The 56,592-nt window shown below is 71.2% G+C and carries 55 protein-coding genes and 1 pseudogene (2 of these 56 only partly in view); 23 read left to right on the top strand and 33 right to left on the bottom strand.

Translation table 11 applies throughout. The features are described 5' to 3' along the window. The 8 genes in view from BLR04_RS02680 to aceB are tightly spaced (at most 58 nt apart) and all read right to left on the bottom strand, a layout consistent with a single transcriptional unit that may run on beyond the window. On the bottom strand, positions 1-1,775 hold the 5' portion of the coding sequence (locus BLR04_RS02680; protein ID WP_090759126.1) for a hypothetical protein. Its footprint begins 142 nt before the window's first position; the window shows 1,775 of its 1,917 coding nt (coding positions 1-1,775); its start codon is at positions 1,773-1,775; its stop codon lies beyond the left edge, outside the window. 58 nt (positions 1,776-1,833) lie between these two features. Beyond that, positions 1,834-2,046: a DUF2277 domain-containing protein gene (locus BLR04_RS02675; RefSeq protein ID WP_090759125.1), complete on the bottom strand. Its 213-nt coding sequence runs from the start codon at positions 2,044-2,046 to the stop codon at positions 1,834-1,836. Positions 2,047-2,049: 3 nt separating this feature from the next. Next, complete coding sequence (locus tag BLR04_RS02670) at positions 2,050-2,790, bottom strand: IclR family transcriptional regulator (protein WP_090759123.1); 741 nt, start codon at positions 2,788-2,790, stop codon at positions 2,050-2,052. 18 nt (positions 2,791-2,808) lie between these two features. Beyond that, complete coding sequence (locus BLR04_RS02665) at positions 2,809-3,555, bottom strand: IclR family transcriptional regulator (protein WP_218128707.1); 747 nt, start codon at positions 3,553-3,555, stop codon at positions 2,809-2,811. Positions 3,556-3,589: 34 nt separating this feature from the next. Further along, entirely contained in the window at positions 3,590-4,792 is a 1,203-nt protein-coding gene (locus tag BLR04_RS02660) for a (Fe-S)-binding protein (RefSeq protein WP_090759119.1), read from the bottom strand. Next, a complete protein-coding gene (locus BLR04_RS02655; RefSeq protein ID WP_090759117.1) occupies positions 4,792-5,949 on the bottom strand; it encodes an FAD-binding oxidoreductase in 1,158 nt (385 codons plus the stop codon). The genes BLR04_RS02660 and BLR04_RS02655 overlap by 1 nt, the downstream gene beginning before the upstream one ends. Continuing rightward, positions 5,949-7,385, bottom strand: a complete 1,437-nt coding sequence (locus BLR04_RS02650; protein WP_090759114.1) for an FAD-linked oxidase C-terminal domain-containing protein — start codon at positions 7,383-7,385, stop codon at positions 5,949-5,951. Before BLR04_RS02650 ends, BLR04_RS02655 begins: the two co-directional genes overlap by 1 nt. Positions 7,386-7,419: 34 nt before the next feature. Then, positions 7,420-8,997 carry a malate synthase A gene (gene aceB / locus BLR04_RS02645; protein ID WP_090759112.1) on the bottom strand — a complete coding sequence of 526 codons (1,578 nt, stop codon included), beginning with the start codon at positions 8,995-8,997 and terminating at the stop codon, positions 7,420-7,422. Between the two features lie 153 nt (positions 8,998-9,150). On the opposite strand from aceB, the gene BLR04_RS02640 reads away from it, so the two are divergent. From BLR04_RS02640 to BLR04_RS41195, 6 genes are all read left to right on the top strand, one after another. Continuing rightward, positions 9,151-9,843, top strand: a complete 693-nt coding sequence (locus tag BLR04_RS02640; protein WP_090759110.1) for a DUF4097 family beta strand repeat-containing protein — start codon at positions 9,151-9,153, stop codon at positions 9,841-9,843. A gap of 104 nt (positions 9,844-9,947) precedes the next feature. Next, on the top strand, positions 9,948-11,360 hold the full coding sequence (hflX, locus tag BLR04_RS02635) for a GTPase HflX (protein WP_090759108.1): 1,413 nt from the start codon (positions 9,948-9,950) through the stop codon (positions 11,358-11,360). Between the two features lie 466 nt (positions 11,361-11,826). Beyond that, positions 11,827-13,035: an imidazolonepropionase gene (gene hutI, locus BLR04_RS02630; protein ID WP_090759106.1), complete on the top strand. Its 1,209-nt coding sequence runs from the start codon at positions 11,827-11,829 to the stop codon at positions 13,033-13,035. A 282-nt stretch (positions 13,036-13,317) separates the two neighbouring features. Continuing rightward, on the top strand, positions 13,318-14,064 hold the full coding sequence (locus BLR04_RS02625) for a DegV family protein (protein ID WP_090759104.1): 747 nt from the start codon (positions 13,318-13,320) through the stop codon (positions 14,062-14,064). Positions 14,065-14,677: 613 nt separating this feature from the next. Continuing rightward, on the top strand, positions 14,678-15,628 hold the full coding sequence (locus BLR04_RS02615; protein WP_143021937.1) for a ComEA family DNA-binding protein: 951 nt from the start codon (positions 14,678-14,680) through the stop codon (positions 15,626-15,628). Between the two features lie 649 nt (positions 15,629-16,277). Beyond that, positions 16,278-19,238, top strand: a complete 2,961-nt coding sequence (locus BLR04_RS41195) for a ComEC/Rec2 family competence protein (RefSeq protein WP_218128695.1) — start codon at positions 16,278-16,280, stop codon at positions 19,236-19,238. Positions 19,239-19,820: 582 nt separating this feature from the next. On the opposite strand, the gene BLR04_RS02605 is transcribed toward BLR04_RS41195, so the two are convergent. Both BLR04_RS02605 and BLR04_RS02600 read right to left on the bottom strand, forming a co-directional pair. After that, positions 19,821-20,933 carry a N5-glutamine methyltransferase family protein gene (locus BLR04_RS02605; RefSeq protein WP_218128694.1) on the bottom strand — a complete coding sequence of 371 codons (1,113 nt, stop codon included), beginning with the start codon at positions 20,931-20,933 and terminating at the stop codon, positions 19,821-19,823. A gap of 240 nt (positions 20,934-21,173) precedes the next feature. Beyond that, a pseudogene (locus tag BLR04_RS02600) lies at positions 21,174-21,464 on the bottom strand (ATP-binding protein); the annotation flags it as partial. A 95-nt stretch (positions 21,465-21,559) separates the two neighbouring features. On the opposite strand from BLR04_RS02600, the gene holA reads away from it, so the two are divergent. Beyond that, positions 21,560-22,531: a DNA polymerase III subunit delta gene (gene holA / locus BLR04_RS02595; protein ID WP_090759536.1), complete on the top strand. Its 972-nt coding sequence runs from the start codon at positions 21,560-21,562 to the stop codon at positions 22,529-22,531. A 746-nt stretch (positions 22,532-23,277) separates the two neighbouring features. Here holA and rpsT read toward each other — a convergent pair. Continuing rightward, positions 23,278-23,547, bottom strand: coding sequence for a 30S ribosomal protein S20 (rpsT, locus tag BLR04_RS02590; RefSeq protein ID WP_090759099.1), 270 nt, complete (start codon positions 23,545-23,547; stop codon positions 23,278-23,280). A gap of 151 nt (positions 23,548-23,698) precedes the next feature. After that, entirely contained in the window at positions 23,699-24,697 is a 999-nt protein-coding gene (locus tag BLR04_RS02585; RefSeq protein WP_090759097.1) for a glycoside hydrolase family 18 protein, read from the bottom strand. 56 nt (positions 24,698-24,753) lie between these two features. On the opposite strand from BLR04_RS02585, the gene lepA reads away from it, so the two are divergent. Together lepA and BLR04_RS02575 are read left to right on the top strand one after the other, a co-directional pair. Next, positions 24,754-26,583, top strand: a complete 1,830-nt coding sequence (gene lepA, locus BLR04_RS02580; protein WP_143021936.1) for a translation elongation factor 4 — start codon at positions 24,754-24,756, stop codon at positions 26,581-26,583. Between the two features lie 89 nt (positions 26,584-26,672). Continuing rightward, on the top strand, positions 26,673-27,167 hold the full coding sequence (locus tag BLR04_RS02575; protein WP_342672252.1) for a GNAT family N-acetyltransferase: 495 nt from the start codon (positions 26,673-26,675) through the stop codon (positions 27,165-27,167). On the opposite strand, the gene BLR04_RS02570 is transcribed toward BLR04_RS02575, so the two are convergent. The 3 genes from BLR04_RS02570 to ccmA all read right to left on the bottom strand — a co-directional run bounded on the left by BLR04_RS02570 (position 27,164) and on the right by ccmA (position 30,092). Then, complete coding sequence (locus tag BLR04_RS02570) at positions 27,164-27,931, bottom strand: MerR family transcriptional regulator (protein ID WP_090759091.1); 768 nt, start codon at positions 27,929-27,931, stop codon at positions 27,164-27,166. The genes BLR04_RS02575 and BLR04_RS02570 overlap by 4 nt on opposite strands. A gap of 74 nt (positions 27,932-28,005) precedes the next feature. Then, positions 28,006-29,472, bottom strand: a complete 1,467-nt coding sequence (locus BLR04_RS02565; RefSeq protein ID WP_090759089.1) for a DUF6297 family protein — start codon at positions 29,470-29,472, stop codon at positions 28,006-28,008. After that, a complete protein-coding gene (ccmA, locus tag BLR04_RS02560; protein WP_090759087.1) occupies positions 29,469-30,092 on the bottom strand; it encodes a heme ABC exporter ATP-binding protein CcmA in 624 nt (207 codons plus the stop codon). Before ccmA ends, BLR04_RS02565 begins: the two co-directional genes overlap by 4 nt. A gap of 122 nt (positions 30,093-30,214) precedes the next feature. Here ccmA and BLR04_RS02555 point away from each other — a divergent pair, with 122 nt between their 5' ends. Then, complete coding sequence (locus tag BLR04_RS02555; RefSeq protein WP_143021935.1) at positions 30,215-30,532, top strand: hypothetical protein; 318 nt, start codon at positions 30,215-30,217, stop codon at positions 30,530-30,532. On the opposite strand, the gene BLR04_RS02550 is transcribed toward BLR04_RS02555, so the two are convergent. The 4 genes from BLR04_RS02550 to BLR04_RS02540 form a co-directional block, all read right to left on the bottom strand. Then, positions 30,492-31,154 carry a response regulator transcription factor gene (locus tag BLR04_RS02550; RefSeq protein ID WP_090759082.1) on the bottom strand — a complete coding sequence of 221 codons (663 nt, stop codon included), beginning with the start codon at positions 31,152-31,154 and terminating at the stop codon, positions 30,492-30,494. The two genes, BLR04_RS02555 and BLR04_RS02550, sit on opposite strands and share 41 nt — an antisense overlap. Before the next feature lie 73 nt (positions 31,155-31,227). Next, positions 31,228-32,511 carry a sensor histidine kinase gene (locus tag BLR04_RS02545; RefSeq protein ID WP_245740000.1) on the bottom strand — a complete coding sequence of 428 codons (1,284 nt, stop codon included), beginning with the start codon at positions 32,509-32,511 and terminating at the stop codon, positions 31,228-31,230. After that, positions 32,511-32,999 (bottom strand): hypothetical protein, encoded by a 489-nt coding sequence (locus tag BLR04_RS39505; RefSeq protein WP_143021933.1) that lies wholly within the window; start codon positions 32,997-32,999, stop codon positions 32,511-32,513. The genes BLR04_RS02545 and BLR04_RS39505 overlap by 1 nt, the downstream gene beginning before the upstream one ends. A gap of 460 nt (positions 33,000-33,459) precedes the next feature. Beyond that, positions 33,460-34,707, bottom strand: coding sequence for a glycoside hydrolase family 18 protein (locus BLR04_RS02540; protein ID WP_090759079.1), 1,248 nt, complete (start codon positions 34,705-34,707; stop codon positions 33,460-33,462). A gap of 131 nt (positions 34,708-34,838) precedes the next feature. Between BLR04_RS02540 and hemW the strand changes: the two genes are divergently transcribed. After that, positions 34,839-36,059, top strand: a complete 1,221-nt coding sequence (hemW, locus tag BLR04_RS02535; RefSeq protein WP_090759077.1) for a radical SAM family heme chaperone HemW — start codon at positions 34,839-34,841, stop codon at positions 36,057-36,059. Here the strand turns inward: hemW and BLR04_RS41580 are convergent. From BLR04_RS41580 to BLR04_RS02520, 3 genes are all read right to left on the bottom strand, one after another. Further along, positions 36,056-36,400, bottom strand: coding sequence for a DUF4870 domain-containing protein (locus tag BLR04_RS41580; RefSeq protein ID WP_245739972.1), 345 nt, complete (start codon positions 36,398-36,400; stop codon positions 36,056-36,058). The two genes, hemW and BLR04_RS41580, sit on opposite strands and share 4 nt — an antisense overlap. 380 nt (positions 36,401-36,780) lie before the next feature. Further along, complete coding sequence (locus BLR04_RS02525) at positions 36,781-37,587, bottom strand: DUF3097 domain-containing protein (RefSeq protein ID WP_090759073.1); 807 nt, start codon at positions 37,585-37,587, stop codon at positions 36,781-36,783. Between the two features lie 17 nt (positions 37,588-37,604). Then, positions 37,605-38,162 carry a hypothetical protein gene (locus BLR04_RS02520; protein ID WP_143021932.1) on the bottom strand — a complete coding sequence of 186 codons (558 nt, stop codon included), beginning with the start codon at positions 38,160-38,162 and terminating at the stop codon, positions 37,605-37,607. A 327-nt stretch (positions 38,163-38,489) separates the two neighbouring features. On the opposite strand from BLR04_RS02520, the gene hrcA reads away from it, so the two are divergent. From hrcA to BLR04_RS02505, 3 genes are read left to right on the top strand one after another with little or no spacing between them, the layout of a single operon-like run. After that, positions 38,490-39,497 (top strand): heat-inducible transcriptional repressor HrcA, encoded by a 1,008-nt coding sequence (gene hrcA, locus BLR04_RS02515; protein ID WP_090759069.1) that lies wholly within the window; start codon positions 38,490-38,492, stop codon positions 39,495-39,497. Positions 39,498-39,508: 11 nt separating this feature from the next. Then, complete coding sequence (gene dnaJ / locus BLR04_RS02510; protein WP_090759067.1) at positions 39,509-40,648, top strand: molecular chaperone DnaJ; 1,140 nt, start codon at positions 39,509-39,511, stop codon at positions 40,646-40,648. A 1-nt stretch (position 40,649) separates the two neighbouring features. Beyond that, positions 40,650-41,375 (top strand): 16S rRNA (uracil(1498)-N(3))-methyltransferase, encoded by a 726-nt coding sequence (locus BLR04_RS02505; RefSeq protein WP_090759065.1) that lies wholly within the window; start codon positions 40,650-40,652, stop codon positions 41,373-41,375. Positions 41,376-41,379: 4 nt separating this feature from the next. Here the strand turns inward: BLR04_RS02505 and BLR04_RS02500 are convergent, their stop codons facing one another. Next, on the bottom strand, positions 41,380-42,045 hold the full coding sequence (locus BLR04_RS02500) for a hypothetical protein (RefSeq protein ID WP_090759063.1): 666 nt from the start codon (positions 42,043-42,045) through the stop codon (positions 41,380-41,382). Beyond that, on the bottom strand, positions 42,042-42,554 hold the full coding sequence (locus tag BLR04_RS02495; protein ID WP_080047132.1) for a SigE family RNA polymerase sigma factor: 513 nt from the start codon (positions 42,552-42,554) through the stop codon (positions 42,042-42,044). The genes BLR04_RS02500 and BLR04_RS02495 overlap by 4 nt, the downstream gene beginning before the upstream one ends. A 279-nt stretch (positions 42,555-42,833) precedes the next feature. On the opposite strand from BLR04_RS02495, the gene BLR04_RS02490 reads away from it, so the two are divergent. The 8 genes from BLR04_RS02490 to era all read left to right on the top strand — a co-directional run bounded on the left by BLR04_RS02490 (position 42,834) and on the right by era (position 49,151). After that, entirely contained in the window at positions 42,834-43,178 is a 345-nt protein-coding gene (locus tag BLR04_RS02490; RefSeq protein ID WP_090759061.1) for a histidine triad nucleotide-binding protein, read from the top strand. 169 nt (positions 43,179-43,347) lie between these two features. Beyond that, a complete protein-coding gene (locus BLR04_RS02485) occupies positions 43,348-44,397 on the top strand; it encodes a PhoH family protein (RefSeq protein ID WP_090759059.1) in 1,050 nt (349 codons plus the stop codon). Continuing rightward, positions 44,387-44,863 (top strand): rRNA maturation RNase YbeY, encoded by a 477-nt coding sequence (gene ybeY, locus BLR04_RS02480; protein ID WP_090759057.1) that lies wholly within the window; start codon positions 44,387-44,389, stop codon positions 44,861-44,863. The genes BLR04_RS02485 and ybeY overlap by 11 nt, the downstream gene beginning before the upstream one ends. Next, positions 44,860-46,155 carry a hemolysin family protein gene (locus tag BLR04_RS02475; protein ID WP_090759054.1) on the top strand — a complete coding sequence of 432 codons (1,296 nt, stop codon included), beginning with the start codon at positions 44,860-44,862 and terminating at the stop codon, positions 46,153-46,155. The genes ybeY and BLR04_RS02475 overlap by 4 nt, the downstream gene beginning before the upstream one ends. A gap of 628 nt (positions 46,156-46,783) precedes the next feature. Then, positions 46,784-47,419 carry a hypothetical protein gene (locus BLR04_RS02470; RefSeq protein WP_090759052.1) on the top strand — a complete coding sequence of 212 codons (636 nt, stop codon included), beginning with the start codon at positions 46,784-46,786 and terminating at the stop codon, positions 47,417-47,419. A 10-nt stretch (positions 47,420-47,429) separates the two neighbouring features. Continuing rightward, positions 47,430-47,747: a cytidine/deoxycytidylate deaminase family protein gene (locus tag BLR04_RS02465; RefSeq protein WP_176902899.1), complete on the top strand. Its 318-nt coding sequence runs from the start codon at positions 47,430-47,432 to the stop codon at positions 47,745-47,747. Positions 47,748-47,754: 7 nt separating this feature from the next. Further along, positions 47,755-48,225, top strand: a complete 471-nt coding sequence (locus BLR04_RS02460; protein WP_090759047.1) for an NUDIX domain-containing protein — start codon at positions 47,755-47,757, stop codon at positions 48,223-48,225. Continuing rightward, on the top strand, positions 48,225-49,151 hold the full coding sequence (gene era / locus BLR04_RS02455) for a GTPase Era (RefSeq protein WP_090759045.1): 927 nt from the start codon (positions 48,225-48,227) through the stop codon (positions 49,149-49,151). Before BLR04_RS02460 ends, era begins: the two co-directional genes overlap by 1 nt. Positions 49,152-49,157: 6 nt before the next feature. Here era and BLR04_RS02450 read toward each other — a convergent pair whose 3' ends face one another. The 8 genes from BLR04_RS02450 to BLR04_RS02415 form a co-directional block, all read right to left on the bottom strand. After that, a complete protein-coding gene (locus BLR04_RS02450; protein WP_090759043.1) occupies positions 49,158-49,640 on the bottom strand; it encodes a hypothetical protein in 483 nt (160 codons plus the stop codon). A 53-nt stretch (positions 49,641-49,693) separates the two neighbouring features. Then, a complete protein-coding gene (locus BLR04_RS02445) occupies positions 49,694-50,437 on the bottom strand; it encodes an urease accessory protein UreD (RefSeq protein WP_245739971.1) in 744 nt (247 codons plus the stop codon). Beyond that, the gene (ureG, locus tag BLR04_RS02440) at positions 50,434-51,093 is read right to left on the bottom strand and encodes an urease accessory protein UreG (protein ID WP_090759041.1); all 660 of its coding nucleotides are present in this window, start codon (positions 51,091-51,093) and stop codon (positions 50,434-50,436) included. Before ureG ends, BLR04_RS02445 begins: the two co-directional genes overlap by 4 nt. 15 nt (positions 51,094-51,108) lie before the next feature. Next, the gene (locus BLR04_RS02435; RefSeq protein ID WP_245739970.1) at positions 51,109-51,675 is read right to left on the bottom strand and encodes an urease accessory UreF family protein; all 567 of its coding nucleotides are present in this window, start codon (positions 51,673-51,675) and stop codon (positions 51,109-51,111) included. 109 nt (positions 51,676-51,784) lie between these two features. Beyond that, the gene (locus BLR04_RS02430) at positions 51,785-53,500 is read right to left on the bottom strand and encodes an urease subunit alpha (protein ID WP_090759038.1); all 1,716 of its coding nucleotides are present in this window, start codon (positions 53,498-53,500) and stop codon (positions 51,785-51,787) included. Next, positions 53,493-53,804, bottom strand: a complete 312-nt coding sequence (locus tag BLR04_RS02425) for an urease subunit beta (RefSeq protein WP_090759036.1) — start codon at positions 53,802-53,804, stop codon at positions 53,493-53,495. Before BLR04_RS02425 ends, BLR04_RS02430 begins: the two co-directional genes overlap by 8 nt. Beyond that, positions 53,801-54,103, bottom strand: coding sequence for an urease subunit gamma (locus tag BLR04_RS02420; protein ID WP_090759034.1), 303 nt, complete (start codon positions 54,101-54,103; stop codon positions 53,801-53,803). Before BLR04_RS02420 ends, BLR04_RS02425 begins: the two co-directional genes overlap by 4 nt. Positions 54,104-54,175: 72 nt before the next feature. Next, positions 54,176-54,937 (bottom strand): Mut7-C RNAse domain-containing protein, encoded by a 762-nt coding sequence (locus BLR04_RS02415; RefSeq protein WP_090759033.1) that lies wholly within the window; start codon positions 54,935-54,937, stop codon positions 54,176-54,178. On the opposite strand from BLR04_RS02415, the gene BLR04_RS02410 reads away from it, so the two are divergent. After that, complete coding sequence (locus tag BLR04_RS02410; RefSeq protein ID WP_176902898.1) at positions 54,936-55,832, top strand: TAXI family TRAP transporter solute-binding subunit; 897 nt, start codon at positions 54,936-54,938, stop codon at positions 55,830-55,832. The genes BLR04_RS02415 and BLR04_RS02410 overlap by 2 nt on opposite strands. On the opposite strand, the gene BLR04_RS02405 is transcribed toward BLR04_RS02410, so the two are convergent. Next, positions 55,811-56,592, bottom strand: partial view of a sensor histidine kinase gene (locus BLR04_RS02405; RefSeq protein ID WP_090759032.1) — the 3' portion only. It continues 562 nt past the right edge of the window; only the last 782 of its 1,344 coding nucleotides appear in the window; the start codon falls outside the window, past its right edge; the stop codon is at positions 55,811-55,813. The two genes, BLR04_RS02410 and BLR04_RS02405, sit on opposite strands and share 22 nt — an antisense overlap.

Raw genomic sequence — 56,592 nt, 5'->3', positions numbered from 1 at the left:
TGCCGCGCCTCGGCCCTGGCCAGGCGGCGCATCACCAGGTTGAGGGTGATGTTGTCGACGCCGGCCTCGCGGACGACGCGGCTCAGGTGCCGGATGCCCTGCTTCGGGTCGGGCGGGCGGACCCGCAGCCCTTCACCGGGCACCAGCTCCTTGAACTCGCGCTCGGCGTTGAGCCCCTTCACCAGGCGGGCGTAGCCGGCGAGTGGGTGGGCGCCGTAGCGGTCGATCACCTCGTCGAGGGCCTCGTTGCCCGAGCGCAGCGCCGGGGAGTCGGAGCCGAGCAGCGAGAACAGCTGCCCCTGCTCGTCGCCGAGCATCAGCTCCGCCACCCGGTGGTCGTCGGGCGTGGCGGGGCGGCGGACCCGTACGAGCAGCGCGGGGGAGACGACGTGGGAGCCGTCGGCGGCGACGTACCGGGCGCGCACGTGGTACTCGCCGGGCTGCTGGAAGAGGTGGCCGTCGCGCCCGTGGCCGAGGTAGGCGCTGCGGTACAGCGCCGGGTTGCCGTCGTCCAGCGTGATCTGCGGCGCGTCGTCCACGCACTGGCGCAGCATCGGCCGGTACAGCACGGTGGCGCCGTCCGGACGGGTGATCGACACCTGCGTGAAGCCGCTGTCGGGGTGCAGGTGGCCGTGCGTGGTGCGCGGCCCCCCGGTGCGCGACAGCTTGAGCTCCACCACCACCGGCTCGCCCAGCTCGTACGCCTCCTTGCCGCGCAGCTCAAGCCGCAGCCCCGAGTGGTCCTCGACCGGCTGCTCGAACGGCTCGATCTCCGCCGCGCCGATCCCGAACCCGTGCGCGCCCATGACGACGTCGCGGTAGAAGCCGTGCCGCAGGTGCGCCAGCTCGGAGTCGGTGAAGTGGAAGGGGAAGGCCGACCAGTAGGCGGGCTCGCCCTCTGGCCGGTAGGAGTAGGCGTAGTTCATCCAGGACAGGTCGCCGAAGCCGGCCTCAGGGCCGAGCGGCAGGGGCGGCGTCGCGAGGTGCTTCTCCCAGGAGTGCAGGAGGTTGAAGGCGTGCCCCAGCTCGTGCACGTACGTACGTAACTGGGCCCGCCGGTCCTCCGGACGGGTGCCGCGGACGGCGTCGTGGAAGACGGCGGCGCCCTGCCGCTGGTGGTCGTCCTGGTAGTCGAACATGATGCCGCGCAGGCCGCGTACGTGCCTGCTCGCCACCAGCAACCACACCCGCCACGCCGCGGCGTCGCCGTACGAGCCGAAGTGGCGCGTCATGGCGTGGTGCAGCTCGGCGTCGTCCCACACCAGGTCGGCGCCGGACCCGTCGACCGGGATCACCTCCGGCTCGGCCACGCGCAGCTCGATGCCCGCCTCCGCGTACGCCGCCGCCACCGTCAGCTCCCTGGGCGGCGAGCCGGCGGGCCCCGGCAGCGAACCGGTGTGGTACGACACGAACGGCACGGCCCCCACCACGGAGTCCTGCTCCAGCAGCACGCTGCGGAAGTAGGGGGAGATGAAGGCCACGTCGTAGCGGCGCCCGGCCACCGTCGCCGTCGCGCCCGCGCCGGAGATCACCACGAGCACGTCGGTCGCCGTCGTGTCGAAGGTGAACCTGCCGCGCCCCTCGACGCGCGTCTCGCCGCCCTCGGACCGTACGGCGGGGGAGTCGGCCACGAACGAACCGGCGTAGGACGTGGTCGCGCCGGACACCGTGAACAGGTCGCCGCTCACCCGCCCCGTCGGCCTGGCCCCGTCGACGTCGACGCGGAGCTCCAGCCGTGAGTCGCCGTCCTGACCGTGGTACAAGCCGCTGATCATGAGGGCCCCCTGGGAGATCGGGTGGAGGTTCCACGCTTCCCGCACGGACGGGGAGCTGTCAACGGCTCCCGCGGACCTCCAGCGCCCCCAGGAGTTCCTCCGACGCCCGGGTGATCGCCTCGACGGCCCGCTCGAACGCCTCGGCGTTGTGCGCCGCCGGGGCGCGGAAACCCGAGATCTTCCGTACGTACTGCAGCGCCGCCGCGCGCACGTCGTCCTCGGTCACGCTCTCCGTGTACGGCGGGCGGAGGGTCTTGATGCTTCTACACATGCCTCAACCGTAATAGCCGATGCGCCGGCTGATCTCGTTCGCGCCCTCGACCAGCAGCTCGCCCACCTGAGGCAGCCGCTCGGGCGTCAGCCGGTACGACGGCCCCGAGGCGCTGACCGCCGCCACGACGGAGCCGTCGGAGCCCCGGATCGGCGCGGCCACCGCGTTCAGCCCCACCTCCAGCTCCTCCACGGCGAAGGCCCAGCCGCGTTCCCTGATCTGGTCGAGGCCCAGGTCGGAGGGTGAGGCGGCGGTCCGGGGCGTGTACCGCTCCAGATCAGCGGGGGGCCGCAGCGCGCCGAAGGCCAGCAGCACCTTGCCGCTGGAGGTGGCGTGGGAGGGCGGGCGGTGCCCGACCCAGTTGTGGCCGCTGATCGCCGAAGGGCCGCGTACCTGGGTGATGTTGACCGTCTCGCCGTTGCGTGGCACCGCGACGTTGACGGTCTCGCCGATCTCCTCGGCGAGACGCAGGCACACCGGCTTGCTCTCACGCGACAGATCGAGCTCACCGGTGACGGCGCCCGCGAGGCGGATGAGGCCGAACCCGAGCCGGTAGCGGCCGCGGTCGCCGCTCTGCTCCACCAGGCCGCCCTGTTCCAGCGACACGAGCAGCCGGAAAGCCGTGGACTTGTGCACGTCGAGCTCCGCCGCGACATCCGTGATCCGGGTGGCTCCGTCGCGGGCCAGGATCTCCAGTATCGCGATGGCACGATCGACCGATTGAACCGTCGTGCTGTTGCTCATACGGCAACAGAATACCGTTCAATGACCGGCGGGCACCGGTCCGAATTCGCCGCCGAACCCGAGAGCGATCTTCCGCATGCCCTCGGCCAGCTCGTCGCGGTCGAGCCCGTCGATCCGCTCGGCCGGTCCCGAGACCGACATCGCCGCCACCACCCGGTCGCCGTCGCGCACGGGCACGGCCAGGCAGTGCACGCCCAGCTCCTCCTCGCCGAGGTCGAGCGCGTAGCCGCGGGCCTGGACGGCGTCCAGCTCGGCCAGCATCGCCGACTGGTCGACGATCGTGTTCGGCGTGCGGCGCGGCATGCCGGTGCGTTCGAAGACCGCCTTCGCCTCCGCCGGTGGCCGCCCCGCCAGCAGCACCTTGCCGACCGCCGTGCTGTGCGGCAGCACCCGCCTGCCGACCTCCGCGAACATCCGCAGCCGCCGCGGCGAGAGCACCTGCGCCACGTACACGACGAAGTCGCCTTCGAGCACGGCCAGGTTCGCCGTCTCGCCCGACAGCTCGACCAGCTGGGCGAGGTACGGCCGCGCCCATGTCCCGACCATGCCCCCTGCGACGCCCCCCAGGCGGACGAGCCCACCGCCCAGGGCGTAGCGCCGGTCGCTCTCCTGGCGCACGTAGCCGCGCGCCAGCAGCGTCCGCAGCAGGCGGTGGATGGTGCCGTTCGGCAGACCGGTCCGCGCGGCGATCTCCGACAGCCCGGCCTCGCCGCCGTGTTCCGCCAGCGCCTCCAGCACGTCGAGGGCGCGCTCGACCGACTGCACGCTCACGGCCGCCCCCGAGGCGCGCCGGCGGCTCTCACAGCTCGGCCCCTCGCAGCGAGGCGTCCAGCACCTCGGCCGTGTGGGCCACCTTGATGTCCGCCCCGGCCCGCCGCATGGCCGCCGCGATCTGCATGGTGCACCCCGGGTTAGCGGACACCAGCAGCTCCGCCCCCGTCGAGCCGACCGCCTTCGCCTTGCGGTCGCCGAGGTCGCGCGCGGCCTCCGGGCGCAGCAGGTTGTACGTGCCGGCCGAGCCGCAGCAGATGGCCGAGTCGGGGATCTCGCGCAGCTCCAGCCCGGGGATGCCGTTCAGCAGCTCGCGCGGCTGCGCGCGCACGCCCTGGGCGTGGGCGAGGTGGCAGGCGTCGTGGTAGGCGACCGTGCGCCGCAGCGGATGCCGGACGGCCACCGGCCCCAGCTCGGCCAGGAACTCCGACAGGTCCATGACCCGGAACCCGGGGTCGTACCCGAGCAGGTCGGCGTACTCCTTCATGGAGGAGCCGCAGCCGGCGGCGTTGACCACCACGGTGTCGACCCCGGCCTTGCGGAACGTCCGCACCGTCCGGCTCGCCAGCCGCCTGGCCTGCTTGTCCAGGCCGGAGTGCACGCTGAGCGCCCCGCAGCAGCCCTGCCCAGGCGGGATGACCACGTCGCAGCCCTCCATCGACAGCACCCGTGCGGTGGCCGCGTTGACCTGCGGGAAGAACTCCCGCTGCACGCAGCCGAGAAGCATCCCGACCACGGCCCGGCGCTCGCCCCTCGCCTTGACGACGCGTGGCAGCCGCTCGCGGCGCTCCACGCGGGGAGCGAGCGCGGTCATCGCGCCGAGGCTCGGGTTCACCCGGGTGAGGAACGACGCCATCCGCCTGGCCAGCCCCATCGTCGGCCGCAGCATCCGCAGCCGGCGCGGGTAGGGGAACAGGCTGAACACGATCCCGCGCACGGCCCGCTCCTGCGGCGGACGTTCGTACTCCTGCTCGACCACCACGCGCGTCTGCTCGATCAGCCGGTCGTATTGCACCCCGGACGGGCACGCCGTGACGCACGCCATGCAGCCCAGGCAGGCGTCGAAGTGCCCGGCCATCTCGGGCGTCATGGGGGTGCCCTCGACGTGCTGGCTCATGAGGTGGATCCGTCCGCGCGGCGAGTCCATCTCCTCGCCCCAGAGCACGTACGTCGGGCACGTCGGCAGGCAGAACCCGCAGTGCACGCAGTCGTTGATCAGCTTCGGATCCATTACAGACCTCCGACGAACCGGCCGGGAGACATCCTGCGCCCGGGATCGAACCGTTCCTTGACCCGCCGCATCAGCCCGAGCGCGCTGACCTGCCCCCACCTGTCGACGTCGTCGTCCGGCGTCCTCAGCACGACCACCCGGCCGCCGTGCTCCTCCACCGCCTTGCGCAGCGTGGACACCCCGAGCCTCTCGTCCGTCGCCAGCAGCATCCGGCCCGACACGGGGGAGCCGCGCAGCGCCGTGCCGGCCGCCTCCAGCACCGCGCCGGTGGCAGCCGGGGGGAACCGCGCCTCGGCCAGCGTCTCACCGGGCGGGATGCGCCCCCACCACGCGGGCGGCTCGGCGGTCACCGTGCCGGAGCCGACGATCTCGCGCAGCGCCTCGGCCCTGGCCTCTGCCGCCGTGCCCTCCACCAGCGCGGCCAGCGCGACCGGGCCGTCCTGACGGGGCCGGTCCACCTCGACCGCGCTCGGCTCGGCCTGCGCCGTCGCCAGCGCCGCCGCCACGGCGGGCACCTCGGCGGCGTCCGGCTCCGCGACGACCCAGCGCCGCCCGGCCGGCAGCGGGTGCAGCCGGAACGTGGCCTCCGCGATGACCCCGAGGGTGCCGTACGAGCCGGTGAAGAGCTTGCCGAGGTCGTAGCCTGCGACGTTCTTCACCACCTTGCCGCCGGAGCGCGCGATCGTGCCGTCGGCGAGCACGACCGTGACGCCGATGAGCAGGTCGCGGGCGGTGCCGTAGCGGAACGCGCGCGGCCCGGCGAGCCCGGCGGCCAGGGTGCCGCCCACCGTCGCGCCCCAGCCGGGCGGCACGTCGAGCGCGAGTTCCTGCCCCTTGTCCGCCAGCGCGGCCGCCAGGGCGTCCATGGGCAGCCCGGCCTGCGCGCGGACCACCAGGTCGCCCGCGGCGTGCTCCAGCAGGGCGTCCATGCGGCTGAGGTCGAGCAGCACGTCGCAGCGCTCGGGGGACGCCGCCCAGCCGAGCTTCGTGCGCCCGCCAGCGGGCGTCACCGCGAGGTCCTGCTCGGCGCAGGCGCGCAGCACCGCCGCGATCTCCTCGACGGACGTGGGCAGCGCGACCCAGCGGGGGACGACCCCGCGCACCGCGTCGCCCTGGCCGGCCTGCCGGACGTCCACGCCGATCTGCGCCAGCGTCATCAGAACTGCTCCGCCTTCCCTGACTCGACCAGGGGGTGCACGCCCTTGCGCACGCCCGGCACCTCGCCGCACAGCCGCGGCGTGGGGAACACCTTGCCCGGGTTGGAGAGCCCCCGGGGGTCGAACGCGCACCGGACGAGCTGCATGGTGTCGAGGTCGTCCGCGCCGAACATCCTGGGCATGTAACGCGACTTGTCGACGCCGACGCCGTGCTCGCCGGTGATGGAGCCGCCGTGCTCGATGCACAGGTCGAGGATCGCGCCCGAGACGACCTCGGCGCGCTCGCCCTCGCCGGGCGTCCCGTCGTCGAACAGCACCAGCGGGTGCAGGTTGCCGTCGCCGGCGTGGAAGACGTTGGCCACCCTGATCCGGTGCTCCCGCGAGAGCCGGTCGATGGCCGCCAGCACCGCGGGCAGCGACGTACGCGGCACCACGCCGTCCTGCACGATGTAGGCGGGGCTGATCCGTCCCACGGCGGCGAACGCCGACTTGCGGCCCTTCCAGATCGCCGCCCGCTCGGCCGGGCCGGCGGCCACGCGCAGCTCGAACGCCGCCGAGCAGATCTCCCGCAGCCGGGCGAACTGCTGCTCGACCTCGGCGGCCGGGCCGTCCAGCTCGACGATCAGCACCGCCCCCGCGCCCGCGGGGTAGGCGCACGCGACCGCGGCCTCGGCGGCCTCGATGCTGAGCGCGTCCATCATCTCGATCGCGGCGGGGACGATGCCCGCGCCGATGATCGCCGAGACGGCCTGCCCGCCCTGCTCGATGCTCTCGAACGCGGCCAGCACCGTGGTCACGGCCTCAGGCGTACGGCTCAGCCGTACGGTGATCTTGGTGGCGATGCCCAGCGTGCCCTCCGAGCCGATGAACGCCCCCAGCAGGTCGTAGCCGGGGTCCATGCGGTCGAGGGTGACCAGGTCGCCTTCGGGGGTGACGATCTCGCAGGCCTCGACGTGGTTGACGGTGAAGCCGTACTTCAGGCAGTGGGCGCCGCCGGAGTTCTCGGCGACGTTGCCGCCGATCGAGCAGACCTGCTGGCTGGAGGGGTCGGGGGCGTAGTAGTAGCCCTGGTCGCGGACGGCCTCGGTGATCGCCAGGTTGGTCACCCCCGGCTCCACCACGGCCCGGCGGTTGGGGAGGTCGATCTCCAGGATCCGGCGCATCTTCGCGGTGACGACGAGCACGCCGTCCTCGCGCGGCAGCGCGCCTCCGGACAGGCCCGTGCCTGACCCGCGCGCCACGAACGGCACGCCGAAGTCGTTGCACAGGCGGACGACGCGGGCGATCTGCTCGGCGGTCTCGGGGAGCACGACCACGCCGGGGGTCGCCCGGTGGTAGGTGAGGCCGTCGCACTCGTACGTGCGCAGACGGACGGGATCGGTGATCACCGAGTCTGCAGGCAGCAACGAGTGCAGTGCCGCGATCAGTTCATCCATCACCGATCCCCCTTTTTCAGCTTATTCACCTTTGTTATGGCATTCGAGCATAGGCGGGGAGGGTCAGGAAATCGGTGAAGTCGTCGTCCAGCGCCACCTCCTTGAACAGCGCCGTCGCCTGCTCGAACAGCTGCTCGTCGTACCCCGGCTCCTCCGTGGCCCGCGACAGCTCCTCGGCGATGATCCGCTCGACGAGCTCCTTCGTCACCTGCTCGCCGGTGTCGGCCAGGGTGATGTCGTTGTGGATCCACTGCCAGACCTGCGAACGCGAGATCTCGGCCGTGGCGGCGTCCTCCATCAGGTTGTGGATCGCCGCGGCGCCCTGGCCGCCCATCCAGGAGGCGAGGTAGCGCAGCCCTACGTCGACGTTGCTGCGCAGGCCCGCCTCGGTGATGTCGCCCGGGGTGTCGGAGACGGCCAGCAGGTCGGCGGGGGTGACGTCGACGTCCTCGCGCAGCCGGTCGATCTGGTGCGGCCGGTCACCGAGCACGCCGTCGAACACCTCGCGGCAGATCGGCACGAGGTCGGGGTGGGCCACCCACGAGCCGTCGAACCCGTCGTTCGACTCGCGCGTCTTGTCGGCCCGCACCTTCTCCAGGGCGACCGCGTTCACCTCGGGGTTCCTGCGGGAGGGGATGAACGCGGCCATCCCGCCGATGGCGTGCGCGCCGCGCTTGTGACAGGTACGCACGAGCAGTTCGGTGTAGGCCCGCATGAACGGCGCCGTCATCGTCACCGCGTTCCGCTCGGGCAGCAGGAACTCGCGTCCCCGCGTGCGGAACTTCTTGATCACGCTGAACAGGTAGTCCCAGCGGCCCGCGTTGAGCCCCGCCGAGTGGTCACGCAGTTCGTAGAGGATCTCCTCCATCTCGAACGCGGCGGGATAGGTCTCGATGAGCACGGTCGCCCTGATGGTGCCGTACGGGATGCCGAGCAGCTCCTGCGCCCGGGTGAACACGTCGTTCCAGAGCCGCGCCTCCAGGTGCGACTCGAGCTTCGGCAGGTAGAAGTACGGGCCCTTGCCCTTGTCGAGCTGCCGCTTGGCGCAGTGGAAGAAGTAGAGCGCGAAGTCGAACAGCGACCCCGACACCGGCTGCCCGTCGACCAGCGTGTGCTTCTCGTCGAGGTGCCAGCCGCGCGGGCGCACCACGACGGTGGCCAGCTCGGCGTCGGGACGCAGCGCGTACGTCTTGCCCCCCGCCTCGAAGTCGATCGTGCGGTCGAGGGCGTCGCGCAGGTTGAGCTGGCCGGAGACGATGTTCTCCCACAGCGGGGACAGGGCGTCCTCGAAGTCGGCGAGCCACACCTTGGCGCCGGAGTTGAGTGCGTTGATGGTCATCTTCTTGTCGACCGGGCCGGTGATCTCGACGCGCCGGTCCTCCAGCCCGGGAGCCGGGGGCGCGACGCGCCAGTCGCCCTCCCTGACCGCCTTGGTCGCGGGCAGGAAGTCGAGCAGGGCGCCGGCCGACAGCTCCGCCTGTCGCGCCTCGCGGGCCTTCAGCAGCTCCAGCCGCCGCGGGCCGAACTCGCGCTGGAGAGTCGCCATGAAATCGAGCGCCTCCGGCGTGAGGATCTCGTCGAACCGATCGAGCATCGGGCCGGTGATCTCCATGAGCTCCTCTTTTCCACCTGATGGAAAATGAATTCTGGATTGTGGAAATGACGCTACTCCGCCGCCCATACCGGGTCAAAGGCGGGTTGCCTCGGGGAGTCGTCCGGGTCATCCCCGATGCGGGGCGGGTCATGCCGCGCGAGGATTTCCCGCATGAGAAAGAGCCTGATCGCGGCCGGTCTGCTGGCCTGCGCCGTTTCCCTGACGGCCTGCGGGTCATCCGGCATAGTCGCCCCGAGCCGGCAGGACACGGTGTCGTACGAGGTCAAGGAGCAGGTCGGCGTCCTGCGGCTGCGCAACGGCGCCGGCGACGCGAAGATCACCGAGACCGGGGACGGCGCCGTACACGTGATCGAACGCCTGCACTGGCGCGGCGATGCCAGGCCCGAGACGGAGCACAAGGTGGAGGGCGCCGCGCTCGTCATCGGCTACCGCTGCCCGCCCGCCTGGAGCTGCGGCGTCGACTACGAGATCCAGGTGCCCAAGGGCCTGGCGCTCGACCTGCAGAGTGGCGCGGGCGACCTCACGCTGCGCGGGCTGAGCGGCGACCTCGCCCTGTCCGTCGGCTCGGGCAACGTCGACGCCGCCGACCTCGCCGGGAGGAAGGTGACCGCCGAGACAGGGACGGGCGACATCGAGCTCAGGTACGTCTCCGCGCCCGACGCCGTCGAGCTGACCACCGGCGCCGGCGACGTCCAGCTCGCCGTTCCCGACGTCGGCCCGTACGCGGTCCGCACCGAGGCGGCCGTGGGCGACACGGCGGTCTCGGTGCGGAAGGACGACGCCTCCCCGCGCAAGATCTCGGTGTCGGCCGGAGCGGGCGACGTCACGGTGTCGCCCGCATGACATCGACCTCGCCAATAACGAGGTGATTGCGCCCGTGGCTGTCTGCCACCATCGTGGGGAAGACACTGAGGTGTCCAGACGTTCCCTACATAGAGATGACACGTATGCGCGATTACACCCCGCTCGACGAGTTCGAGACCGGCGACTTCGACCTTGAGGAACGCCAGGCGCTTCGGCGCGTGGCCGGCCTCTCCACCGAGCTTGAGGACATCACCGAGGTCGAGTACCGGAAGCTGCGGCTCGAGCGGGTCGTCCTCGTCGGCGTCTGGACCACAGGCACGGCCGAGGACGCCGACAACTCCCTGCTGGAGCTGAAGCTGCTGGCCGAGACGGCCGGATCCCAGGTGCTCGACGGGCTCGTCCAGCGCCGTCAGCGGCCCGACCCGGCCACCTACATCGGCTCGGGTAAGGCGCTCGAAGTGCGCGACATCGTCGAGGCCAGCGGCGCCGACACGGTGATCTGCGACGGCGAGCTGACCCCCGGCCAGCTCCGCCAGCTGGAAGAGATCGTCAAGGTCAAGGTCATCGACCGCACGGCACTGATCCTCGACATCTTCGCCCAGCACGCCAAGAGCCGCGAGGGCAAGGCCCAGGTCGAGCTGGCGCAGCTGCAGTACCTGCTGCCGCGCCTGCGCGGCTGGGGCGGCAACCTGTCCCGGCAGGTCGGCGGACGCGCCGCGGGCGGCGTCGGCATCGGCGGCCGCGGCCCCGGTGAGACGAAGATCGAGCTCGACCGCCGCCGCATCCGCGAGCGCATGGCCAAGCTGCGCCGCCAGATCGGCGGCATGTCCACGGCGCGTGACACCAAGCGCCACGCCCGCCAGTCGCGCGAGGTCCCGGCGGTCGCCATCGCGGGCTACACCAACGCCGGCAAGTCCTCGCTGCTCAACCGCGTCACGGGCGCGGGCGTGCTGGTGGAGGACGCGCTGTTCGCCACCCTCGACCCGACCGTGCGCAAGGCGCGCACGCCCGAGGGCAGGCTGTTCACGATCGCCGACACCGTCGGGTTCGTCCGTCACCTGCCCCACCAGCTCGTCGAGGCGTTCCGCTCGACGCTGGAGGAGGTCGCCGACGCCGACCTGATCCTGCACGTCGTCGACGGCTCCCACCCCGACCCCGAGGGACAGCTCGCGGCGGTCCGTGAGGTGTTCGCCGACATCGAGGGCGCGCTCAGCGTGCCCGAGATCGTGGTGGTCAACAAGGCCGACGCGGCCGACCCCGAGGTGATCGACCGCATCATCCGGCGCGAGCGCGACAGCGTGGTGGTGTCGGCGCGCACGGGCAAGGGCATCCCCGAGCTGATGCGGCTCATCGAGGAGCAGCTGCCGCGCCTCGACCACGAGGTCCATCTGCTGGTGCCGTACGAGCGGGGTGACCTGATCTCGCGGGCCCACGCCGAGGGCGAGGTGCTGTCGATCGACCACGTGGGTGAGGGCACCGTCCTGCACGCCCGCGTCCTGCCGAGCCTGTCGCAGGAGCTGCTGCGGGTCGGCAAGCCCGTGGAGCGCGTCTCCTGATCCCGAAGCTGTGAGTGCCGCCGGTCGCTTGCCGGCGGCACTTACCGGTATGGGGGGCAGCTCTCGCCGCAAAGCGCGCAGAATGCCGCAAAAGCGACAGTGGTTTCGACGGGCCTGGATTGCTAGGATTACCCAGACCTAACGTTGGTCTGGCTTTTGCATTCGGGTTCTGTAGGTCCAGAAGTCACCGGCGGAGGCCGTGGGGCAGGGCATAGCTGCGTGACAGCTGGGAACAATGGGCTTTCTTTCGAATAACCCTGTACAGCGGCCCAACATGTGAAATAACGTAACTGAACTGAAATCGCCGGATCATGGGTCCGGCGATACGGTCACCCGCACAACTCGATGCGGACAAGAGCAGGAGACCCCCCATGTCGTCCGGACCCGGAGCGGACTCAGTGGGCGCGGCACGGGCCGTGCACTGGGCTCGGTGCCCGTACGGGGGATCATTCTGGGTGGTGATGCGGTGACCGTCCGGCTCCTCACCAACATCGGCCGCCTCTGGACCGGCAACGAGGTCCTCAGCAACGCGGCGATCCTCGTGCACAACGACCGCATCGCCTGGGTCGGGCGCGCGCCCGACCTGCCGCAGAGCGTGCCCGGGGTCGTCGACGACATCGTCGACGTCGACCACGTCGAGAACCTCGGCGGCGCCCTCGTCACGCCCGGCCTCATCGACGCCCACACCCACCCTGTCTACGCCGGCAACCGCTGGGCCGAGCTCGCCATCCGCACGGGCGGCTCCACCTCCGCCTCGATCGCCGCCGCGGGCGGCGGCGTCAACTCCACCGTCACTGTGACCCGCGGCACCGACCCCTGGACGCTCTGCAACGGCGTGCGCGAGCGGCTGCGCGGCTGGCTCCTCAGCGGCACGACCACCGTCGAGGCCAAGACCGGCTACCACCTCACCCGCGACGGCGAGCTCGCCGACGTGCGGCTCCTGCGCGAGCTGGAGAAGGAGCCGATGATGCCGCGGGTGCACGTCACGTTCCTCGCCGCGCACGTGGTCCCGCCGGAATACTTCGGCCGGCAGCGCGAATACGTCGAGACCGTCGGGTCCTGGTGCGCCGACGCCGCCGCGGCGGGCGCCGACAGCGTCGACGTCTACTGCGACGACGGCCACTTCACCACCGAGGAATCCCGCTGGGTGCTCGCCTCGGGCCGCAACGTGGGCCTGCTGCCGCGCATCCACGCCGGCCAGTACAGCCGCCGCGGCGCCATCCAGCTCGCCGCCGAGCTCGGCTGCGCCTCCGCCGACGGCCTGCACCACATGTCCGACGAGGACATCGCCATCATGTCCCGCTACGGCGTGCCCGCCGTGGTCTGCCCCGCGACCGCCCTGCAGCGCGGCCACCTGCCGCCCGTCCGCCAGATGATCAAGCACGGCGTCCAGATCGCGCTCGGCAGCGACCACAACCCCGGCTTCTGCGGCATCACCTCGATGTCCCTGGTGATCGCGATGGCGGTGTCGGCGTTCGGGATGAGCGTCAACGACGCGCTGCGCGCGGCCACGCTCGGCGGCGCCACCGTCCTCGGAGCTCCCGACCGCGGCGTCCTCACGCCCGGGCGGCTCGCCGACATCGTGCAGTGGGACGCCGACCACGAGGGCGCCTTCGCCTGGTCCTTCGGCCTCAAGCCGCGGCGGGTGTGGCGTGGAGGAACCCCCGTCCAGTGACGGGCGGCGCCGCCCGTGATCGCCGTCGTGACCGACTCGACCGCCTACCTGGGCCCCATCCCGGGCGTAACAGTGGTCCCCATCCACATCCTGGCCCCGCTGAGCGCCAGAGGCCGCCCACACCTCCCCAGCCTTCCTGACAACACCCCTTCGCCCCGCCACCGACCCCACCCGTCCGCGCGGAACTCGACACCGAACCGCTCAGCCCGCCAGGACCCGAGGCCACAGACCCGCGCAACCGACCAGTCCCTCCCGTCCCGGTCCGCGACTTCCGGTGGGCCAATGCCGAGTGGTGAGACGTTCGACGTGGTGGGCCTGTCGTATGACGAGAACAGCTACACAGGCGACCTTTCCTCGGCCACCACCTCCCGCCCTCCGCCGTCCCGCTTCGCGACCTGTTACGCCGAGCTCGCCGCCTCCGGTGCCACGGGAATCGTCTCCGTCCACGTGTCCGGCGACCTGTCCGGCACGATCGACTCGGCGCGGGCCGCCGCCCGCGAGGCGACCGTCCCGGTGGAGGTGATCGACAGCCGCTCCATCGCGATGGGGCTGGGCTACCCGGTCCTGGCCGCCGCCGGCGCCGCCGCGAACGGATCCACCCTGGACGAGGTGGCCGCCGCCGCCCGCCGCTCCATCGCCACCACCATGACGTACTTCTACGTCGACACCCTGGACCGTCTCCGCCGCAGCGGCCGCATCGGCACGGCGGCCTCCCTGGTCGGCTCAGCCCTGATGATCAAGCCACTCCTCCACTTCACGGACGGCCGTATCACCCTCTTGGAGAAAGTACGCACGGCGTCCCGAGCCATCGCCCGCCTGGAAGAACTCGCGGTCGCCGCGGCGGGTGACGGCCCGGTGGAGGTAGCCGTCCAACACCTCGACGCCGGACAGCGAGCTGATTCCCTCGCGGAACGCCTGTCCCACCGCATCCCCACCCTGGTACGCCTCCGCGTGGTGCCCCTGGGTCCGGTGATCGGCATCCACGTGGGCCCCGGCACCTTGGGCCTGACCATCACCCCAGCCCCCTGACCAGCCCTCCAGCCTCGGCCAGCCCCAGCGGCCCCGCCCTGGCCGCTGCTCTGACGTCTGGCCCCCGTGACCGGCCCTCCAGCCTCGGCCAGCCCCAGCGGCCCTGCCCTGGCCGCTGCTCTGACGTCTTCACGGGGTCCGTCGACAGGCCCGGGCCCGTGGTGGCCATTTCGTCGTCCACAGGGACTCGTCCGGCCACTTTCCTTATCCACAGAATCCAGTTCGCCTGAGTTGCGGCGGAGGGCTGAGCCGTACGTTCGCCGACGTGCGTACTCCCGACCCAGCGGCAGAACGAGCGACAGCCGAGTCCCGGCTGCGCTCCATGATCGCCCGCGCCCGCGACCTGGGCGAAGGCCGACCTGCGTGGGCGACAGCCGAACAAACCGCCTCCCAGGAGGCGCACACAGCCAGCAGCAGCACTCACCCGGCCCGTGGAGCCCACACACCGGCTCTCACCGGGCACGAGGCCGAGAAGACCGGGCGCTACCCTGCCCGCCCGTTCCTGACTCCAGCAGGCGGGGCCTCATACCCCTCGACAAAGAGCCCCGAACACCAGAACGCCGCTCTACTGGCCCACACCCCACAGGGCTACGACGACCAGAACCGTCCTGTCATGCAGAACCCGCTGTACGCGGCAGCGAACCCCGACGACCGCCTGGCCTACTCACACACCCATCACGCAGGGCCCAGCACGGCGTCCGACGACGCCCTCAGCCCGTCCGAATCCCCGTACGTCGACCCGGACCACCATAACTTCCCGCGCCGGGATGCCCTCCATCAAGACATCCCGCACGCGGATGCGCTCCACCAAGGTGATCCGGACCCTTTCGGCCCGTCCGGCGACAGGGGCTGGTCACATGCACCGGCCACAGCCGTCGACCCTCAGGGCACCACGGTCATCCCCAGCTCAACACCGTCCGCGCGGTCACGGAAAACACCCGTCGCCTCGCCCCTCCAGAGATTCCGCGACGCCGTCGTCTCCCAGGGGCCCGCCCTGGACCCCGGCAAGCCGGGCCTGCGCGTCCTGCTGGCGGTGGGTGCTCTGGCGGCGGCGGTCGCCGCCTTCCTGGTCTGGCGTGCCCAGCCCAGACCTCAGCCGCTACCCGCACCCGCGCCTGTCACGCCGGCCTCCCCGTCCCCTACAGCCCAGGTGACCGTGCACGTGGCCGGCAAGATCCGCAAGCCGGGCGTCTACCTGCTCCCGTCAGGCGCCCGCGTCACGGACGCTGTGACAGCAGCGGGCGGGCTCACGCGCGGCGCCTCCATCGGCGCGCTCAACCTGGCGCGACGCCTGATCGACGGCGAACAGATCGTCGTCGGCGCCACAACCACACCAGGCGCCCAGGGTTCACCCGTCGTCGATCCGGCCGGCGCGCTGATCGACCTCAACACCGCCACACCCGAGCAACTGGAGCAGCTTCCCGGAGTGGGAGAGGTCCTGGCAGGACGGATCGTCGAATACCGCACCAGCCGCGGCGGCTTCACCAGCATCGACCAACTCCGCGACGTCAGTGGCATCGGCGCAAGCCGCTTCGAGGAAATCAAGCCAAAGGTCCGAATCTGAAATGCCCAGCACGCACCCCGAAAAGCACCCCAACCGCACAATCCGCTTCCTCGGTCCGGAGTCGTCCCCACTCGAAAACGGCCACACCAAGCAAAAGCCAACCCTTGGGGTACATGCAGCGCCGGTCGGCGATTTGCCCAATAGCGCACAAACAGAGCAAATCCACGACAAAACTGGCAGGACCCGTTCGGCGGTGCCCGCCCGAGCCAGCTCCGAGCGAGCCAGCTGCGAAAGCGGCGCAACTTACGCCGGCGGACACCCCGGATCAGTCGCCGCAGACCACCAACGGGCGCATCCAGACCACCCTCATGAGCCGACATGCCTCGGCGGCCACATAGGCAGCGCCCTCCCGAAACAGCATGGTTTCCCGCCACCACCCCCGACCGGCCTGACCACTCCAACTGCCAGAACCACTCCAACTGCCAGGACCACTCCGACTGTCAGGACCACTCCGACCGCTGTGACCACTCCGACCGCTGTGACCGCTCCGACCGCTGTGACCGCTGTGACCACGACTGCTAGGACCACTCCGACCGCCACGACTGGTCGGACTGCCATGTCCGGCCCGGTCACCGCGACTGGCCCGGCCTCGGTGGCCGGCTCGCCCACCCCAGCCTCCACCACCAGGGAACGCGTTTGGCCACTCGCCGTGCCGGCGTTGGCCGCCTGGGCCGCCGCCATGGTGCTGCTCGGGTGCCCCGCAGGCACAGGGGCGATCGCCGCCATCACCGCGGCCCTCGGGGCCGCCGCGACCGCCTGGCTCATACGCCCTCGCGTCACCCGCATCGGCTGGTACGACATCACGTCCCACTGGCGCAACATCGCCATAGCGACCCTGATCTGCACGGCAGCCGCTTCCGTGTCGGTTGCTCTTCGCGTCCACATGATCACGAGTGGCCCGGTGCCCGAGATGGCGGGTGAGAACGCCTATGTCACCGCACAGATCACCCTGACGGACGACCCCAAACGACGCCCGAACGGCGGCGGCCACTTCAACCAGGAAAGCTACGTCACCCCCGCCGCATTGAAGATCGTCCAAACTGCTACGAGCCGCCAGGCGGTCAATGTCCCCGTCACTGTCTTCGCCACCGGACGCGTCTGGGGCGGTTTCCTCCCCAGCCAGCACCTGGAAGTCACCGGCCGCCTCGCCCGTCCGACCACCGGCGGTACGGTAGCGGCGATTCTCCTGGTCCGAGGGCCGCCGAAGGTCCTGACGCCTCCCTCCGTTCTGCAGACGGCAGCCGGCACCGTAAGGGCGGGGCTGAGGTCGGCTGCCGATGTCCTGCCACCCGAACAGCGTGGGCTGCTCCCCGGCCTGGTCGTGGGAGACGTCTCACGCATGGACCAGCAGGTCACGTCCGACATGCGCGAAGCCGGCCTGAGCCATCTGAACGCCGTCAGCGGCGCGAACCTGGCAATAGTCGCGGGCGCGACCCTGGCCCTCTCCCGCGTGATCGGCCTGCCCCTACCTGTGCGAGCCGGCTTCGCGGCGGTGGCGATGGTCTTGTTCGCCGTTGTGGCCCGCCCCTCGCCAAGCGTCCTCCGCGCCCTCCTCATGGGCCTGGTCGCCGCCCTCGCGATGGGCACGGGCCGCACCAAGGACGGCGTAGCAGCCCTCTCCGCAACCGTCCTGCTCCTCATCTTGTTCGTCCCGGAACTCGCTCGCTCGTACGGCTTCGCCCTCTCGGTGACGGCAACCGCCGGCATCCTGCTCCTCGCCCCTCGCTGGCGCGACAAGATGTCCCGCGCAGAAGACCCGACCCCTGACGAGCGCACGCCCGTTCCAGGAGGGGCGCCAATCACGTCCGGCGAAAGGGGACCGGCCCCAGTGGAAGCGCCGATCACCGGTTCGTGGACGCCCGCGCCGGGGGGAGCGCCGACCACCTCTGGCATATGGACGCCGGTTCCCGCGGGAGCACCGATCGACTCTGGCGCGCGAACGCCCGTTCCAGCGCGAGGGCCGACCACCTTTGGTGTGCGGACACCGGTCCCTCAGTGGTCATCCACCACACGTGATCGGCGCACCGAAGCCATCCAGCCAGCGCCGTTCGGCAACCCTGGACACCGCGATCAGCAAGCACTCAATGCCGACTGCCCAGCCGTCAGTGGCAGCTACGAGCGCACGAATCCGTTTCCGCATGCTGATCACCACCTTCCTCGCGGCGGTATCGAGCGTCACGATCGTCCGTCCGCCGGCCATGACGGACTGACCGGTGGCAAGGAGCGCGACGCCAGGTTGCTCGGCGACCGTGACGATCACCCAGCGCCCGAGCATGACGGTCAGGCTCCTGACGGAAGGGGCGACCAGCCCGCCGTGGGCGGTCGGCAGGAACGGCAGACGTCGCAGGCATGTTCACGAAGCTCGGTCCTTGGCAGGCTTCCCCCGTTGCCGCGTTGGGCCGCGGAGGCGGTCGCCGTTCCTGCGGCCGCCCAGGTGGCCGTGACGCCCGTCCTGGTGCTGATGGCGGGCGAGTTGACCCCCGTCGCCGTGATCGCCAACCTGCTCGTGGCCCCGGCGGTCGCTCCAGCCACCTTGCTCGGCTTCGCCGCCGCCCTCATATCCCCTCTGTGGGTGGACGGCGCCAGGCTGCTGGTCATCCCCGCCGGTTACGCGGTCGGCTGGATCATCACGGTCGCACGATGGGCCGCGAACCTTCCCTTCGCCACCGTGCCATGGCCGGCCGGATTGCCGGGCCTCGCTCTACTGCTGCTCGCCGCAGTCGTCGCCATTCCGATCCTGCGCCGCCGCGCCTGGCGCGCGGTCGTGGCGACCCTGGTCGTGGCAGCGCTGGTGGTGGTTCTGGTGATCCGGCCCATCGTCGTTCCGTGGCCGCCCAAGGGCTGGTTGATGGTGATGTGCGACGTGGGGCAGGGCGACGGACTGATCGTCGCGGCAGGTCCTGGCCGGGCCGTTGTCGTCGACACAGGGCCTGATCCGGCGGTCATGGACAAGTGCCTGCGCCGGGTCGGGATAGTGGAGGTCCCGCTGGTCATCCTCACGCATCCTCACGCCGATCATGTGGACGGCCTGCCGGGTGTCCTCAGGGGCCGGCGCGTCGGGGCGGTGGTCGTCAGCCCGCACCGGCCCGAGGAGGGAAGCGGGATACGTACGTCCGCCCTGCTGGCGCAGCACCGGATACCGGAATGGACGGTCACCCCGGGGGCGCGCTGGCGCTTCGGACCGTCGGAGCTCACCGTGCTGGCCCCCGACCGCGACAGCGGCGCATCGCACGGCTACGGGGAGGGCAGCGAGACCAACAACGCGAGCGTGGTCATCCACGTACGCTGGCGCTCCGGTTCCGCCCTGCTGGGCGGCGACCTGGAGACGGAAGCCCAGGACGAGCTCCTGAACCGGTATCCGACACGCGCGGACATCCTCAAGGTTCCCCACCATGGATCACATCGCCAGTCTCCGGAGTTTCTCCGCTCCTTCGGCGCACGGGCGGCGTTGATCAGCGTGGGCGCCGACAACGAATACGGCCACCCAGCACCGTCGACGCTCGGCGTGTTGAGAGGGCTGGGGCTTGCCGTCTACCGCACCGACCAGTCGGGCGACGTGGCCGTGGTGGAACGCCAAGACGGCATGGCGGTGGTCGTACGCGGCCGCTGACCTACTCTCGCACGCGGCCCCGGGTACGCGAGACCCAGCGCCGGTGTGCCGGACCTGGCCTCGGTATGCGGGACCTGGCGCCGGTGTGTCGGACCTGGCCTCTGAACGCGGGACCCGGCGCTGACGTGTCCGATCCAGCGCCGGGACGTCGGCTTCAGCGCCGGTGTGTGTCGTACCTGGCGCCGCGCCTCCATCCCAGCGCCAGAACGCCGGCGCCGGAAGGCCAGCCCCAGCGCCGGAAGGCCAGCCCCAGCGCCGGAACGCCAGCCCCAGCGCCGGAAGGCCAGCCCCAGTGATGGAACGCAGGCGCCGGCGTCGGGGTGTTGGATTCAGTGCCGGAACGGAGGCGCGTACTTGGCTCTGTTGATGGCAGGTGACAGCACTTATCAGTGAGTTCGGACAGCGATAGCGGGTCTGTGAGCCAAAAATGTTGCTGAGTTTCAACAGCACTCGATGGCGCAGATGCCTCCCTCGACGTCGTGATGATGGTCGTCCTTCATAACGGGCCAAGGTGGTTCGGCTGCCAGCCTTCACCTGCAGATGCTCCTCCTTGACCCGTTTTGCGGTGACAGATTCGGCGACTCAGGCCTGGCCGAGCCGCCATAGGGACGTGACCTCGGCGGCGCGGGCCGCGTGGAGAGGGTCAGTCTCATCGAAGGCACGCGGGTGTCTCGGTCGCACCTGCAGCCGGTCAATGACCCGCAGGCCTGCGGTTGCGAAGGCGGACAGAAGCTCGGCCCGGGTCCGCAGCGCGAGATGTTCGGCCAGGTCCGACAGAATCAGCCAGCCCTCTCCGTCCGGCTCCAAGTGCTCGGCGAGGCCGTTGAGGAAGCCGCTCAGCATGCGGCCGCCGGGGTCGTAGACCGCGTGGTCGAGGGGTGAGGCGGGCTTGGCCGGGATCCACGGCGGGTTGCAGACGATGAGTGGCGCGCGGCCGGCCGGGAAGAGGTCGGCGTGTATGACGTCGACCCGGTCGGCCAGTCCCAGCCGTTGCAGGTTCTCGCGGGCGCAGGCCAGGGCGCGCGGGTTGTGATCGGTGGCCACGAGGCGCTCGACGCCCCTGTGAGCGAGGACCGCGGCGAGCACGCCGGTTCCGGTGCCGATGTCGAACGCCCTGGAGCGCGAGACGAGCGGCGCCCGGGCCACCAGGTCCACGTACTCACCGCGGATCGGCGAGAAGACGCCGTAGTGCGGATGGATGCGACCGCCCAGTGCGGGCACGTCGACGCCCCTGTTGCGCCATTCGTGCGCCCCGGCGATGCCCAGCAGCTCGCGTAGTGAGGTCACCGACGGGCCCGCTGCGGGACCGTAGACCTCCGTGCAGGCCTGTCGTATGTCCGGGGCGCGCCGTAGGGGAACGGTGTAGTCGTGATCGAGTGGCACCAGCAGCCTGCCCAGCGTGCGGGCGCGCTGGGAGCGTGCCTGGCGGTGCAGATGGAAGGCCTGCGCCGGCGACGGGACGGGGCCGCGCGGACGGCGTTCGGCGCGCCGTGTCATGGCGCGCAGGAGCTGGCGGGCGTTATAGAAGTCGCCGCGCCACAACAGCGCGGTGCCCTCACAGGCCAGGCGGTAGGCGTCGTCGGCGGCGAAGCGGTCACCGGCGATCACCACGCGGGCGGGTGGCGACGAGCCGTTCTCGGAACGCCAGCGGGCGGACCGGGCTTCGCCGTCTTCGGTCCAGCAGATCTCGAGCACTCAGGCTCCTCATGATTGAACCAATGATGGTCATGAAGAGCACTTCGTCGCGGCAGATCAGCCTGTGGCGGCCTCCCGCGAGGAAGTGCGCGCCGAGGCGTCGCCGAGAACCATGCCGGGCGGTGGGAACGACATGATCAACCTCCTCGTGGATCCTGAAGCCACCTCATACTAGGGCTTGTCGACGACTCGTATGATCGCCCCGGACACGGCCTGGCCGGGAATGCCCCGTGCTGGTCGTCAGCCCGCGACGTGTTGCTCAGCGCGGGCGCGGGTCTGGGCCAGCCGATAGGAGTCGGTGCCGGTCTCGATGATGTTGCCGCCGAAGGTGAGCCGGTCGACGATGGCCGTGCAGAGGCGGGGGTCGGTGAGGGTCTTGGTCCGACCGCCGAAGCTGTCGTTGGAGGCGATGGCGACGCTGTTTTTCTCCTCGCGCTCGGTCAGAACCTGAAACAGCAGCTCAGCGCCGCGCCGGTCAAGTTCCATGTAGCCCAGTTCGTCAATGCAAAGGAGATCGACACGGCCGTAGCGGATGGCATCGGTCACCAGAGGGTCGATGCCCGGGGGAGAAGGCAGCGTCGAGTCCGAGTTCTCGGTTGTCGGTGGGGCGTGGCATGCTGCGTGGCATGGCGGGAACCGATCCAGCACCTGTGACCTTGGTCGTCGGCGATGAGGAGTTGCTGGCCGAGCGGGCCGTGAGCGAGGTCGTCGCGACCGCTCGGGCCGCCGATCCCGCAGCCGACGTGCATGACCTGTTGGGCAACAAGGTGACGGCCGGCGAGCTCGCTCAACTGACCTCGCCGTCGCTCTTCGGCGACCGGTCCGTGGTGGTGGTTCGCTCGGCGCAGGATCTGGCGAAGGACGTCATCACCGAGATCGTGGCGTATGCGAAGCAGCCCTCTGACGACACCGTTCTCGTTCTCGCGCACCCGGGCGGGGTGAAAGGGAAGGCGCTGGTCGACGGTGTGAAGAAGGCCGGGGCCAAGGTGATCACGATCAGCAAGGTCACCAAGGCGGGGGAGCGGCTGGAGTTCGTCAAGGCGGAGTTCCGGCGGGCCGGACGCAAGATCTCCGCAGACGCGGCCCAGGCGTTGCTCGAAGCCGTGGGCAACGACCTGCGCGAGTTGGCGGCGGCCTGCAACCAGTTGGCGTTCGACACCGAAGACAAGACGATCAGCGCGGCGGCGGTGGCCCGCTACCACAAGGGACGCGCCGAGGTCACCGGCTTCAACGTCGCAGACTCGGCCGTCGAAGGCCGGCTGGCCGAGGCCTTGGAGCAGCTGCGGTGGGCGCTCGGCACCGGAGTGGCCCCCGTTCTGCTGGTGAGCGCCCTAGCCACGGGGTTGCGGTCGCTGGCGAAGGTGTCCGGCGCGCCACGCAATCTCCGCGGTCCCCAGCTGGCGAGTCATGTCGGCATGCCGCCGTGGAAGGCAGACCGCGTCAAGCGCCAACTGAACGGCTGGGGCCCTGAAGGCCTCTCGCGGGCGATCCAGGCCGTCGCCGGCGCGGACGAGCAGGTCAAAGGCGGGGGAGCCGATCCGGCCTACGCCCTGGAGCACGCGATCCAGGTCATCGTGGCCAGCCGCACCGGCCGCTGACCCATAAGCCCGACGCCGGTTGCATCCCGCCTCCGGCTCATGAGTCTGGAGCATGGGCTCGCACCCCTTGGGGAGCAGCCGTACGGGTCATCGACGCAAGAGCCCGTCGTCGGCATGTCCCGCCCTGACCCCTCCGTCTTACGGCATATGCCGTAGATCATCTGGTGGGTGGTGTCGGTCGTTGCGGCATGTGCGGCCTCTGACGCCTGCTTCTTCGAGCGTGTGGGTTCAGGTCATGGTGGTGGCCGTAGCGGGCGCTGACACTTCTGTCTGTAGTCGGTCGTGTCCCGCCTGTGACGGCTGCGTTCTGGGGTTCAGGCGATCATGGTGGGTCGTACGGTCCTTGACGCATACCCGCGTCGGCGGGTGCGTTCCGCGCCTGGCCGCTACGGCTTGATGGCTTGGTCCATGTCGGCAGCCTGAGCCAGGTCAGCCGCGGCCGCGGCCGCGGGCCGGACGTGGAACGGGAACGACGAGCCGCCCACCCCCGTGCCGTCCAGCCAGGCGGGGGTGATGCCGAGCGCGCCACAGGCATGGGCAGCGCATAGGCCGGAGTGCGCCACACCGGGCATCGAACGGGCCGGGCCCGGGCGCGTCGCCACCAAGGCGGCCGCCTCTGCGATGCAGACACATACAAGATGCAGACACATACAAAACGCCGCACTCACGAGAAGAGTGCGGCGTTTGTGGAATCGCCCTGGGTGGCGGACGGCTTGCGTCTGCCGGCCGGGTCGATGGTGCCTGGGCTACTTGGCGGCCAGGGCCGCAGCCTGCTTGGCGATCGACGACTTGCGGTTGGCGGCCTGGTTCTTGTGGATGACGCCCTTGCTGACGGCCTTGTCGAGCTGGCGGGCGGCAACCCGCTGCAGCGCTGCGGCCTGCTCGACGTCGCCCTGCTCGGCGGCCTCGCGGAACTTGCGGACGGCAGTCTTCAGAGAGGACTTGACCGCCTTGTTACGCAGACGAGCCTTCTCGTTCTGCCTGTTGCGCTTGATCTGGGACTTGATGTTCGCCACGAAGAAGCCTCGGTGAAAGTCTGGTGATGGATGGGGCGCGCGGGCTCGAGAGAGGGCGCGCCACACGCAGTTGAACAGGTTACCAATAACCCAGACGGCTGCTCAAATCAACGGCCCTGGGCGAATGGATGCTCTGCACAGTGTACGGCTCCTACGGTCGCGTGGTCACCCACTGAGACATGTATTCGTGCCAGTCCTCCTCGGTGGCGGCGAAGTCGACGTACAGGGCGAGTCCGAAGCGCTCGCGGCGGCCGTGCTCGGTGAGGCCCAGGCGGGCGCCCTCCGCCGCGGCCGCCACGCTCTCGGCCGCGTCGGCCCAGGCCACGCCATGATCGTGATAGGCGGGCGCGCCGATGAGCAGCGTCTTGTCCTTCGGTACGAGGTCCAGACCAAGAGCGGTCTGGCGGACGACGTGGCCGCCGTAGAGGGACTGCGTCGGCAGGAAGGAGTCGTACGTCATGACGGCGACCTGGTCGACGCGGGCGACGACCTGGCTGAAGTAGCCCTGGGACCAGTACTTGTCGTGGCCGAGGACGGCCCGCGCGGTGAGGCGCATGCCGGCGTACGGCTCGATCTGCGGGACGGAGGTGGACAGCAGGTCGGTGTGCTGTCGCGTACGGTCGAGCAGGTCGATGAACCCCTCGTCGCCGTCGCCGATGGGTTCGAAGTTGTAGTGGATGCCGTCGTAGCCCTGCGCCATGATGTCGGCGACCCCGGCCAGCACGTTCGTGCGGGCGGCGGGATCGTCCAGGTCGAGGCCGTTCTTGACGGCCTGGCCGAGCCAGGCGGAGACCCGGACATCAGGAAGGTACTTGTCCATCCATCGGATGAAATTTCGAGCGTTGGGGTATTTAGCGGGGTCTAATCGGCCGTCCCACTCGAAAGGGCCCGAGTGGACGTACACGTCCCGAACCCCCGTTTCGCGCAGTCGTACGGCGAGCTTCTCGACGTCGCGCTCCGTGCGGCGGCCGTCGACCCACATGTGCCCCAGCCACAGGGCGTCGTTTCCGGTGCTCATCGCCCACGCCGCCGGTGCACCGGTAAACTGGAGGCGGAGTGCTGCGGCGAGGAGGCCGCTCAGCGCGACCACGACGGCCAAGGCGAGCGCGAGCACACGCAGGCCGCGAAGGATGACGGTTCGGGCAGTCACCCGGGCATGTCACCATGAAAGACTGTTTGACCTCAACCCTGTCGAAACGGACTTCGGTGCGCACTCAGCCTGGCCAGACCGACCCCGCGTTGATCCGCAACTTCTGCATCATCGCGCACATCGACCATGGCAAGTCGACCCTTGCCGACCGGATGCTCCAGATCACCGGAGTGGTCGACGACCGCTCCATGAGGGCTCAGTACCTCGACAGGATGGACATCGAGCGCGAACGCGGCATCACGATCAAGTCGCAGGCCGTGCGCCTGCCGTGGGACGGCCACGTCCTCAACATGATCGACACGCCGGGGCACGTCGACTTCACCTATGAGGTGTCCCGTTCGCTGCAGGCGTGCGAGGGCGCGATCCTGCTGGTCGACGCCGCTCAGGGCATCGAGGCGCAGACGCTGGCCAACCTCTATCTGGCCATGAACGCCGACCTGCACATCATCCCGGTCCTCAACAAGATCGACCTGCCGGCGGCGCAGCCGGAGAAGTTCGCCGAGGAGCTCGCGGGTCTGATCGGCTGCGATCCGTCCGACGTGCTCAAGGTGTCGGGCAAGACCGGCGAGGGCGTGCGCGAGCTGCTCGACCACGTGGTCAACTCGGTGCCGGCGCCCATCGGCAACGCCGACGCGGCCGCCCGGGCGCTGATCTTCGACTCCGTGTACGACACCTACCGCGGCGTGGTGACGTACGTCCGGGTGGTCGACGGGCATCTCGGCAAGCGTGAGCGCATCCTCATGATGTCCACCAACGCCACCCACGAGACGCTGGAGATCGGCGTCATCTCGCCCGAGCCCAAGCCCGCCGACCTCGGCCTCGGCGTGGGCGAGGTGGGCTACCTGATCACCGGCGTGAAGGACGTGCGGCAGTCGCGGGTCGGTGACACCGTCACCTCGGCGGCCAAGTCGGCCACCGACATGCTGGCCGGCTACGAGCACCCCAAGCCGATGGTGTTCTCCGGCCTCTACCCGATCGACGGCGACGAGTACCCCGAACTGCGTGAGGCGCTCGACAAGCTGCAGCTCAACGACGCCGCGCTGGTCTACGAGCCGGAGACCTCGGCCGCGCTCGGCTTCGGGTTCCGCGTGGGCTTCCTCGGGCTGCTGCACATGGAGATCGTGCGCGAGCGCCTCGAGCGCGAGTTCGGCCTGTCGCTGATCTCCACGGCGCCGAACGTGGTCTACCGCGTGGTCATGGAGGACGGTAAGGAGCTCACGGTCACCAACCCGTCCGAGTTCCCCGCGGGCGGCAAGGTCGCGCAGGTGTTCGAGCCGGTCACCAAGTCCACGATCCTGGCGCCGTCCGAGTTCATCGGGGCGATCATGGAGATCTGCCAGGGCCGGCGCGGTCAGTTGCTCGGCATGGACTACCTGTCGGAGGACCGCGTCGAGATCCGCTACACGCTGCCGCTCGGCGAGATCATCTTTGACTTCTTCGACCAGCTCAAGTCGCGCACCCGCGGCTACGCCTCGCTCGACTACGAGCCGGCGGGCGAGCAGGAGGCCGAGCTCGTCAAGGTCGACATCCTGCTGCAGGGCGAGCCGGTCGACGCCTTCAGCGCCATCGTCCACAAGGACAAGGCGTACGCCTACGGTGTCGACATGGCCAAGAAGCTGCGCGAGCTGATCCCGCGGCAGCAGTTCGAGGTGCCGATCCAGGCGGCCATCGGCGCCCGGGTCATCGCCCGCGAGAACATCCGCGCCATCCGCAAGGACGTCCTCGCGAAGTGCTACGGCGGTGACATCTCCCGTAAGCGCAAGCTGCTGGAGAAGCAGAAGGAAGGCAAGAAGCGGATGAAGATGGTCGGCCGGGTCGAGGTGCCGCAGGAGGCCTTCGTCGCCGCGCTGTCCACCGAATCCAGCGCCGACAAGACCAAGAAGTAGCCCGCCTGCCTGGAGGCCGCGCATCGCGGCCTCCAGGGAGGTTTTCCTGCCGCATTTCCAGGTTTGCGCCGCCGGATTACCCTGAAACCATGGAAGTGGTGCATACGGCACGAATGGTCCTATCTCGGGTTACTTGGGACGACCTTGATGCCGTTCACGAGATCCACTCCGACCCGCGGACCAGCGTGTACCACCCCGGCGGCCCAGTGACCGACCTGGAGTCGAGCCGGGCCATGCTCGACCTGTGGCTGGCCGACTGGGACGAGCGCGGCATCGGCTACTGGGCGGTGCGCCTGAAGGAGCACGACCAGGTGATCGGCTTCGGCGGGCTGCGCCGCGCCCTCGTCGACGGCGACGAGGTGCTCAACCTCTACTACCGGTTCCGTCCCTCGGCGTGGGGCCATGGGTACGCCGTGGAACTCGCCGGCGCGGCTCTGCGGGTCGGCAAGGGCCTCGGGCCCGTCGTCGCGGTGATCCGCGACGTCAACGCGCCGTCCCACCGGGTGGCCGAGCGGGCGGGCATGCGCAAGGTCAGGACCATCCCGTACGGCGGGGTGCCGAGCGACCTGTACGTCGCCGGCTAGCTCAGCCGGGCGTTCGCGTACGCGATCATGGCGTCCCGCATGTACACGGCCAGCCCTTCGGCGATGCGCTCGTAGTTCACCCGGAACTGCTCCTCCTCCGCCTGCATCGCGGCAAAGTGCACGTACTGGTCCGCGGTCGGCGTCCACGACTCGGTCAGGTGCCGGTAGTGGACGTCGAGCTCCGCGAGGACCTGCGGGGCGTCGGCGGGCGTGCCGGCCGCCATGTGCTCGGCCATCCGCACCATCCCCGCCGTCGCCTCACGCCCCATCTGCTCCAACTCCTGGGGCGTGCGCCGGGCCAGGAGCTCCTGCTGTCCGCTCTGCTGCCAGTGCTCCGGCCACCGATCGGCGGCCTCGGCCTCGTATCGCGCGTGGTCGAAGCCCTCGAACAGGTTCTCCGGTCTGTTGATCCTCGACATGGTCGTCTTCCCCTCGTTCCGCTGGAGTTCGGCGATGGTGCGCGCCACCATGCGGGCCACGTCGTCCAGCCGGTCACGCTCGGCCAGCAGGCGCCGATGGTGCTCACGCAGCGCCACGACGGGGTCGCTGTGCCGCTCGACGATCTGCTTGATCTCGGCCAGGCCGAGACCCAGTTCACGCAGGACGAGGACCTGCTGCAGGCGCAGCAACTGGTCCTCCTCGTAGTAGCGGTAGCCGTTCGGGCCGACCCGGGCGGGTGGCAGCAGGCCGATCTCGTCGTAGTGGCGCAGCGTCCGGGACGTCACCCCCGACATCCGCGCCACCTGCGCGATCGACCATGCCATGACACGCCCTTCCCATCGCCGAGCCGGTGTTTTCCGGCTCGTTCACGACCGTAGGAGTTGACGTAACGAGAAGGTCAAGAGCGCGATGTCCTGGCCCGCCAGAGATACCCCAGGAGCACCGCCACCCCCGTCACCGCCTGCGCCAGCAGGTACGAGCCCGGCGCGGCGTCCGGTGTCGTGAGCGCCGCGAAGGCGGGCAGGCAGCCCAAGAGCGCCAGGTCGACGCCGGTGCCGGCCCACAGCAGCGGCCCGACGGGGATCGCGCCCCCACCCGTCTCCAGCACCGGCAGGGAGTGGTCGACCGGCCTCCGGCGGGCCATCCGCAGCGCGCCGGCGGCCAGCGCGGGAGCCGCCAGGGGCCCGAACAGCCACCACGTCCCGTCCACAGGGAGCATCAGCAGGGCGGCGGTGGCCCACACGCCGCCCAGCACGGCGGGGAGCACCGCGCGGGCGGCGAGAGCCGGACGCAGCCCCAGACCGAGCAGCCGGGCCAGGGCCGGGTTCCCGGCGTCGCGACGAGCCCCCGACACCGCGGTGGCCGCGACGGCCAGCGCGCCCCCCAGCACGGCGACGGCGGACGCCGTCGGCGAACCACCCGCCTGGACCAGCACCGCGGGCAGCGGGGCCGTCGCGGCGACGACGGCCAGCCGTCCGGGCCGGCGGATCACGCGCAGCCAGTCGGCCCACGCCGGCGCGAGCGGAGCCGCCACGCCGGGCCGCCGCCGCGAGACGAGGGTGCGGGAGCGCCAGTGGTTGTCCTCGGCGATCCAGGTGAACGTGCTCAGATCGAGCCCCACCGTCGCGTCGGCCGCGTACCCGGCCCGCGCGGAGGACGCCACGAGGTCGCGCGCCGGTATGCGGTCGAGCGAGGCCCACGCCCGCCGGGCCAGCAGCCAGGAAACGGCCACGGCCCCCGCGACGGCCGCGGTCACGGCGGCCAGGGGAGCGTGCGCGGCCACGGCCGGCACCGTACGGAGCCGGCCGCTCACGGCCACGACGGCGAGCACCAGCAGCGCGGCCATCGCCCCGCTCAGCCAGATCTGCCACGCGGGGGACGACTGTCCGAGCACGGCCAGCGCCGCCCCGCCCACGGTCGCCGACACGCCGAGGACGAGAGCGGCGAGCACCCGCCACACGAGCTGGTCCGGCGCGCCCAGCACCCCGAGCAGCCCCACCCCCAGCAGCAGGCCCGCCACGAGCGCGACCAGGCCGATCACGAGTGCGCTGCGGCCCAGCAGCTTCCGCCGGTCGAGCGGGGAGAGCAACAGCCAGGCCGCGTCGGCCGGGGACATCAGCACGGGACCCGCCGCGCGGGCGGCCGCGAGGAAACCGGTGAACGCCACCGCCAGCAGCGCCAGCCCCGCGCCCATGCGTACGGGATCGACCGGAGCGTCCAGTGCCGCGAGCACGCCGGAGATCGGCCGTCCGGCCACGGCGGCGAGCATGGCGAGGCCGAACACGGTGACGTAACGGTCGATCGCGCTCGCGGGTCCGTGCGTGCGCGAGCGCAAATAGGCGCGTACGTCCCGAACCTGGGTCATGCGGCCACCCCGGTGGGGGAGACCTGGCGGTTCCGGGCGGTGAGGCCGGGGTCGTGGGTGGCCATGACGACGGTGCCGCCCTCCTTGGCGTACGCGTCGAGCAGGTCGGCCAGGCGGGCGCGGAAAGCGGCGTCGAGCCCGCGTTCCGGCTCGTCGAGCAGCAGGAGCGCGCTCGGCCTCAGCAGCGCGGCGGCCAGCGACAGGCGCTGGCGCTGGCCGGTGGACAGGTTGAGCGGAACGGCGTCGGCGCGTTCGACCAAGGCGAACTCCTCCAGTGCCGCGTCCACCGTCATCCGGGTCGAGGAGTGCACGGCGGCCATCAGTTCGAGGTGCTCGCGTACGGTGAGCGCCGGATACCAGGCCGGCTCGTCGAGCAGCAGCCCCACCCGCCCCCAGAAACGGGCGTCGTCGGAGCGAGGCTCACCGAAGACCCGGATCTCCCCGGACGTGCCGGGATGCAGGCCGGCCACGCAGCGGAGCAGGGTCGACTTGCCCGACCCGTTCTGGCCGACCACGGCCACGATCTCGCCGGGGGAGACCCGCAGGTCCATGCCGCGGAGAACGGGGTTGCCTCCGAGATCGACGGTGAGCCGGCGGATGTCGATGATCGCGTCGTACACCGTTCGAGCGTAGCCAACGGTTCAGGGGCGCTCGCGAGCGCCAGGACCCGCCGTTTCCCCGATTCTGTCGGTGCCGCCGTCTACCTTTTCTTTTCCGAACGCCTGTGCGACTGGAGGATGACGTGATTGCTTCTGAGCGCTTCGAGCGTGCCGCGGTCCTCGGGGTGGCCGTGGCGGAGGAGGCGCGGCGGCTGCTCCGCTTCCACCTGGGCGACGGCGAGGCCGGCGCCGACGGCACGGTGCTGGTCGACGTGCCCTACCCCGACGCCGCGGTGATGACGGCGCTGCTCGACGTGGCCGCCGACTGTTTCGGCGAACGCGGCGGCTCCGTGGAGGAGACGCGGCAGGCGGCCCTGGAGACGTTGTTACAGCTCGCGGGGTTCGACGACGAGTCGCAGCTCAACTCGGGCGGGCCAGGTTATGACGGTAGGCGTACATGACGGCCTGGGCGCGGTCCCGCAGCCGGGCCTTGGCGAAGAGGTTGTTGATGTGGGTCTTGACGGTGGCCTCCGTGACGTGCAGGTGGCCGGCGATCTCAGCGTTCGACAGCCCGTCCGCGATGAGGGCCAGCACCTCGCCCTCGCGCGCGGTCAGCCCGTCGGGCAGGTCGGTGCCGCGCGCGACCGGCACGGCCCTCGCGCGTGTGGGTGCCATGGTCTCCAGGAGGCGGCGCTGCACGGACGGGTCGAGCTGGGCGTCCCCGCGCACGACGGTGGCGATCGCTCGGGCGATGTCGTCGGCGTCCGCGTCCTTGGTGAGGAAACCGCGCGCGCCCGCCCGTAGCGCGGCGAAGACCGACTCGTCGTCCGAGTACGTGGTGAGCACCACGACCTGCACGTCCGGATACGCCGAGCGGATGCGTCCGGTGGCCTCCACGCCGTCCATGTGGGGCATGCGCAGGTCCATGAGCACCACGTCGGGGCGTTCCGACTCGACCAGGCGCAGCGCCGCCTCGCCGTCGCCCGCCGACCCCACCACCTCGATCCCCGGCAGCAGCCCGAGCAGCAGCACCAGCCCTTCCCGCACCACGGCCTGGTCATCGATGACGACGACTCTGCTCACGACGACCTCTCCTGGTGCTCGGCGGGGCGGGCGGCGAGCCGGGGCTCGCCTTCGCGGAAGTGCGGCGCCGTCCTCATGCCGGCACTCGCAGGTGTACGACGAACGAGCCGTCCTGCTCACCGGCCGTCAGGGTGCCGCCGACGAGCTCGGCGCGCTCGCGCATGCCCATCAAGCCGTAGCCGTGGGAGGTGCCGTCGGTGGTCGCGGCGGGGGCCGGGTTGGTGACGCGCAGGTCGCACCACGACCGGTCGCACGACAGCTCGACCGTGACCGGGTTGCCGGGGGCGTGGCGGCGTACGTTCGTGAGCGCTTCCTGGGCGGTGCGGACGAGCGCGAGCTCGGCCTCCGGCGCGAGCCGCCGTTCCGGTGCGTCGACGCGCAGCTCGCAGTCCTGCTGCGTGGCACTCTCGAACTCCTCGGCCAGCGCCCGCAGCGACTCCGGGAGCGGAGGCGGGCTCTCGCGCAGCGCCGACACCGCCCGCCGGGCCTCGTCGAGCCCCGACTTCGCGAGGTCGCGAGCGCGGGTGACCCGGTCGAGCGCCTCGGCGGTTCGCTCCGCGCGCAGCAGCAGCTTGGCGCCCTCCAGGTGGACGAGCTGGGCCGACAGCGAGTGGGCGAGGATGTCGTGGAGCTCCCGGGCGATCCTGGCCCGCTCGGCGAGCACCGCCTCCCGCGCCTCGGCTGCCCGGGCGGCGCTGCGCTGCCTGGCCGCGTAGGAGATCAGGAAGCCCAGGCAGATGCCGAGCATCGCGGCGAGGTACCGGGTGGGCGAGCCGGCGACGACGCCGACCACGAGCAGGCCGCCGGCTGCCACGATCCCGACGGGCACCGACTGACGCAACGGGAAGCGGGCGGCCGCGAGGGCCACGCAGAGGAGCAGGGCCCCGATGGCCGTGTCGTCCTGGCTGAGCCAGATGAGGACGATGGAAAGGATCACTGCCAGGCCGAGCGCGACCAGCGTAAGCGGCACACCGAAGACCGACTGCGCCGCGCGGTCGGGTGTCGGCTGCACCTGCCGGGCCGCGCGGTCGGACGCTGGCTGCGTGGGCTCTGCCGTCGGGGCCGGCGGCTGGTGCAGGTGGTGCGGCGGCTCGGCGGGCTGCGGGCTTTCGACGGTCCCGACGGAGTCGTCGGGGTCGTGGGTCGTGGCCCTGAGGAGTGGTTCGCGGAGCTTGCGCAGTGGCACCCGGACCGCGATGGCGAGGAGGGTGACGGCGAGTGCTCCCGTGACGACGATGATGGCCAGGCGGGGGCCGGTCAGGCCAGGTGCGAGCGCCGCCCGCACCTGGACGATGATCAGCAGCGCGACGACCCCGATCCGGAGCGCGAAGGGGACGATCCTGGCCCGTGCGCGCATCACGACGTAACGGTATCCGATCGGCCGTTCGCCCTGGCAAGGGTGCGCCCGCGGCTGGCGACGAGGTACCCCTGGACGCCGATGGTGAGACCGACGAACACCAGGACGCCGCCGGTCGAGGGGGCCAGCCCGAGCGCCTGCCCGGCGAGGTACAGGCCGACGCGGACCGCGGCCGAGGCCAGCCACGCCACCAGGGTCCAGCTCGTGCCCTTGGCCCAGGCCATGCCCGAGGCGTCCAGCCACATGCGCACCGTCGCCGCCCGCCATGCACCGAGCGCCACAGCGACCAGGGCTTCCACGCCGAACAGGGCGACGCTGAGCGTGGGGTTCAGAGGGTCGACAACGCCACCAGAGGCGATACCGCCCACGAACAGGACACCACCGATGATGAGCACCAGAGGCTTGTTCGCGGGCCGCGTCCGGAACTGGCGGTAGATGACGAAAGCGACGAGGAGGAGGATGAGAAGGGCGGTTTCCGTCGTTTGCATGCGACCGACGCTAGGGACGCGAAGCCCGCACCGGATCGGCCCGCGGGTTGAGACAGCAAATCTCCACCCAGGGGTGGAGCCGCCGAAGCAGCATCGAAGACGCCTGCCGACCGGCCCCCGAGCCCACCCTCAGCGTGACAACCGCCGGGGCCACCGCATGCGACACCCTGCGCCGCTACGACCTCGCCACCGCATGCGACACCTCTGCGCCGCTACGCCTTGCCACCGCACGGGGCAACGCGCGGACCCTCGCCTGACCGGGTCGTGTGGCGTGGGTGTTTCGGGGTGTGGCGTCGCGGTGCGGGATTCGTGTCTGTAGGCCAGTCCGGGGGCGCGTGGCTGCGTTTCGGGATGTGGATGTCCGGCATGGTGCCTCAGCGCGGGCGCTGGGAGGAGCGCGGGCCGCACCCCGTCTGTCGGCGGGGTGCGGCGTTCGCGGCTTGTCAGGCAGGGGCGGTGGTCAGTGGAGGATGGAGTACAGGGATGAGGTCAGGGTGGCGCGGGAGTCGTCCTGGTCGATGGACCACATCATGAAGCCGCCGAGGCCCTTCAGGCGGATGTACGCGGCCTTCTGCAGCATGACCGCCGGATCGTCGTACGACCAGAACTCGTTGCCGTCGTAGAGCCACATGGCGCCGGTGAGCAGGTCGCGGTGGCGCTTGCCCGGCTTGGCGACCAGGTCCTTGTAGTCCTCGGTGCCCGGGGCCCACTTGCCGGGCGCGGGTCCGGTGGCGGGCTGCCAGAGGCCGTCGCGGCTGCCGGTGACGCCGGTCCACCCCTGGCCGTACGCGGGCACGCCGACCACGATCTTGCGCGCGGGCGCGCCGCGCGACAGGTAGTCGCGGACGGTCTGGTCGACGCTGTACCTCACCGGGTTGGGGTCGCGCCGGTCGGTGAACAGGTTGCCGTTGTGCCCGGTCTGCGGCTCCCACGTGCCGTGCAGGTCGTACCCCTGGACGGTGGCGAAGTCGAGCTGCTTGAACACCTGACGCACCTCGTACCCGGAGTCGATCTTCGCCGCCGCGGCGGGCAGGAAGGCCGTCAGCTCGGCCTTCTTGGAGAACCGCTTGAGCTGGGCGCGCAGCTCCTCCACGAAGAGCGTGAAGTTCCGCCTGTCCTCGGGACGGATGACGTTCCCCTCAGCGCCCGAGGAGCCGGGCCACTCCCAGTCGAGGTCGATGCCGTCGAACACACCGGCGCCCGCCCCCGGCTCGAGACCCGGCAGGTTGCCGCGCAGCCACATGTCGATGCACGAGGAGGCGAGCTTCGACCGCGACTCGGCGGTGAGCACGGCGTCGGAGAACTGCGCCGACCCCGTCCAGCCGCCGAGCGAGATCATCACCTTGAGCTTCGGGTGCTTGGCCTTGAGCTTGCGGAGCTGGTTGAGATTGCCGTTGAGTGCCTGGCCCGGCGCGTCGGCGACGCCGTCCACGCTCTGCTCGGCCGGGACCGGACGCTGCCAGTCGGCCCACGGGTCGGACGAGTAGCAGGTGCCGTCACCGGCCACGAACCCGAACGCGTAGTTCAGGTGAGTGAGCTTCCGCGCGGCGCCGCTGACGTCCACGTCCCTGACGTGGTAGTCGCGGCCGTAGACACCCCATTGGATGAAGTACGCGACCCGTTTGAAGTCGGTCGTCGCCTCGGCGGGCACCGACACCGCCGTGAGGCCGAGCAGGAGAGACAGGGCTAACAGGATCTTCTTCTTCACGCGGGGCTCCCGAGTGACGATGTACTTATAGGAAACTTTCCTATAAGTTGAACGGATCGTAGATGCCCCGCCGGTCACCGTCAACGACCCTGATGATCCGACCACCCCCCGGACACGGGCACACTGGAAGCGTGCCTTCCACCCTGCCTGACGGCGATCCCGCGCCCGCCACGGGCGAGCTGCCCGACAGCTCCCTGGCCGGCCTCGGCGAACGCCCGTTCGGCTTCTACGTCCACGTGCCGTTCTGCGTGACCCGCTGCGGCTACTGCGACTTCAACACCTACACCGCCGCCGAACTCGGTCCGGGAGCCTCGCAGCGCGACTACGCCGACACGGTCGTCGAGGAGATCCGCCTCGCCCGCCGCGTCCTCGGCACGGCCGACCTGCCGGTGGAGACGGTGTTCTTCGGCGGGGGCACGCCTACCCTCCTGCCGCCCGAGGACCTCGCGCGCATCCTCGCCGCCATCGACGCGGAGTTCGGGCTCAAGCCGGGGGCCGAGGTCACCACGGAGGCCAACCCCGAGTCCGTCGACCCGGCCTACCTCGACAAGCTGCGCCACGGCGGGTTCAACCGCATCAGCTTCGGCATGCAGAGCGCCCGCGAGCACGTGCTGGAGGTCCTCGACCGCCGCCACACGCCCGGCCGGCCCGCCGCGGCCGTTCGCGAGGCCAGGCAGGCCGGGTTCGAGCACGTCAACCTCGACCTCATCTACTCGACGCCCGGCGAGACCGACGACGACTGGCGGGCCTCGCTGACCGCGGCGATCGAGGCCGAGCCCGACCACGTGTCGGCGTACTCGCTCATCGTCGAGGACGGCACCAGGCTGGCGGCCAGGATCAAGCGCGGCGAGCTGCCGATGCCCGACGACGACGTGGCCGCCGACCGCTACCTCATCGCCGACCAACTGCTCGCAGAGGCCGGATTCGGCTGGTACGAGGTGTCCAACTGGGCGACGTCCGAGGCCGCCCGCTGCCGGCACAACCTGCTCTACTGGACGGGCGGCGACTGGTGGGCGGCCGGCCCCGGCGCGCACAGCCACGTCGGCGGCACCCGCTGGTGGAACGTCAAGCACCCCGCCGCCTACGCCCGCCGCCTGGCCGACGGCGCCTCGCCCGCCCACGCCCGCGAGGTGCTCGGCCCCGACGACCGCGCGGCCGAACGGCTGATGCTGGAGCTGCGGCTGGAGTCCGGCTACCCGCTGGCCGAGGTCGCGCCGGACGCCCGCACGGTCGTGGCGAGCGCCCTGGCGCGCGGCCTGCTGGAGCCCGGGCCGTTCAAGGCGGGGCGCATGGTGCTGACGCTGCAGGGCCGGCTGCTGGCCGATGCCCTCATCAGGGACCTGCTGGTCTAGGTGACCATGCGGATGGAGATCGGGTAGCGGTACCGCTCACCCCTGTTGGCCGCCATCGCCGCCATGATGTGGAAGATCAACGACACGATCCACACGGCCGGCAGCAGCAGGAGGCCGATGAAGGCGATGACCAGGAAGCCCGACACGATGTAGCCGATGAACATGGTGATCTGGAAGTTGAGCGCCTCGGCGGCCTGGTCCCTGACGTAGGGCGACTCGTCCTTCTTCGTCAGGTAGATGATCAGCGGGCCGACCCACGACAGCACCAGGCCGAGCAGGTGGCAGAGCATCGCCATGGTGGTGTCGTCGGTGCCGGGACGCGGACCGTAACGGCCCGGCACGTGCGGTTCGCCCGGAGCGCGATAGACGGGCTGAGGACCGTGGCCAGGCGGGGCGCCATAGCCCGGCGGAGGGCCGTAGCCAGGGGGAGGACCGTAGCCAGGGGGAGGACCATAACCGGAACCGGGACCGTAGCCGGGAGCGGGGCCAGGGCTGGAAGCGGGGCCGGGGCCGTAACCGGATGCGGGGCCGGGGCCGTACCCCTGTGGCCTGTGCCCGCCGGACGGTCCATGGCCGCCATGCCCGTAACCCGGGCCCTGCCCCTGGGCGGGGCCGTACCCGCCGGGCTGGGCGCCAGGCGGAGGAGGGGCCGCGGGCGGCGGTAAGTCCGCCGGGGTGACGCGCCGGGTGGCGTCGTCGTCGGGCGTCCCCGGATCCTGAGTCATGGTGCCTCCGTAACGAAGTCGATGAGCTCCTCGACCCGGCCGAGCAGTTCCGGCTCCAGGTCCGCGTATGTCGAGACCGCCCCGAGGATCTTGCGCCACGCCTGCGCGGGCTCGATCCCCCAGCCGAGGGCGGCGATCACGCCCTCCTTCCAGGGCACCCCGCGCGGCACCTCGGGCCAGGCCGGGATGCGCAGCACGGACGGTTTGACGGCCTGCCAGATGTCGATGTAGGGGTGTCCCACGACGAGCACGTCGGGCGAGGTGATCTCGGCGGCGATCCGGCTCTCCTTGGAGCCCTGCACCAGATGGTCGACCAGCACGCCCAGCCGCCGCCCCGGCTCGGGGCCGAACTCCGCCACGATGGCCGGCAGGTCGTCGACGCCTTCCAGGTACTCGACGACGACCCCTTCGACCCGCAGGTCGTGGCCCCAGATCTTCTCCACGAGGGCCGCGTCGTGCACGCCCTCCACGTAGATCCGGCTCTGCCGCGCCACCCGGGCGCGCAGGCCCTCCACGGCGATCGAACCCGACGCGCTGCGCCGGGGGCCCGTCGCGGCGGCCACCGGACGCACGAGGGTCACCGGCCGGCCCTCCAGCAGGAAGGCGGCGGGAGCGAGCGGGAACAGGCGGCGCCTGCCGAAGCGGTCCTCAAGGGTGACGGCTTCCTTGTCGCACGCCACCACCGCGCCGCAGAAGCCGCTGTCGGCGTCCTCCACGACGAGGTCGCGCTCGGCGGGCACTTCAGGGATCTTGCCCTTGCCCGGCCGCCGCCAGTTCCCCGCGAGTACATCACCCTCGTACACACGGGGACCGTAGCAAATCACCCGCTGATCGCAAGGCGCTTACGGACGATGTTCCGTCGCGCCAGGACGACGACCGTGCCGGCGACCGCGACGAGCAGCCCGGCGGCGGGCAGGAGCACCGGAGGGCTCAGAATTCCGCTGACCCGCCCGGCGGAGAGCAGTTCGGGGCCGACGCCGTACCGCACGGAGGCCGGCTCAGGTGCGGTGCAGGTGAGCTGGTAGTCGCCGCGGGCCGGGGCGTTGATCACGAGGAACCGCTCCCACGTGACGCCGTCGGCGGTGAACGGCGGCGTGCCCGTGGTCGCGGCGAGCCTGGCCTGGCCTGGGCCGCCGCTGACGGAGCAGTCGTACGGGACGGGTGTGTCGCTGGAGATGTAGACGGCGGGCCGGTCGGCGGGGTCGACCGGCACGGTGACGCGCTCGCCGGACGCGAACGTCCGCATGGGCGCGATCTCGGCCGTGTCAGCGCGTAGGAACAGGACCCAGCCGGCGGCCGCGCACGCGAGGAACACCGCCCAGACGGCCGCGATCGACCAGAGACCCGGCTTTATCGCTTCGCTGTCGATTCGTGGCACAAAAGGGGGCTGTTGGCCATATTGTCCGTACTGAGGTGACGGGACGTACGCCGATGACTGCTCGTGCGGCGGGTGCCAGGCCGACGATCGCTCTGGGCCCCTCCGAGCGTCCTGCGGTGAAGGCCGCCCGGGCGGGAGGCCGTACGGGGGCCGGGATGCGTCGGTCATGAGCGCAAGTGTGCTGCCTGTCGCCGCGCGGAAGCCAGCAGCAGTTGGGGACGCCGTGTTATCGCACCTTGTGGGCAAGGGCCGTACACTTGGCACTCGGGAACACAGAGTGCTAGCCACCGCGTTTCCGGCAACAGGCAAGAGGCAGGAGGTGAGCACGTGCTTGACGAGCGCAAACTGGCGGTGCTCCGCGCCATTGTCGAAGACTACGTGTCCACCAACGAGCCAGTGGGCTCGAAGGCGCTCGCCGAGCGCCACAATTTGAAGGTCTCCCCCGCGACGGTCAGGAACGACATGGCCGCGCTGGAGGAGGAGGGCTACATCACCCAGCCCCACACCAGTGCCGGACGCGTGCCGACCGACAAGGGCTACCGGCTGTTCGTCGACCGGCTCTCGCAGATCAAGCCGCTGTCGGCGGCCGAGCGCAGAGCCATCGAGACGTTCCTCGCCGGTGCGGTCGATCTCGACGACGTGGTCACCCGTACGGTCCGGCTGCTCGCGCAGCTGACCCGGCAGGTGGCGGTCGTCCAATACCCCACACTGACCCGTTCGACCGTCCGGCACGTCGAGCTCGTCCCGCTCAACGAGCGCCGGGTGATGCTCGTCCTGATCACCAACACCGGCCGCGTCGAGCAGCGCGTGATCGAGCTGCCCGAGGAGGTCGATGACACCCGCATCGCCCACCTGCGGGCCGTCCTCAACGCCAGCCTCGACGGCTGCGGGCTGAGCAGCGTCCCTGAACTGGTCGCCGACCTTCCGGAACGCCTCCCCGCCGAAGACCGGCCGTCGGCGTTCACGATCCTGTCGGTGCTCCTGGAGACGCTGGTCGAGCGGCACGACGAGAAGATCGTGTTCGCCGGCGCGGCCAATCTCGCGGGCGCCGACTTCACCACCGGCCTGCGCGACGTCCTTGAGGCGCTCGAGGAGCAGGTGGTGCTGATGAGGCTGCTCGGCGAGACCGACACACCGTCCGCACTCACCGTGCGCATCGGCTCGGAAAACCCCTACCTGCGGGGTACGTCCATCGTCGCGACCGGATACGGTTCAGGCGACAACCAGCTGGCCCGGCTCGGGGTGCTGGGGCCGACCAGGATGGACTATCCCGTGACCATGGGCGCCGTACGCGCGGTCGCACGCTACGTCAGCCAGATTTTGGCTGCATCTTAAGAGGTCGATAAGTGGCAAACAGCGATTACTACGCCACCCTCGGGGTGCGCCGTGACGCAAGTCAGGACGAGATCAAGAAGGCGTACCGCCGTCTCGCCCGCGAGCTGCACCCTGACGTGAACCCCGATCCCGAGACCCAGGAGCGGTTCAAGGAGATCACGCAGGCCTACGAGGTGCTGTCCGATCCGAACAAGCGCCAGATGTACGACCTGGGTGGCGACCCGTTCGGCGGCGGGGGAGCGGGCGCCGGCGCCGGGGGCTTCGGAGCGGGCTTCCCGTTCAGCGACATCATGGACGCCTTCTTCGGCACGGCTGCGGGCGCCCGCGGGCCGCGTTCGCGCGCCCGCCGGGGCCGCAACGCCACCATCCGGGTCGAGCTCGACCTGCGCGAGACGGCGTTCGGCACCACCCGCGAGCTCGTGGTCGACACGGCCGTGCTGTGCGAGGTGTGCCACGGCGCGGGCGCCGCGCCGGGCACCCACCCCGACACCTGCGACATGTGCAGCGGCCGCGGCGAGATATCCCAGGTCACCCGGTCGTTCCTGGGCCAGGTCATGACCTCGCGCCCGTGCCCGCAGTGCGGCGGCTTCGGCACGATCATCCGCCACCCGTGCCAGGAGTGCTCCGGCGACGGCCGCGTGCGCACCCGCCGTACGATCAAGGTCCGCATCCCTGCCGGCGTCGAGGACGGCACCCACATCCAGCTCGCCGGCGAGGGCGAGGTCGGCCCCGGCGGCGGCCCGCCCGGAGACCTGTTCCTCGAGATCGTCGAGCGGCCCCACGAGATCTACGAACGGCGCGGTGACGACCTCCACTGCACCGTCCAGATCCCGATGACGGCCGCGGCCCTCGGCACCGTGCTCACCGTCGAGACCCTCGACGGCCCCGAGGATATCGACGTGCGGCCCGGCACGCAGTCCGGCCACGTCATCACCATGTACGGACGCGGCGTGCAACGGCTCAACGAGTCGGGCAGGGGCGAGCTGCACATCCACGTCAACGTGGAGACGCCCCACCACCTCGACGCGGCACAGGAGGAACTGCTGCGCGAGCTGTCCAAGCTGCGCGGCGAGGAGCGGCCGCCGGGCAAGTTCGCGCCCGGCCAGCAGGGCTTCTTCTCCCGGCTGCGCGACGCCTTCAACGGCAGGTGACGTGTCCGTCCCGGTGTTCCTGTCGCAGGAGCTCGACGGGCCCGAGCTGACGCTCGCCGGCCCGGAGGGCCGCCACGCGGCCGCCGTACGCCGCCTGCGGGCCGGTGAGCGGATCGACCTGACCGACGGCGCAGGAGCGGTCGCCGAGTGCGTCGTGCGCGAGGCGCTGAAGGACTCCCTCCGCCTTGAGGTGCTCCGCCGCTACGACGTCGAGCCGCCGCGCCCCCGGCTGGTGGTCGTCCAGGGGCTGCCCAAGGGCGACCGGGGCGAGCTGGCCGTCGAGATGATGACCGAGGCCGGCGTCGACGTGATCGTGCCGTGGGCCGCCTCGCGCAGCATCACGCAGTGGAAGGGCGACAAGGTCGCCAAGGCGCTGGGCCGCTGGCGCTCCACGGCGCGCGAGGCGGGCAAGCAGGCGCGCAGGTTCCACCTTCCCGAGGTCGCCGAGCCCGCCTCAACCGCACAGGTCGAACGGCTGCTCGCGGACGCCGCGCTGGGTCTGGTGCTGCACGAGGAGGCGGCAGAGCCGCTGTCGAAGGTCGCGCTGCCCGCGGGCGGCGACATCGTGATCGTCGTGGGGCCCGAGGGCGGGGTGTCGGAGCAGGAGATCGCCGCTTTCCGCGCGGCGAAGGCGGTTCCTGTGCTGCTGGGGCCGACGGTCCTGCGGACGTCCACGGCCGGTGTGGCGGCGGCGTCGGTGCTGCTCAGCCGTACCGGGCGGTGGTGAGTCCTCAGGGCGTGGCGGTCGACTGCGGCGTGCTGACTAGCGGGCTCACCGACGGCGTGGGCGTCTCGGTGGCGATGTCGTGCGGCGGGCACTGTTCGACGGGACACACCGACGTCGAGGCCGGCACGCTCGGGTCGAGCACGGTCGGCGTCGGGGTGGGAGTGATCTCCGGGCAGCCCGCCGGCGGCTCGGCCTGCTCGGCCATGACCGACGGGCACACGGTGGTCGTCGGGGTCGGCGTGGGAGAGTCGGGCTTGCTGGTCGACTCGGCCCGGCGCGACGGGCGCGCCGTCGGGGTCCGCGACGTCTCGACCGGCACCGGCATGAGATTCGACTGACGGGGCGGCTCGGGCGACGGCGGTGGCGGCTGCGACCGCGTGGTGGAGGAGTTGGACGGCACCTTGGACGTCTCGTCGTTGACGTCCACGACGGGCTGCTGGTTGACGATCTGCGAGCGCAACTGCGGCACGGCCAGCACGAGGGTCGCCGCCACCAGGACGGAACTCACGGCGGCCGCGCCGGCCCGCCACCAGAACAGGTTGCGCGCGCTGCGCCGCTGGATGCGGGCACGGATGATCTCCAGTCCGTCAGGGGAGGGCACGACCGCGTCCGCCTCCGCGCGGAGCGCACGGCGAAGCAGTTCGCCGTGCTCGTCGGGGGGCTGGGTCATGACATCTTCTCCAGGACCGATCGCAAGGCGGCCATGCCACGTGCGGTGTGGCTCTTGACCGCCCCCTTGCTGATGCCCATGGCATGAGCTATCTCAGCTTCGGACAGATCACCGTAGTAGCGTAGAACGAGTGCTTCTCGCTGACGGGTCGGCAGGGCTCGTAACGCCTCGATGACCGCGGAGCGTTCCAACTCACCTATGGCGCCGTTCTCGGCGCTGGGCGCGTCGGGCAGCCCCTTGGGGGCGTACTTCTCGACGACCGCGCGGTGACGCAGCACGGATCTGGATCGGTTGACGACGGATTGACGCAGGTAGGCGAGTGCTTTGTCGGGGTCACGCAGCCGACGCCAGGCACCATGGATGGCGACGAACGCATCCTGCACGACTTCCTCGGCGGTTGCTATATCGCGCACCAGCAACACAGCGAGACGCACGAGCGACCGGAAGTGCGCGCTGTAGAGCGCAGTCACGGCCATGTCGGCATCCCACCCGACCGGCACCGCCCCCATCGACCTGTCGGCCAGGAGGGTTTCGGTGGTCACATCAGTGGGACGCGTGGCCTTCCCAGAGGGTTTACGCTCTTCCGGTTCTTGAGGTTTCCCCGGTTCGTTAGGGTGCATTACCCAGTCGTGTCCTCGCCAGGTGGCGCTCGCCCGACCCTGAATCGTCCTTTTTCGCTGAAGTGTCGCACACTCACCCTAACCGCGCGGATCTTCCCGCGCACGACACAGCTGATTACCGATTAGCAACGGAACGAGCCGCCGCCGCGTCCTCGATAGGGTGGCCGGGTGAGCGAATGCCTCTTCTGCAAAATCGTCGCCAAGGAGATTCCCGCCGAGATCGTTCACGAAACCGGCAGGACACTCGCCTTCCGCGACATCAATCCCCAGGCGCCTACCCACGTGCTGGTCGTCCCCAAGCAGCACCACGCCGACGCCGCCGCGCTGGCCAAGGCCGACGACGGCCTGGCCGACGACGTGCTGAAGACCGCCCATGACGTGGCCGTCCATGAGGGTGTGGCCGAGGAGGGCTACCGCATCGTCTTCAACACCGGCCCCGGCGCCGGGCAGACGGTCTTCCACGTGCACGCCCACGTGCTGGGCGGGCGCTCGCTGACCTGGCCGCCCGGATAACACGTACCGGGGCCGCGTCGATCCGGCCCGCCCGCCGGGCCCTTCGGGTCGGCAGCGGGCTTCGCGCTGACCGGGAGATATTGGCGCGAGCAATCCTTCCGGCCCCGGATACGATGGGCGAAGAAACACACCGAAAGAGACCGGGAGGCATCAGGCCGCTGGCCTGCCCATGTCCGAACTACATGAATCCCGACGAACGGCACCTCCCTCGCGCACTCAAGCCAAGGTGCTGATTCCGGACGAATACCCGATGGTCAGCCTCCTGGGCTCCCGCGACGAGCTGCTGCGCGTCATCGAGGGCGCCTTCAGGGCCGACATCCACGTACGCGGCAACGAGATCACCGTCACCGGAAGCCCCGACGAGAGCGGCGCGGTGGTGCGGCTCTTCGAGGAGCTGGTCGAGGTGCTGCGCAGCGGCGGCGAGCTCACCCCGGACGCGGTCGAGCGGAGCATCGCGATGCTCCGCATGACCTCCGACCGCCCCGCCGAGGTCCTCTCGCTCGACATCCTGTCCTCACGCGGCCGGACGATCCGCCCGAAGACGGTCAACCAGAAGCGCTACGTCGACGCCATCGACCAGCACACGGTCGTGTTCGGCATCGGCCCGGCCGGCACCGGCAAGACCTACCTGGCGATGGCCAAGGCCGTGCGCGCGCTGCAGGAGAAGCGGGTCAACCGCATCATCCTGACCCGTCCCGCGGTCGAGGCCGGCGAACGGCTCGGCTTCCTGCCCGGCACGCTCTACGAGAAGATCGACCCCTACCTGCGGCCGCTCTACGACGCGCTGCACGACATGGTCGACCCCGACTCGATCCCGAAGCTCATGGCCGCCGGCACGATCGAGGTCGCACCCCTCGCGTACATGCGCGGCCGGACCTTGAACGACGCGTTCATCATTCTCGACGAGGCGCAGAACTCCTCGGCCGAGCAGATGAAGATGTTCCTCACCCGGCTCGGCTTCAACTCCAAGATCGTGGTGACCGGTGACGTGACGCAGGTCGACCTGCCCTCGGGCACGGTCAGCGGGCTGCGGGTGGTGCAGGAGATCCTCGAAGGCATCCCCGACATCCACTTCGCCCGCCTGTCCAGCTCCGACGTGGTCCGCCACAAGCTGGTCAGCGACATCGTGGACGCGTACGGGCGTTACGACGCCATGCAGGAGCCGAAGCGGCTGCAGCAGCAGCGGGGAAGACGACGGGTGAGCGACCGTGAGCATTGAGATCAACAACGAGTCTGGCGTCGGGGTCGACGAGGAGAGCATCGTCGCCCTGGCCACGCACGTGCTGGGCGAGATGGGCATCAACCCGCTGGCCGAGCTGTCGATCGTGGTGGTGGACGAGGACGCCATGGCCGAACTGCACGAGAAGTGGATGGGCGAGCCCGGTCCCACCGACGTGCTGGCGTTCCCGATGGACGAGCTCCGTCCGGGGGGCGGGGCGCGCGGTGAGTCCGACGCCCCGGCCGATCCGGCGCTGCTCGGTGACGTCGTGCTCTGTCCGCAGGTGGCCGCCCGGCAGGCAGAGGAGGCAGGTCACAGCGCCGCCGACGAGCTCGAGCTGCTGTGCACCCATGGCATCCTCCACCTGCTCGGCTACGATCACGCCGAGCCTGAGGAGCACAAGGAGATGTTCGGACTGCAGGCCGGGCTCCTCGAGTCGTGGCAGGAGGTGCGCAACTCGCGGTGAACGCCTGGTTGTTGTTGGCCATCGCACTGGTGATCGTCGGTGGCCTGATCGCCAGTGCGGAAACGGCGCTGACGCGCATCTCACGGGTGCGCGCCGAAGAGTTCGTGCGTGAGGCGAGGCGGGGGGCCGAGCGGCTGCAGGCCATCGTGACCGACCCGCCTCGCTACCTCAATCTGCTGCTCCTGCTGCGGTTGAGCTGTGAGCTGGTCGCGACGGTGATCGCGACGCTGCTGTTCATCGATCTCATGGACGATCAGGGCTGGGCGTACGTCTGCGCGGCCGCGGTGATGATCGTGACCAGCTACGTGGTGGTCGGGGTCATGCCCCGTACGCTGGGGCGCCAGCACGCCGAGCCGGTGGCGCTGGCCAGTGCTCCCGCGGTCTACGGCCTGACGCGCATCTTCGGGCCGCTGCCGAAGCTGCTGATCCTGCTCGGCAACGCGCTCACGCCCGGCAAGGGGTTCCGCGACGGGCCGTTCACGTCCGAGGCGGAGCTGCGCGACCTGGTCGACCTGGCCGAGGAGCGCCGGGTGATCGAGCCCGACGAGCGCGAGATGATCCACTCGGTGTTCGAGCTGGGTGACACGCTGGTGCGCGAGGTCATGGTGCCCCGTACCGACATGGTCTACATCGAGCGCGGCAAGACGCTCAACCAGGCGCTGTCGCTGGCACTGCGCAGCGGTTTCTCCCGCATCCCGGTGGTGGGGGAGAACGAGGACGACGTCGTCGGCATGGCCTATCTGAAGGACGTCGCCCGCAAGATCCACGAGGGCGGCAACGGCGGCGGCGGGGAGACCGTCGAGTCGATCATGCGGCCGGCCGCGTACGTGCCGGAGAGCAAGCCCATCGACCAGCTGATGCGTGAGATGCAGGCCCGTCAGACGCACATCGCGATCGTCATCGACGAGTACGGCGGCACGGCCGGGCTGGTGACGATCGAGGACGTCCTTGAGGAGATCGTCGGCGAGATCACCGACGAGTACGACCAGGAGGCGCCGCGCGTGGAGCCCATGCCCGACGGCGGTCTGCGGGTCACGGCCCGCATGCCGGTCGACGAACTGGGCGAGCTGTTCGACACGGAGATCGAGGTCGACGACGTCGAGACGGTGGGCGGTCTGCTGGCCCACGCGCTGGGACGGGTGCCGATCGCCGGTTCGCACGCGGAGGTGGCGGGGTTGTCGCTGACGGCCGAGAGCCTTGCGGGTCGCCGCAATCGCATCAGCACGGTCGTGGTCCGTCGCGCCGAGACGCCGTCGGGCGATGTCGTCCCCGCGGCGGCCGAACGCGACTGACCGGAAAACGGGGCAGATGCCGCAAGTGTTCGACAAGTCTTCTGCAACCCGGCTCCGGCACTCTGAACTCACGGCATCCAGTGCGGTGGGTGTCCATGGGGGAAGCGCCCGAGGGCCGGGAGGGGTTCACGGCCCGAGGGTGTTCTCTGGGGGGACGACGGCGTCCTGACGCCGATCGGCGTAAAGGGTGCTCTGGTCCGACAAAGTCGGACCAGAGCACCCTTTTTGCGTATTGGTAGAGACCTTGGTGGATTGCGGCATTCGTCGCTCGGGCACGCTGCGATCCATAGGGGGGATCTTGACCTCCTCCCCCTCGTGAACGAGGGGGATTCCCACGGTTGCCCGTGAGGTTTCCTGCTTCACTGCCGGTTGCCCGCCCGAGAGGACTCTCGTTGAGGTCTTACACCAGCTCCACAGGCGTTTCAGCGCTCCGCCGGCCCGGCGGCGAGGATCTTTACGATCGTTCGTCCGGTGGTGTCGCCACCGCCGAACGGATTACCGAACCGTGCGGTGGCGCGCGGCGTTTTGACACCGGTTCGCCTGACGGCGAATCGGCTGCCCCTGTCCTGCTCCGCAGGGGTCCGATTCCTCCCCCGCCTGAAGGCGGGGGTCTCCTCGGAGGCATGTGATGAGACGACAACCGGGGATCGTCACCGGAGCGCTGCTGGCCGGCGTGCTGGCGGGATGCGGAGGAGGCGGAACCGGGAGCGCCCACGACCCGCGCGCCCAGGCCCATCTGAGCCAGCGCGTCCAGCAGGGCAGCCCGCACCTGCCCGACGGGTTCGCCGACCGGCCCGAGCAGGCGTGGCAGATGCCGTTCACGAAAGGCGACGCCGACTGCCGGGCGTTGCTGGAGCCCGTCGGCGGCCAGGCCCCTGGGGAGGCGCTCACCGCCCAGGTCGCGGTCAGCTACCGCGGCTTCGACCTGGGCGAGCAGGCCGGGGTGGGCCTCGCCAGGTACGCGGACGAGCAGGCCGAGGGGCACCTTGAGGCCCTGGCCGCGGCGATGCGCTCGTGCCGGGCCGTACGGACCGCCACGGGGACCGACCTGCGACTGCGCGAGCTGCCGATCGGCCGGGTCGGCGACGAGACGCTGGGCGCGCGGCTGCGCGGCCGGCTGAACGGGTACCCGTACGCGCTGGACCTGGTCCTGACGCGGGTGGGGGACACCCTCGTGTCGGTGGTGCACACGGGCCTGCCCGACGTGGACCACGGCCGCACCCGCGAGGTGGTGGACGCGGCGGTCTCCATGGCGAGCGCCTAACCTGGATCCCGTGACTCTCGATCCTGAAGACAGCAAGATCATCACGCTCGCGCGGGCGTCCAGGGCGCGCAACGGCTCGGCGGAGGGCGCCGCCGTGCGCGACGAGACCGGCCGTACGTACGCGGCGACGAACGTGGCTTTGGGCGCGCTGACCCTGTCGGCCGTGCAGGTGGCGGTGGCCATGGCCGTCTCCAGCGGGGCGCGTGCGCTGGAGGCAGTCGCGCTGGTGAGCGACGGCGGGCCGAGCGCGGACGACGAGGCCGTGGCGGCCGAGCTGGGCGTCAAGGCGCTGCTCGTGGCCGGTCCCGACGGCACCCTGCGGGGCTGACGTGCCGATGTCTCCGTTCCTGGCGCGGCTGCGCGAGAAGGTCGGCAACGATCTGATCATGCTGCCGTCGGTGTCCGGGTTCGTGTTCGACGGCTCGGGCCGGCTGCTGCTCGCCCGGCACGGCGACGTGGGCCTGTGGGCGGCCCCCGGCGGCGGCGTCGACCCCGACGAGCGGCCCGAGGACGCCGTGGTGAGGGAGCTCAAGGAGGAACTCGGCATCGCGGTCGAGGTGCGCGGCCTGATCGGCGTGTACGGCGGCCCCGAGTTCCGCACGCTGTACCCCAACGGCCACGAGGTCGGATACGTCATCGCCGCGTACGCGTGCACGGTCGTCTCGGGCGAGCCCGAGCCCGACGGCGTCGAGATCAACGACTTCCGGTGGGTCGCCGAGCCCGGCGTGCGGGAGCTGGACGTCACCCCCTGGATGCCTCATGTGGCCCCTCAGGCGTTCGCATGGTGGCGTGAACACACCCGCTGATGGGACACAATGCACTAGTGACTTCGCCAGACAGCCATCGCGCCGGATTCGCCTGCTTCGTGGGAAGGCCGAACGTCGGCAAGTCGACGCTGATGAACGCCCTGGTCGGCACGAAGGTGGCGATCACCTCGTCGAAGCCGCAGACGACCCGGCGCGTCATCAGGGGCATCGTGCACCGTCCCGACGCCCAGTTGATCGTCGTCGACACCCCCGGCCTGCACCGCCCGCGTACCCTGCTCGGTGAGCGGCTCGACAGCCTCGTGCTGTCCACGCTCACCGAGGTCGACGCGATCGGTTTCTGCGTGCCGGCCAACGAGCCCATCGGCAAGGGCGACCGGTTCATCGCCGACAAGCTGTCCGCCGTGAAGAAGACGCCGGTGATCGCCGTCGTGACCAAGTGCGACCTCGCGACCAAGGAGCAGATCGCCGCGCAGCTGCTCGCCGTGTCGCAGGTGGCCGAGTTCGCCGCGATCGTGCCGGTGTCGGCGCAGTCGGGCGAGCAGCTCGACGTCGTGGCCGACGTGCTGATCGAGCACCTGCCGGAGTCGCCGCCCCTCTACGAGGGCGGGCGGCTCACCGACGAGCCGGAGCAGGTGCTGGTCGGCGAGCTCATCAGGGAGGCGGCGCTGGAGGGCGTACGCGACGAGCTGCCCCACTCGATCGCCGTCGTCGTCGACGAGATGCTGCCCCGTGAGGGGCGCGACGACCTGCTCGACATCTACGCCCACATGTTCGTCGAGCGTCCCTCGCAGAAGGCGATCGTCATCGGGCACAAGGGCGAGCGGCTGCGCGAGGTCGGCACCACGGCCCGCAAGCAGATCGAGGCGCTGCTCGGCACCCGCGTCTACCTCGACCTGCGCATCAGCGTCGCGAAAGACTGGCAGCGCGACCCCAAGCAGCTGCGCCGCCTCGGCTTCTACGACTGATCTGCCTCAGCCGCGCCGCAGCAGGGCGAGCACGGCGAGCACGGTGACCGTCACCGCGCTCGCCAGCGCGGCGAACCAGCCGAACGCGATCACCGGTTCGATCGCCAGCAGGTCGCCGAGGCGGATCGAGATGCGGTCGCGTCTGCTGCCCTCGGTCACGAACAGCACCACCAGCAGCACGGCCGCGCCGCCGGGCAGCACGGCCAGGGCGGCCAGCCGGGGCCGCCCGCGCAGCCCCGCGACGCCGCACGCCACCGCCGCGAGCCCGGCGATCAGGGTGCAGACGCCGTACACGTCGTCGACGCCGCGCACCTCGCTGGTCAGGGCGCTCGTCATGCCGGTCAGCAGGCCGCCGACGAGGCCGCTGGTGGCCCGCAGACCGGCCCACGGCAGGACCGCGCAGAAGACCAGCAGCGCTCCGGCCGCCGTCACGGCCAGCGGGAGCCCGCGACGTGCCCGCCGGCTGGGGGCTGGCCTGAGGTCGTCCACAGCCTCACTGTAGGACGGGCCCGCCGGGTCCACCACCGTACGCGACGGAGGCGTCACCGGGAGGCCAACCGCTCGCCCTGCTCCAGGCGGGCCCGCAGCTCGACCGCGTCGGCGGCCAGGGCGGTGACGAGCGTGCCCGGCCCTGACAGCGGCAGCACCGCGAGCCCTTCGGCCACGTACGGCTCCGCGGCGCGGGCCGTCAGGAAGGTGGTGCCGATGCAGCGCGCCGTTCCGTAGAGGGCGGGGGAGGAGTCGAGGGCGGGATCGCCCGCGGTGAACTCCTGCCGCAGCAGCGGCAGGCCGTCGAGGGTGGCGTCGAAGCGGGCCAGGCAGCGTCCCGAGGGCTCGCCGTGGCGGCCGAGGACGATCTCCTCCCGCCAGGACACGTTCGCGCCCGCCTCGACGGTGAGCCGGACGGCGACGCGGTGGTCGCAGCCGGTGGCGAGCACCGTGGGTTCAGGAGCGAACCTGAGCGTCGCGCCCGCGCCCACCCGGGCGGTCACCACCAGCTCCGACGGGCCGTCGCCTGGCAGCACGAGCGTGCTCGCGACCGAGCCGAGCTCCAGCGTCGTGCCGGGGGCGACGTCCACGTCGAGGGCGAGCCGGTCGCCGCCCAGCGGGCCGGCCGCGGTGGAGACGAGGTGGACGGTGTGGGGGCCGGTCTGGCGCAGCGTCAGCGGCGGCGCCGAGGCCAGCCGGCTGACGACCGTACGGCCGTCGGCGCGGGCGGTCGCCACGGCGGCGCGGGCCCGCATCGCCCGGCGCGCACTCGCGCCGGCGGTCAGCAGACCCGTCACGAGATCCGGGGCCAGCCCTGGAGCTGGGCGCGGACCCAGGCGGTGACGTCCACGGCGGTGGGGTCCTGCCGGACGGCCGTGAACAGCACCGGCCGCTCGCCGCGTACGGCTTTGGCGTCGCGGGCCATCACGCCGAGGTCGGCGCCCACCATCGGAGCCAGGTCGGTCTTGTTGATCACCAGCAGGTCGGCGGTGGTGACGCCGGGACCGCCCTTGCGGGGCACCTTGTCGCCGCCGGAGACGTCCAGCACGAAGATCTGCCGGTCGGCCAGGCCCCGGCTGAACGTGGCCGTCAGGTTGTCACCGCCGCTCTCCACGATCACCAGGTCGAGCGGGCCGTGCCGGTGTTCCAGGACGTCCACGGCGTCGAGGTTCGCGGCGATGTCGTCGCGGATGGCGGTGTGCGGGCAGCAGCCGGTCTCGACGGCGATGATCCGCTCCTCCTCCAGGACACCCGCCTTGCGCAGGAAGTCGGCGTCCTCGGTGGTGTAGATGTCGTTCGTCACCACGCCGAGGGACAGCGTCGGGCCGAGCGCCCGGCACAGGGCCGCCACGAGGGCCGTCTTGCCGCTGCCGACCGGCCCCCCGATCCCGAGTCGCAGCGCGCGGCCGCGCGCGTCGGGAGAGTGATGGTGGTCGGCGTGATGAGCGCCCATGTCGTGGTCCTTCCTTCAGGAGACGAACATCCTGGTCTGCGCCCGCGCGTGCGCCTCGGCGAGCAGGTCGAGTGCCGGGGCCGCCCCCGCGGGCAGCGCCGCCCAGTCGGCGGGGTGGGGTGTCCGCGCGGCGGCGGCGAGGTCGGGGGCGAGGCCGGCCAGCACGCCGTGCACGTCGACCGGGTCGAGACCGAGGAGGCGGACCGCCGCCGTGGCCGGGCCGGCGACCGCGTGGTAGGCCGCCGCCAGCGCGGCCTCCTCGGACGTGGCCCCGGCCGCGTGCGCCGCCGCCCCGAGCGCGAGCGGATGATGCGGACTCGGTACGGCCCCCGCGAGCTCGTCCAGCACGGGCGAGGGCCACACGCGGCGGGCCACCCGCAGCAGCAGCCTGCCCTGGGTCCGCGCGGCGTCCCGCTGGGCGGGCGAGGCCGTCCTGGCGTCCGCCTCCGCGTCCAGCAGGGGCCACGGGCGCCGGGCACAGGCGGCCAGGGTGTGGGCGGCGGCGGTCAGGGCGGCGGCGGTCGCGCCCGCCGTGCACAGCCGTCCGCGCAGGAACGCCTCCAGCGACGCCACGTCGTGCACCACCCCGGTGGTGACCGCCTGTTCCGCGCCGCCCGAGTGGGCGTGGCCGCCCGCCGGGAGCCGGGAGTCGGTGAGCAGGAGCAGCGCCGGGTTCAGTGCACTCAGCTCCTCAGAACAGGAAGTACCGCTGCGTCATGGGCAGCGTGGCGGCGGGGGCGGGCTCGACGAGGTCGCCGTCGATGCGGACCTCGAACGTGTCGGGCGCGACCTCGATCCGCGGCAGCGCGTCGTTCAGCGGCATCGACGACTTCCCGCGCCCGCGTACGTCGGCCACCGGGACGAGCTCGCGGCGGACGGCCAGCCGGTCACGCAGGCCCGCCTCCAGGGCCAGGGGCGAGACGAAGTGCAGGGAAGTCGCCGCGGCCGCCGCCGGGGACGCGCCGAACATGGGACGGGGCAGCACCGGCTGCGGCGTCGGGATCGAGGCGTTGGCGTCGCCCATCTGCGCCCAGGCCACCATGCCGCCCTTGATGACGAGGTCGGGCTTGACCCCGAAGAACGCCGGGCTCCACAGGACGAGGTCGGCGAGCTTGCCGCGTTCGACGGAGCCCACCTCGGCGTCCAGGCCGTGCGCGACGGCCGGGCAGATGGTGTACTTCGCCACGTATCGCTGGGCGCGCAGGTTGTCCGCCGGGCCGCCCAGGGAGCCGCGCCGCGCCTTCATGACGTGGGCGGTCTGCCAGGTCCTGATGATCGTCTCGCCGATCCGGCCCATGGCCTGCGAGTCGGAGCCGATCATCGAGATCGCCCCCAGGTCGTGCAGGACGTCCTCGGCGGCCATCGTCGCCGGGCGGATGCGCGACTCGGCGAAGGCGAGGTCCTCCGGGATCGAGGGGTTCAGGTGGTGGCAGACCATGAGCATGTCGAGATGCTCGTCGAGGGTGTTGACGGTGTGCGGCCTGGTCGGGTTCGTGGACGACGGCAGCACGTTGGCGTACGCGGCCACCCTGATGATGTCGGGAGCGTGCCCGCCGCCCGCCCCCTCGGTGTGGTAGGCGTGGATCACCCGGTCGCCGACGGCCTGAAGCGTCGACTCGACGAACCCGGCCTCGTTGAGGGTGTCGGTGTGCAGGCTGACCTGCACCCCGGTGGCGTCGGCGACGCGCAGGCAGGCGTCGATGGCCGCCGGCGTCGAACCCCAGTCCTCGTGCAGCTTGAACCCGGACGCGCCCGCCGCGAGCTGTTCGAGCAGGCCCTCCGAGCTGACCGTGTTGCCCTTGCCGAGCAGGGCGAAGTTGAGCGGATGGGCGTCGAGCGCCTCCAGCATGCGGCCCAGGTACCAGGTGCCGGTGACGGTCGTGGCCTTGGTGCCCTCGACGGGTCCGGTGCCGCCCCCGACGATCGTCGTGACACCGGACCCGATCGCCTCGTCGAGGAGCTGCGGGCAGATGAGGTGGACGTGGGAGTCGACGGCCCCGGCGGTGAGGATCTTGCCGTTGCCCGCCAGCACCTCGGTGCCCGGGCCGATGACGATGTCGACGCCGTCCATCGTGTCGGGGTTGCCGGCCTTGCCGATCGCCTGGACGCGGCCGTCGCGGACGCCGACGTCGGCCTTCACCACGCCCCAGTGGTCGAGGATCACCGCGCCGGTGATCACCAGGTCGGCGGCGTCCTCGGCGCGGGTGGCGCGCGCCTGGCCCATGGACTCGCGGATCACCTTGCCGCCGCCGAACACGGCCTCGTCGCCCGCACCGGCGGGGCCCATGGACAGGTCGTCGGTGATTTCGATCCACAGGTCGGTGTCGGCGAGGCGGACGCGGTCGCCGACGGTGGGCCCGTACAGGGCCGCGTAGCGGTCGCGCGGGATCAGGGGCGCGTCAGGCATCGAGCGGCCCCGCGAGCTCCGGACGCAGGCCAGGCACCACCCGGCCGCCCGCGATCGGCACCAGCGTGACGTCGCGCTCGACGCCGGGCTCGAACCTGATCGCGGTGCCGGCGGGCACGTCGAGCCGCCTGCCCCAGGCCGCCTGCCGGTCGAAGTCCAGGCCCGGGTTGGCGGCGGCGAAATGGTAGTGGGAGCCGACCTGCACCGGCCGGTCGGCCGTGTTGACCACCCGGACGGTCACCCGCTCGCGCCCCGGGTTGAGCTCGATCGCCCCGTCGGGGTGGGCGTACTCGCCGGGGATCACGGGATCGGCCGATGGACGGTGACCAGCTTCGTGCCGTCGGGGAACGTCGCCTCGACCTGCACGCTCTCCAGCATCTCGGGGACGCCTTCCATGACGTCGGCGCGGCCGAGCACCGAGCGGCCGGCCTCCATCAGGTCGGCCACGGTGCGGCCGTCCCTGGCGCCCTCCAGCAGGAAGGCCGCGATGACGGCGGTGGCCTCAGGGTGGTTGAGACGCAGGCCCCGCGCCCGGCGATCGCGCGCCACCCCGGCGGCGACGTGGATGAGCAGCCGCTCCTGCTCGTGTGAGGTAAGCCTCATGGCCGGACCTTAGGAACCGGTGGTTTCCACGCTGTTGCCAGGTGATGTCGTGTCGGTATCCCAAGGCGACGACTACCGACATGTCGCTGTACGTGCCGTCCAGGCGTGGGCCAGGCGGACGATCTCCTCCAGGTGGCCGCTGTGGGCGCCGTGCCAGTAGACCTGCCCGCAGTCGCGGCACCGGCCGTAGGCGTCGTAGCTGCGGCTCGTGCCCGCCCGCAGCAGGGGCGCGACCTCGTCCTTCGCCGCCGGCCCCAGCTCGCCGTTGCAGGCCGTGCAGCGCGTCCACGGGCGCAGCGGGGGCGCGAAGCGCTCCAGCAGGTCGCGCAGCTGGTCGGCGGGGTCGGAGCCGCGTACGTACGCGCCGAGCCACAGCGCGCGGCGGCGCAGCAGGCCGCGATCCTGGGTCAGCAGCACGCGCCGCTCCGCGTTGGCCTGCACCACCAGCGACGGGTCGTCCATGTCGTTGTGGTAGGCGGTGTCGAGGCCGAGCAGCCGCAGCCGGCGCGCCAGCGTGCCGAGGTGCACGTCGAGCAGGAAACGCGGCTCGTCCGGCAACGGCTGGGGCCGCGGCACCGGGTGGACCTCCACCACGTCGCCGTCGGCCAGCTGGTGGGACGGCGGCACGCCCCGGCCGCCGACCACGAGCGGCCCCACCTCGGTCAACGGGACGCCGAGCGACTCGACATGGTGGCCCAGCGTCGAGGAGCCGTCGGGCGCCACCTCCTGCCACGCACGGCGGCGGCTCACGGGCAGGAACATCCTCAGCTCGGGCGCGATGTGAAGGCGAGCGGTCACATGTCCATTCTGTGTCAGCCGATACCGTGACTTCATGCCAATATCCCGGCGCGGCTTCCTGGTGCTCGCCGCCACGGCCGGGTGCTCAGGCGCCGGCCTGCCGGAGCTGCGCCTCGCGACCGGCCTGCCCGGCGGCCCGTACGGCGCGCTGGGCGACCGGCTCGCCGCCGAGCTCAGGGCCGGCGGGCTGCGCGTGCGGGTGCTGCCCAGCGGCGGCAGCGTGGAGAACCTCATGATGCTCGCCGACGGGCGGGCCGACGCGGGGTTCGCGCTGGCGGACAGCGCGGGCGACGCCGTACGCGCGCGTCACCGGCCGGTCTCCGCCCTGGCCCGGGTGTACCTCAACTACGTGCACCTCGTCGTCGCCGCCGACTCCGACGTCACCGAGGTCGCCCAGCTGGCAGGAAGGGCGGTGTCGCTCGGGGCGGAGGGGTCGGGCACCGCCGTCACCGCGGCCCGCGTGGTCGCCGCCGCCACGCTGACCACCCCGCCCAGAACGGTCCCGCTGGACCTGGACGACTCCGTCAGGGCGCTGCGCGGCGGCGAGATCGACGCGTTCTTCTGGTCGGGCGGCGTGCCCACGCCCGCCCTGGCCGCGGCCGGCGGCATCCGCCTGCTGCCGCTGGCGCACCTGGTGCCGGTGCTGCGCCGCGGGTACGGCCCCGTCTACGAGGACGCCACCGTCCCCGCGGGCGCGTACGGCGCCGTCACCGCGATCCCCACCATCGGCACTCCCAGTTACCTGATGTGCCGTACCTCGCTCTCCGCCGACCTGGCGGACACCGTCACCGAGACGCTGTTCCGCGCCCGTGACCGCCTGCGCGCCCCCTCGGCGCCAGGGGCGCGGCTCGACCCCCGCTACGCCATCGGCACCGGCGTCGTCCCGCTGCACCCGGGCGCCGCCCGCTACTACCGTTCTGTGTACGGCTGAGGCTCCGGCAGGAGCAGCTCCACCACCAGCCCGTGCGGGGTCGCGGGAGTCAGCCGCAGCGTGGCGCCGCAGGCACGGGCCAGCTCGGCGGCGATCGCCAGGCCGAGGCCGCTGCCCGGCACGTTCGCGTGCGCGGCCGACCGCCAGAACCGGCCGGGCGCCTCCGCCAGCTCCTCCTCGCTCAGCCCCGGTCCGTCGTCGGCCACCCGCAGCACGCGGTCGTCCAGGGTGACGGTGACCGTGCCGCCCGCGGGCACGAACTTCTGCGCGTTGTCCAGCGCGATGTCGGCGAGCCTGGCCGCGGCCTCCGGCACGAGTGCCTTCTGCTGGACCCGCGTCACCAGCGCGATCTCCTTGGCCGCGTACACCTCCCGCCAGGCGGCGAGCCGCGGCTCCAGCTCGGTCTCCTTGACGGCGACCTCCGCGCCCGCCTCCACCCGGGCGAGCGCGAGCAGCTCCTCCACCAGCAGCGTCATCCGGTCGAGCTCGGCCATCGCCTCGTCGAGCTCGGCCCGGCCCTCGGCGTTCAGATGCGGCTCCAGGTTCTCCATCCGCAGGCCGAGCACGGTGAGCGGGGTGCGCAGCTCGTGGGAGGCGTCGGCCACGAACGCCCGCTGCCGTTCCATCGCCCCCGAGACCGCGTCGGCCATCGCGTTGAAGCGTTCCTCCAGCCGGCGCAGCTCCGACGGCCCGGCGCCGGGATGCGCCCGCGCGTCGAGCCGGCCCTGCGCTATCGCCCGCGTCGTGCGGTCGAGCTCGG

Source organism: Nonomuraea maritima (assembly GCF_900100395.1).
In the GTDB taxonomy this organism is placed as follows: Bacteria; Actinomycetota; Actinomycetes; order Streptosporangiales; family Streptosporangiaceae; genus Nonomuraea; species Nonomuraea maritima.
The sequence above is the reverse complement of the archived record's forward strand: the minus strand, read 5'-3'. Positions and strand labels throughout refer to the sequence as shown.

What these genes read in the sequence shown, in the direction of transcription:
- BLR04_RS02675 (WP_090759125.1), bottom strand. Translation starts at nt 2,046, where the DNA reads ATGTGTAGAAGCATCAAGACCCTCCGCCCGCCGTACACGGAGAGCGTG.
- BLR04_RS02670 (WP_090759123.1), bottom strand. Translation starts at nt 2,790, where the DNA reads ATGAGCAACAGCACGACGGTTCAATCGGTCGATCGTGCCATCGCGATA.
- BLR04_RS02660 (WP_090759119.1), bottom strand. Translation starts at nt 4,792, where the DNA reads ATGGATCCGAAGCTGATCAACGACTGCGTGCACTGCGGGTTCTGCCTG.
- BLR04_RS02655 (WP_090759117.1), bottom strand. Translation starts at nt 5,949, where the DNA reads ATGACGCTGGCGCAGATCGGCGTGGACGTCCGGCAGGCCGGCCAGGGC.
- BLR04_RS02650 (WP_090759114.1), bottom strand. Translation starts at nt 7,385, where the DNA reads ATGGATGAACTGATCGCGGCACTGCACTCGTTGCTGCCTGCAGACTCG.
- aceB (WP_090759112.1), bottom strand. Translation starts at nt 8,997, where the DNA reads ATGGAGATCACCGGCCCGATGCTCGATCGGTTCGACGAGATCCTCACG.
- BLR04_RS02640 (WP_090759110.1), top strand. Translation starts at nt 9,151, where the DNA reads ATGAGAAAGAGCCTGATCGCGGCCGGTCTGCTGGCCTGCGCCGTTTCC.
- hflX (WP_090759108.1), top strand. Translation starts at nt 9,948, where the DNA reads ATGCGCGATTACACCCCGCTCGACGAGTTCGAGACCGGCGACTTCGAC.
- BLR04_RS02625 (WP_090759104.1), top strand. Translation starts at nt 13,318, where the DNA reads ATGCCGAGTGGTGAGACGTTCGACGTGGTGGGCCTGTCGTATGACGAG.
- BLR04_RS02615 (WP_143021937.1), top strand. Translation starts at nt 14,678, where the DNA reads ATGCAGAACCCGCTGTACGCGGCAGCGAACCCCGACGACCGCCTGGCC.
- holA (WP_090759536.1), top strand. Translation starts at nt 21,560, where the DNA reads ATGGCGGGAACCGATCCAGCACCTGTGACCTTGGTCGTCGGCGATGAG.
- BLR04_RS02575 (WP_342672252.1), top strand. Translation starts at nt 26,673, where the DNA reads ATGGAAGTGGTGCATACGGCACGAATGGTCCTATCTCGGGTTACTTGG.
- BLR04_RS02570 (WP_090759091.1), bottom strand. Translation starts at nt 27,931, where the DNA reads ATGGCATGGTCGATCGCGCAGGTGGCGCGGATGTCGGGGGTGACGTCC.
- BLR04_RS02565 (WP_090759089.1), bottom strand. Translation starts at nt 29,472, where the DNA reads ATGACCCAGGTTCGGGACGTACGCGCCTATTTGCGCTCGCGCACGCAC.
- BLR04_RS02545 (WP_245740000.1), bottom strand. Translation starts at nt 32,511, where the DNA reads ATGCGCGCACGGGCCAGGATCGTCCCCTTCGCGCTCCGGATCGGGGTC.
- BLR04_RS39505 (WP_143021933.1), bottom strand. Translation starts at nt 32,999, where the DNA reads ATGCAAACGACGGAAACCGCCCTTCTCATCCTCCTCCTCGTCGCTTTC.
- BLR04_RS02500 (WP_090759063.1), bottom strand. Translation starts at nt 42,045, where the DNA reads ATGACCCAGCCCCCCGACGAGCACGGCGAACTGCTTCGCCGTGCGCTC.
- BLR04_RS02495 (WP_080047132.1), bottom strand. Translation starts at nt 42,554, where the DNA reads ATGGGGGCGGTGCCGGTCGGGTGGGATGCCGACATGGCCGTGACTGCG.
- BLR04_RS02485 (WP_090759059.1), top strand. Translation starts at nt 43,348, where the DNA reads ATGTCCGAACTACATGAATCCCGACGAACGGCACCTCCCTCGCGCACT.
- BLR04_RS02470 (WP_090759052.1), top strand. Translation starts at nt 46,784, where the DNA reads ATGAGACGACAACCGGGGATCGTCACCGGAGCGCTGCTGGCCGGCGTG.
- BLR04_RS02460 (WP_090759047.1), top strand. Translation starts at nt 47,755, where the DNA reads ATGTCTCCGTTCCTGGCGCGGCTGCGCGAGAAGGTCGGCAACGATCTG.
- era (WP_090759045.1), top strand. Translation starts at nt 48,225, where the DNA reads ATGGGACACAATGCACTAGTGACTTCGCCAGACAGCCATCGCGCCGGA.
- ureG (WP_090759041.1), bottom strand. Translation starts at nt 51,093, where the DNA reads ATGGGCGCTCATCACGCCGACCACCATCACTCTCCCGACGCGCGCGGC.
- BLR04_RS02430 (WP_090759038.1), bottom strand. Translation starts at nt 53,500, where the DNA reads ATGCCTGACGCGCCCCTGATCCCGCGCGACCGCTACGCGGCCCTGTAC.
- BLR04_RS02420 (WP_090759034.1), bottom strand. Translation starts at nt 54,103, where the DNA reads ATGAGGCTTACCTCACACGAGCAGGAGCGGCTGCTCATCCACGTCGCC.
- BLR04_RS02410 (WP_176902898.1), top strand. Translation starts at nt 54,936, where the DNA reads ATGCCAATATCCCGGCGCGGCTTCCTGGTGCTCGCCGCCACGGCCGGG.
- BLR04_RS02415 (WP_090759033.1), bottom strand. Translation starts at nt 54,937, where the DNA reads ATGAAGTCACGGTATCGGCTGACACAGAATGGACATGTGACCGCTCGC.